The sequence below is a fragment of the Enterobacter quasihormaechei genome (assembly GCF_004331385.1).
Lineage (GTDB): Bacteria > Pseudomonadota > Gammaproteobacteria > Enterobacterales > Enterobacteriaceae > Enterobacter > Enterobacter quasihormaechei.
This window is the reverse complement of the sequence record NZ_SJON01000003.1, coordinates 171,507-228,861: the sequence shown is the minus strand read 5'-3', so window position 1 is coordinate 228,861 and position 57,355 is coordinate 171,507. Positions and strand designations below refer to the sequence as shown.

Sequence of the window (57,355 nt, the reverse complement as noted above, 5' to 3'; positions counted from 1 at the left end):
ATAAGGATGAAACTGACTCACGTCCTGTCAGCAGGAAGATGTATGTCTTTAACCCGAAAACGCCGCAGTACCGGAAAAGTAACGCTCGCGGATGTCGCGCAGCTTGCCGGCGTAGGCACGATGACCGTTTCCCGTGCTCTCCGCACGCCCGAACAGGTTTCCGATAAACTGCGTGAAAAAATTGAAGCTGCGGTGCAGGAGCTGGGTTACATGCCCAATCTTGCCGCCAGCGCGCTGGCATCAGCGTCGTCATGGACGATTGCGATGGTTGTTCCCAATCTTTCCGAAGCTGGATGTTCCGAGATGTTCGCCGGGCTACAGCAGGTGCTTCAGCCTGCGGGCTACCAGATCATGCTGGCGGAATCTCAGCACCGTCTTGAACAGGAAGAGAAACTGCTAGAAACGCTGCTGGCATCGAATATCGCCGCGGCAATATTGCTTAGCGTTGAACACTCCGATACCGTGCGGCACTGGCTTAAAAACGCCTCTATCCCGGTGATGGAAATGGGTGCGATGCGTGCCGATCCGATTGATATGAATATCGGGATTGATAATGTCGCCGCCATGTATGAACTCACAGAAATGGTGATCCAGCGCGGCTACCAGAATATCGGCCTGCTGTGTGCTAACCAGGAGCAGTGGATTTTTCAGCAGCATTTGCAGGGCTGGTATAAGGCGATGCTGCGCCACCACATGTCGCCGAACAGGGTGATTAATGCCGCCATGCCGCCAAACTTCTCTACCGGCGCGGCGCAGCTGCCCGAGTTCCTGCTGGCGTGGCCGGAGCTGGACGCACTGGTGTGCGTATCCGATGAGCTCGCCTGCGGCGCGCTGTATGAGTGCCAGCGTCGGCGCATCAAAGTGCCGGACGATTTAGCGGTGGTGGGCTTTGGCGATAGCGACGTCAGCCGCGTCTGTCAGCCGCCGCTGACGACGATGGCGGTGCCGCATCGCAAGATTGGTATTGAAGCCGGGAAAGCGTTACTGGAACGACTGAACGACGGGGGCTGGCGCGACCATAAGCCCATCGCGTCCAGCCTGTGCCTGCGGGAAAGCTGTTAAGGCTTACTCAGCCTCTTCCTCTTTCTCCGCTCTATTTTCCGGTTTAGCGGATTCGTTTTTGGCGTTGCGGGTCATCCACAGCGCCAGTGCTTTTAAGGAATCAGGCGTGAACTCGTCGCAACGCGCGGTGATCTCTTCCGGCGTCATCCAGCTGACTTCGCTCACTTCCTCTTCCTGCAAGGCGAAAGGCCCATGGGAAACGCAGCTAAACAGCCCGCCCCAGACGCGGCAATGCTCATCTTCAAAATAAAACTGGCCGTGCTCGGCAAACGGCACGCCAGCGATACCTAACTCTTCTTCCGCTTCACGACGCGCGGAATCCAGCAGCACTTCATCGGCCTGCACGACGCCACCCGCTGTGGCATCCAGCATACCAGGAAGAAAATCTTTGGTGTCGGTGCGACGCTGGACCAGAATCTTGCCCATGCCGTCATGAACAACGATGTACGTCGCGCGGTGACGCAGACGCTCCGCACGCATTTGTTCGCGGCTGGCCTGCGCGATCACTTCATTTTCTTCGCTGACAATGTCAACCCATTCAGTACTTGCCAAATGATTCTGCTCCACCATCGGGAAACCTTCTCGTCTAAGCGCTCTTTCGGCGCGTTTGCAGTTGAGGTGTAACTTACGGATTAATCGCTATCTGTGCAATAACTTGCTGATCATTAAGTGCTATAACGCTTAATGTACCGTCTTCGTACATGCCGTAGCTTGCCGGGTAACGGCCCTTTGGAATGCTGACGGACCCGGGGTTGAAGTAATAAATGCCTTCACGTTTTTCCGCCACCGGAATATGAGTATGGCCAGAAACCAGGACATCGCCAGCGGCGAGTGACGGCAGGTTATCCGGGCCGAACAGGTGCCCATGGGTCAGGAACAAACGGCTGGTTTCCATCAGCACCTGTTGCCAGGGAGCGGTGATGGGAAAGTGCAGCAGCATCTGGTCAACTTCACTGTCACAGTTGCCGCGCACGGCAATGATGCGCGAAGCGTGCTGATTCAATTTTTCCGCCACCTGCGCCGGGGCATAGCCTTCCGGCAGCGCATTGCGCGGGCCATGGTTTAATACATCACCCAGGATGACCAGCCATTGCGCCCCGCTTTGGGCAAACAGCGAAAGCACGCGTTCGGTCGCGGGCAGCGATCCATGGATATCCGACGCAAACATCAGTTTCATCAGTTACTCCTCCGAAAATCAGACTGCCCCTATCATACCTCAAGCGCCTCGTCCGATCAGCCCGCGCGCTTAGCGGAGAGTGCCACATAGCGCTGCACCGACGCGCGTTGCCACTGGAACCCGGCATAATCCACCAGCAGCTGCGGGACGGCATCCCCGTTGAGGATCAGGCGATTGAGCATCAACGCCAGATCGGCGTCGGCAATACACCACTCGCCAAACAGGTTCGGACTGCCGTGAGCCAGCAGCGAGGAGGCCGTCTCAATCAGCTTTTGCGCGCTGGCTGCTCCCTCCGCGCTGAGCGCCGGCTTTTTGACGCCGGCGAAGACCACGTCCGTGGAGCGCTCGACGCGAATCGGCACCAGATCGCTGCGCAGCCACGCCTGGATCTGACGGGCGCGGGCGCGCTTTTGCAGATCGTGAGGATAGATGCGTTCCCACTCTGGCGGAGCGAAGCGATCTTCCAGATACTCGTCAATCGCCGAGGATTCGCTCAGCTCAAAGCCGTCAATCTCCAGCACGGGAACCCGTCGGGTAAGCGCGTAGCCCTGCCACTGGGGCTTCAGATGTTCGCCGCTGTCCAGGTCAATAGTTTTCAGATTCACGGCGAGCCCCTTTTCAGCCAGCGCCACGTAAACGCTCATAACATAAGGAGAAAAGAAGTTCGCATCGGACCACAACGTTATTACAGGCTGGCTCATGACATCCTCATTAACTGATTGGTTTTCACTCAACATATAATCTCTTTGCCTCGCTGTCACCTGATGAAAACTCACGATTTTCTGCCAGCACCTATACTGTTTTTTCATGGCAACACTCTTCACACTGACAGGAGTTGAGAATGATCGATCTCTATTATGCCCCCACCCCGAATGGCCATAAGATCACCCTCTTTCTCGAAGAAGCCGAAGTGGAGTACCGGATCGTTCGCGTGGATATCAGTAAAGGGGACCAGTTCCGCCCCGTTTTTTTGACCATATCGCCCAACAATAAAATTCCGGCCATTATTGATAACCTGCCCTCTGACGACGGCAAACCGTTAAGCCTGTTTGAGTCCGGAGAGATTTTGCTCTATCTGGCGGAGAAAACCGGCAAGCTCCTGAGCGGTGAACTGCGCGAGCGTCACCAGACCCTTCAGTGGCTGTTCTGGCAGTCAAGCGGCCTGGGGCCCATGCTGGGGCAGAACCACCACTTTACCGCGTATGCGCCGCAGACTATCCCTTATGCCATTGAGCGATACCAGGTCGAAACCCAGCGTCTGTACGGTGTTCTGAACCGTCGGCTGGAAAAATCACCGTGGCTCGGTGGTGAGCATTACAGCATCGCCGATATCGCCTGCTGGCCGTGGATCAACACCCATGAACGCCACCGGATCGACCTGGCCTCTTATCCGGCGGTGAACAACTGGTTTGAGCGCATCAGGACCCGACCGGCCACCGAACGCGCGATGCAAAAAATCCATCAGATTTGAGCCTGCGCCCCGTTGGGTACAGGTGTTCTCCTCATGTATGATGAGGCAGAAATACTGACACGGAGAAGACCTGCAATGTCCCAGCATGACGCTATTATTCGTATAAAAAACTTACGCTTACGCACGTTCATCGGTATTAAAGAGGAGGAGATCGCTAATCGCCAGGATATCGTGGTGAATGTGGTGATCCATTACCCGGCAGACAAGGCGCGCGCCAGCGAGGATATCAACGACGCGCTGAACTATCGAACGATCACCAAAAGCATCATCCAGTACGTTGAGAACAACCGTTTTGCGCTACTGGAAAAATTAACTCAGGATGTGCTCGATATCGCACGCGAACACCACTGGGTCACTTATGCTGAAGTAGAGATCGATAAACTTCACGCTCTGCGCTACGCCGACTCCGTCTCGATGACGTTAAGCTGGCAGCGCCAGGCGTAAACCTGGAGGTTGTATGAAGATTCTGCTCACCGGCGGTACGGGCCTGATTGGTCGCCATCTCATTCCACGCTTGCAGGCGTTGCATCACGACATCACCGTGGTCACGCGCAGCCCGGAGAAAGCCCGTCAGGTGCTGGGTGCCGGCGTTGAGATCTGGAAAGGCCTGGCTGAACGGCAGGATCTGGACGGCTTTGACGCCGTCATTAACCTCGCGGGTGAACCTATTGCCGATAAACGCTGGACCGAAGAGCAAAAGCAGCGTTTATGCAGCAGCCGCTGGAACATGACCGAAAAGCTGGTTGAGCTGATTCGCAACAGCGAGACGCCGCCTTCGGTGCTGATTTCCGGTTCTGCTACAGGCTACTATGGCGATCTCGGTGAAGTGGTGGTGACCGAAGAGGAGCCACCGCACAACGAGTTTACCCATAAACTCTGCGCCCAGTGGGAGCGTATCGCCTGCGCGGCGCAGAGCGATAAGACACGCGTCTGCCTGCTGCGCACCGGCGTGGTGCTTGCTCCGAAGGGCGGTATCCTCGGTAAAATGCTGCCGCCGTTTAAAATGGGGCTTGGCGGTCCTATCGGTAACGGACGACAGTATCTGGCGTGGATCCATATCGACGATATGGTCAACGGCATTCTCTGGCTGCTGGATAACGACCTGCGCGGGCCGTTTAACATGGTGTCACCGTATCCGGTACGTAATGAGCAGTTTGCTCATGCCCTGGGCCATGCCCTGCATCGCCCGGCGGTGCTGCGCGTGCCTGCGACGGCGATTCGGCTGCTGATGGGTGAATCGTCGGTACTGGTGCTGGGCGGCCAGCGCGCGCTGCCAAAACGGCTGGAAGCGGCCGGATTTACGTTCCGCTGGTATGATTTAGAAGAGGCGCTGGGGGATGTAGTGCGGTGAATATGTTACAGTCATACGCCATGTCTGGATGATATGGCGTAACTATGGCAACCCTCACCACAACCCGGCTTCATCTCACCCCTTTCAAACCCTCTGACTGGGCGTTCTTCCGCTCACTGCGTGAAGATCCCACCGTCATGCGCTACATGGCTGCTATCACGCCGGAAAAAGAGACGCGCCGCGTATTTGCCGCACGCCTGATGGCGGAGCATGTCTTCGTGATCCGTCTGCATAATGACGATACGCCGCTCGGGGATATCGGGCTGCAAATCAGCGCGGCTAACCGTGAAGAGGCGGATGTTGGCTATACCGTGGTGCCTGCCGCGCAGGGTAAAGGTATTGCCAGTGAGGCGCTGCGCGCGGTATGTGATTACGCCTTTAACCCGATCGGCGTGAAGGCGATTAATGCGTATGTACTGGCGGATAACAGCGGTTCGGTACGCGTGCTGGAGAAAGCCGGTTTTGTGCGCACGCAGGTGCTGGAGAAGGCATACGAGATTAACGGGGTGCGGTATGACGACTGGGTGTACCGGCTGGAGCGTGGTGCGCCCTGAATGCGTGGCGGCGGCCTACGGTTTTTGTAGGCCCGGTAAGCGAAGCGCCACCGGGCAATTAAGCAGCACCGCCGTCTGATGCCCTCTTTATTTCAGAGATCCCTTCAGGAACTGCTGCAAGCGCGGGCTTTGCGGGTTCGCCAGCACCTCATCAGGATGCCCCTGCTCCTCGATCTTGCCCTGATGCAGGAAGATAACGTGGTTAGAAACATTACGGGCGAAGCCCATCTCATGCGTCACCACCACCATCGTTTTGCCCTCTTCAGCCAGCTTCTGCATGATGCGCAGCACCTCGCCAACAAGTTCCGGGTCCAGCGCGGAGGTCGGTTCGTCAAACAGCAGAACTTCCGGCTCCATCGCCAGCGCGCGGGCGATGGAGACGCGCTGCTGCTGACCACCTGACAGGTGCACCGGGTACTTGATCTGCTGACGCTCGTCGATACCCACTTTCGCCAGGTATTTCACCGCACGCTCACGGGCCTCCTGCTTGCTTAAGCCGAGCACCTGAACCGGCGCTTCCATCACGTTCTCCAGCACCGTCATGTGGCTCCAGAGGTTGAAGTGCTGGAAGACCATCGTCAGGCGCGTACGCAGCAGGCGCAGCTGGTTTTTATCCGCCACTTTAAGCTGGCCGTCTTTATCACGCACCATATTAATGTTCTGTCCGCTCACCACAATCGAACCTTCGCTCGGCTTTTCGAGGAAGTTGATGCAGCGCAGGAAGGTACTTTTACCCGAACCTGATGAACCGATAATACTGATCACGTCGCCCGCGTTAGCCTCCAGCGACACCCCTTTCAGCACTTCATGTTCGCCGTAGCGCTTGTGCAAATCAATTACGTTTAATTTGTTCTCAGCCATCATAAATTCTCAGTGCGTCGACGGTTTTATATGCTGCAACCAGCGTTTTTCAGCCTTACGGAACAGGCTGATCAGGACGTAAGAAATGATCAAATAGAGCACTGCCGCAATGCCAAACGCCGTAAACGGCTGATAGGTCGCAGAGTTAATATCGCGCGCAATCTTTAACAGATCCGGTACCGTGGCGGTAAAGGCCAGTGCCGTTGAATGCAGCATTAAAATCACTTCGTTGCTGTACGCCGGCAGCGCAATACGCAGCGCTGAAGGCAGAATAATACAGCGGTAAAGCTTCACGGAGGAGAAGCCGTACGCGCGCGCCGCCTCGATCTCTCCGTGCGGCACGGAACGAATGGCACCGGCGAAGATCTCGGTAGTATAGGCGCAGGTATTAAGCGTCAGCGCCAGCACCGTACAGTTCAGGCCGCTGCGAAAGAACGCGTTCAGCATCTCGGTGCCTTTCACGATCTCAAGCGTGTACATCCCCGAATAGAACACCAGCAGCTGTACGTACAGCGGCGTACCGCGAAACACGTAGGTAAACAGCCAGATCGGGAACTGGATAAATTTATTGTTCGACACGCGGCCAATGGCCAAACACACCGCCAGAATGCCGCCCATTACTACCGAGGAAATCAGCAGCCACAGCGTGATCGCCACGCCCGTGAAGCGGTAGCCGTCCGTCCACAGCAGGGATTTCCAGTACTCCTGAATAATCTCAATCACAGGTCAGCCCTCTTCACACCCACGGAGTAGCGACGTTCGAGCAGAAGCAGCACACCATTGGAGACGGTCGTAAAGACCAGATAAATCACGCCACAGACCACCGCAAAGTAGAACGGTTCCCAGGTGCTCTTACCCGCCAGCTGCGTGGCCTTCACCACGTCTTCCAGACCCAGCAGGGAGACCAGCGCCGTCGCCTTGAGAATAACCTGCCAGTTGTTGCCGATACCCGGCAGCGCGTAACGCATCATGGCCGGGAACATGATCCGGCGAAACGTTTGTGAGGAGGTAAAACCGTAAGCAGTCGCCGCTTCAATGTGTCCCTTCGGCACGGCCATATACGCGCCGCGAAAGGTCTCGGTGAAGTAGGCGCCGTAGATAAAACCAAGGGTAATGATACCGGCCACCATCGGGTCGATATCGATCTGATCCATGCCGATAGCGTCCGTCACGCCGTTAAGTGCGATTTGCAGGCCGTAAAAGATCAGCAGCATCAGCACCAAGTCAGGCACGCCGCGAATCAGCGTGGTATAGCCTTCAAATATCAGCGCCAGCGGTCTGTTGGCGGATAACTTTGCCCCCGCGCCCGCCAGGCCTATCAGCACCGCCAGCACCACGGAGCTGATGGCCAGCTCAAGGGTGACAAGCGCGCCCTGTAAAATAACGCCAGAAAATCCGTACAGCATACCGCGTGCCCTGTCGTCTCGTGAGTGGTGGAACCGTGTCTTTTCCCCTCCCGTAATGGGAGGGGCCGCACGTTATCAGACGGGGCGATTAGCCGCCGTAGACGTTAAAATCGAAGTACTTTTTCGCCAGCTTGTCGTAGGTACCGTCCGCGCGCATCTCGGCGAACGCTTTGTTCAGGGCTTCACGCAGTTCATTGTCTTCTTTACGCAGGCCCATACCGGTGCCCACGCCAAAGAGTTTTTCATCCTTAATGGACGGACCGCCGAACTTGTAATCTTTACCCACAGGCTGCTTCAGGAAGCCTTCGCTTGCCGCCACTTCGTCCTGGAATGCGGCATCAATGCGGCCTGCCGTCAGGTCTGCGTAGATATTTTCCTGGCCCTGGTAAGAGACAATTTCAATGCCCTTAGGCGCCCAGTGCTCGTTGCCGTAGGTTTCCTGCGTGGTCCCCTGCAACACGCCCACGCGCTTGCCTTTCAGAGACTCAAGGGTTGGCTGAATGTCTGAGGATTTCGCCACTACCAGACGTGAATCAGCCGCGTAGAGTTTGTCCGTGAAGGCAATCTCCTGCTGACGTTTTTCAGTGATGGAAAGGGAGGACATGATCACGTCGATTTTTTTGGCTTTCAGAGACGGGATCAGCGCATCCAGCGGGTTTTCAACGTAGGTACATTGCGCTTTAATGCGTTTGCACAGCTCGTTAGCCAGATCGATGTCAAAACCGACCAGTTCCCCCTTCGCATTCTTCGATTCGAAAGGTGCGTAGGTTGGATCAGTTCCAATACGAATTTTCTGCGGAATTGCTGCGAATGCCGCGGTGGCGCTGGAAAAGGCCAGTACCAGAGAAAGTGACAACACCAGTTTTTTCATATCTGTCCTCAACAAACTGTCTTAATACGAGATTTTACGACCACGGGGTGCCGTTAATGTGCCATTAATCGCCTCATTCAGGCAAAGATTAATGGCTCTGAACGGGAATTTTTGCATTTTAAATGCTTAACTATGCACACAACGATCCAATACGGTGCATTCTCTGCACCATACTGGAACATTACACCGTGGAATGCACCACATCAGTGCATCCCGTTCAGGCATTAATCACCGTAGACGTTAAAATCGAAGTATTTCTTCGCCAGTTTGTCGTAGGTACCGTCTTTACGCAGCTCGTTAAACGCTTTGTCGAAGGCGGCTTTCAGCTCGGTATCATCCTTACGCAGGCCAATACCGGTGCCGTCGCCAAAGTATTTTTTATCTTTAACTGACGGGCCAGCAAAGGCGTACTCTTTACCCGCAGGCTGCTTCAGGAAGCCTTCGCTCGCGGCAACTTCATCCTGGAACGCGGCATCCAGACGGCCCGCCGCCAGGTCAGAGTAGATCAGATCCTGGTTCTGGTAGGCGACCACATCGACGCCCTTCTCGCGCCAGTTGGCGTTCGCGTAGCCTTCCTGGGTTGAGCCCTGAAGCACGCCAACATGCTTACCTTTCAGCGAGTCGATGGTCGGCTGGATTGGGGAGCCTTTCGCGGCAATCAGACGTGAATCGGCAGCGTAGAGCTTCTCAGAGAAGGCGATCTCCTGCTGACGTTTTTCCGTGATGGAGAGAGAAGAGATAATGGCATCAATTTTCTTGGCTTTCAGCGACGGGATCAGCGCGTCAAAGTCACTGCCCACCCATGTGCACTTCACTTCCATGCGTTTGCACATCTCATTTCCCAGATCGATATCAAACCCCACGAAATCGCCCTTCGCATCCTTGGATGAGAATGGCGCGTAGGTTGCGTCTGTACCGATACGAACTGTCTGTGGAAGCGCTGCATAGCTGCCTGCTGCTGCACTCAAGCCCACGAGCAAAGACAGAGCCAGAACCGTCTTCTTCATACATTTACCCTCAAGAACCGTGATTTTATTATGGTTTATGTTGTGTGTTGTGTTGCAGGCTGCTCTTGCAGGTCTTATGCCACATTGTCGTCGGGTTCAGACTACGACGTTAAATATGTTAATAAAACGTTGCGATACTGCCTTAATGGTGAAAGATAGCAGGTCTGCCGAACGAACCGGAAAGAGAAAAAGGGAAAAAGCGAATTAAATGTCGAGGATATGATCGCGGTTGCAGTTTTGCCCTGAAACAGGGCAAATTGCCTTTTCATGCACCCTGATTGTGCACGGCTTCACGTCCCCTGCCAGCGGACAAAGAGATCTTCAGGCAGGTCAATATCGAACTGATCCAGTACGCGGTTAACGGTCTGATTGATGACATCGTCCAGCGTCTGCGGGCGATGATAGAACGCAGGAACCGGGGGCATAATCACGGCGCCCAGTTCGGCGGCCTGCGTCATCAGGCGCAGATGTCCCAGGTGCAGCGGGGTTTCGCGCACGCACAGCACCAGAGGGCGACGCTCTTTCAGCACCACGTCTGCCGCACGCGTCACCAGCGTGTCGGTATAGCTGTTTACAATGCCGGAAAGGGTTTTAATCGAACAGGGCAAAATAACCATGCCGGCCGTTTTAAACGAGCCTGAAGAGATGCTGGCGGCGATATCGCGGGCATCGTGCACAACGTCAGCCAGGGCCTGAACGTCGCGCAGAGAGAGATCGGTTTCAAGAGAGAGGGTCTGGCGCGCCGCCTGGCTCATCACCAGATGGGTTTCTACGCCTGTAACGTCACGCAGCACCTGTAACAGCCGGACGCCGTAAATCGCGCCGCTGGCGCCGCTGATCCCTACAATGAGTCGTTTCATGATTTTTGCCCTTGCTGATTTCAGGGCAGACTGTGCAGGATTTTACGGGGAGTTGCAAGTGAGGGCGAGCGCCCTCACCTGCACAGGCATCAACCTTCGTTGTGCATCTCTAAGCTTTCGAGATCGTTTTGCAGCTGGACGGCTTTCGCATCGTCGTTACGCAGCGAATCAAGGTAGTCGAGATACTGCTGGTCAACGTCTTTCGTCACGTAGATGCCATTGAACACCGAGCATTCGAACTGCTGGATGTCCGGGTTCTCGGCGCGCACCGCGTCGATCAGATCGTTCAGATCCTGGAAAATCAGGCCGTCGGCCCCGATGATCTGACGGATTTCGTCCACTTCGCGACCGTGAGCAATCAGCTCGTTGGCGGTTGGCATATCAATACCGTACACGTTCGGGAAGCGGATTTCCGGCGCCGCAGAGGCGAGGTACACTTTCTTCGCGCCGGCTTCGCGCGCCATCTCGATGATCTGCTCGGACGTCGTACCGCGCACGATGGAGTCATCCACCAGCAGCACGTTCTTGTCGCGGAACTCGGCACGGTTAGCGTTGAGCTTGCGACGTACGGACTTACGGCGCAGCTGCTGGCCCGGCATAATGAAAGTACGGCCAACGTAGCGGTTTTTCACGAAGCCCTGACGGTACGGCTTGTCCAGAATGCGGGCGATCTCCAGCGCGATGTCGCAGGAGGTTTCCGGAATCGGAATAACCACGTCGATGTCGAGATCGTCCCACTCGCGGGCAATCTTCTCGCCCAGCTTCGTGCCCATGTTGACGCGCGCGCTGTAAACGGAAATCTTGTCGATGAACGAGTCCGGACGAGCGAAGTAGACGTATTCAAACAGGCACGGGTTGCTCACCGGGTTGTCGGCGCACTGGCGGGTAAACAGCTGGCCCTTCTCGGTGATGTAAACCGCTTCGCCCGGCGCAACGTCACGCAGGAACTCGAAGCCCAGCGTGTCCAGCGCCACGCTTTCGGAGGCCACCATGTATTCAGAACGGCCATCGCCAAGGTCGCGCTTGCCGAGCACCAGCGGGCGGATCCCGTTTGGATCGCGGAAGGCCACCATGCCGTGACCGATAATCATCGCCACGCAGGCGTACGCGCCGCGGATCTGGCGGTTCGTCGCGGCAACGGCGGCAAAGATGTTATCGGCTTCCAGCGGGTAGTGGCGGAAGTTATCCAGCTCGCTGGCAAAGATATTGAGCAGGATTTCAGAATCAGAGGTGGTGTTAATGTGGCGACGTTTCTCTTCAAACAGCTTTTTACGCAGCTCGTGGGCGTTGGTCAGGTTGCCGTTGTGGGCAAGCGTGATGCCATACGGGGAGTTAACGTAAAAAGGCTGAGCCTCAGAGGCGCTGGAACTGCCAGCAGTAGGATAACGAACGTGACCGATCCCCATATTACCTTGCAGACGCTGCATATGGCGGGCTTCAAACACATCGTTTACCAGGCCGTTCGCCTTACGTAAACGGAAGCAGTTGTTTGCATCAATGGTGATGATACCCGCAGCATCCTGCCCACGGTGCTGAAGCACCGTTAACGCGTCATAAATCGACTGGTTTACCGGCATGAAACCGGCGATACCGACAATACCGCACATTCGTCTTTTCCTCGTTAAGCCACATCTCAGGGTTTATGCCCTGGGCAAGAAACTCGACGAGCTTTGCAGATAGTCAAAGAACCATCTGATGATGAAGCTGAACTCCGGAATGAGCTGCGATTTCTGCCAGTCTTCACTTTTGGAGAACCCGGTAAAGGTATCCAGGAAGAACAGGATCGCGGCCACAATCAGCACGCCTCGCAACGCACCGAAACAGATGCCGAGCACCCTGTCCGTCCCTGACAGACCGGTTTTCTCGACCAGCTGGCCTATCACATAGTTGACGATAGCGCCGACAATCAGCGTCGCGATAAACAGCAGCGCGATAGCGATTCCGTTTCGGACCAGTTCATCTTCAAAGCCCGTGAACCAGACAGACAGGTAAGTGTAGTAATGACTGGCAACAAAGAAAGCACAACCCCAGGTTACCAGCGATAACGCTTCACGAACAAAGCCACGGATCAGGCTAACCAGACAGGAAAAACCAATCACCGCAATGATGGCGTAATCAATCCAGACCATATGTGTCCCACGATTTAACGCCCTGTCATCCAGTTCGGGGCGAATTCTAACAGAAAAAGAAAACGTTTGCGTAGGGATTTCCTTCCCATGCGTAAATAAAAAAGGCGCTGAAAAAATGCTCAACGCCGTTGGCTTATTACGTCTCTTTGGACGTCTGCCATTCCCCCTCACCCTAACCTTCTCCCCCTCTGGGGAGAGGGCCGGGGTGAGGGGGAAAACTTATCAGTTTGCGCTGTAGTTCATCACCACGCCGCTCAGGCCGGAGATCTGCTTCAGCTCGCCAAGCGAACCTTTGAGCTTATCTTTAGACGCATCCGGCCCCACGAGGATACGGGTAATTTTACCCTGCACCGGCGTGGTGGGTGAAGTATAAACACGGTATCCCGCGCCGCGCAGTTTACTCACGATCTCATTGACCTTATCAGCGTTTTTCAACGCACCCAGCTGAACGACATAGGCTTTGCCCGTCGGGGCAGCCTCCTGCTGGGCCTGTCTGGCCGGTGGCGGCGTTTCCGTTGCCGCCGCCAGCTGCTCGGCCGTTTTGTCACGCTGCGGTTTAGGCTGCGTTTTCTCTACCGGCTTCGGTTTTTCAACCGGTTTAGGTTGCTCTACCGGTACGGGATCGATTTCAACGTTGTTATTTGCGGCCAGACGCGACGGGTCAAGAGACGGCGCGGCTGCATCCCCTGCACGCACCTCTTCCGCTGCGCCTTCAGGCGGCTGGGCAGGTAGCGCCTGCGTTGCCGCGGGCAGCATGTCGGGCTCGTCGCGGTCGCCCGGTTTTGGCACCAGCGGAATAGCCGCAAATTCATCCTGGTAATGCTTTTTCTGCCCGTCGAGCAGCCCCGGGAGAATAATCACCCCGAGCGCGACCAGCACAATGGTTCCTGTTAAACGGTTCTGAAACTTACTCGCCACCGGTTCTCCCCGCCTCCATCACTTCCATGACATGTGCCACCGTGTGGAATGACCCACACACCAGCACGGTATCTTCTGGTTTAGCTTCCGCCATCGCGGCGCGCCAGGCCGAAACCACGCTGTCGTAGATTTCGCCTTTGCCGAGATGTTCCATTAATTGCTCAGCAGTCGCGCCACGCGGCCCCTCCAGAGGAGCACAATACCAGCTATCGACCACACTCTCCATGCAGGCCAGCGTGCCGCCGATATCTTTATCATGAAGCATACCGATAACCGCCAGCACGCGCCCGGTTTTTGGTAACGATTTGAGACGTCCTGCGAGGTACGCCGCCGCGTGCGGGTTATGCGCCACGTCCAGAATCAGACGCGGTGACTCGCTCACAATCTGGAAACGTCCCGGCAGCAGCGCGTTCTGAATGCCGTCGCGGATCGCCTGCTCGCTCACCGTTAATCCGCTGGCGCGCAGTGCGGCCAGCGCGGTCGCCGCGTTGGGCTGTGGCACCTGCGGCAGCGGCAGATTCTCCAGCACGCCCTGCGCATCGCTAAAGCGCCAGCCGTGGCCCTGAACCTCATACTGCCAGTCCACGCCACGACGCAGCAGCCGGGCGCCCTTCTCTTTCGCCACGTCAGCAATGGTGTGCGGCATGTCCGGCTCGCCGACCACGGCGGGCTTATTCGCCCGGAAAATACCGGCCTTCTCGCGGCCAATGCTTTCGCGGTCTGGCCCCAGCCAGTCGGTGTGATCCAGCGCGATGCTGGTCACAACCGCGACATCCGCATCCACCATGTTTGTCGCGTCCAGTCGCCCACCCAGCCCGACTTCCAGGATCACCACGTCCAGCTGCGCCTGCTTAAACAGCCACAGCGCCGACAGGGTGCCATATTCGAAATAGGTCAGTGAAGTTTCGCCGCGCGCCGCTTCGATAGCGGCAAACGATGCCGTGTGGGCAGATTCCGCCAGCTCGGCGTTTTGCACCCGCACGCGCTCGGTATAGCGCACCAGATGCGGAGAGCTGTAAACGCCGACCTTATAGCCGGCAGCCATCAGGACAGATTCCAGCGTGCGGCAGGTGGTGCCTTTCCCGTTAGTGCCGGCGACGGTAAACACGAACGGCGCGGGTTTCAGCACGTCGAGACGCGCGGCAACCTGGCTTACGCGCTCAAGGCCCATGTCGATGGTTTTACTGTGCAGGTTTTCCAGATAAGAAAGCCACGCGGCCAGGGGCGACGTGGCTTGAGGAATGCTTTTATTTTCCATGATGCCCGGTTGTCATTAACGGTTTAGAAAGCAAAAGGGCAGCGCCATTCGGCCCTGCCCTTTTCAGTTATCAGGCCTCGGGTTCCTGATCCGGTACGACCACGCCTTCGCGCGGCTCGTCCGGGTTAGGCGCTGGCAGATTCATCAGCTTCGCCAGAATGCTGGCCAGCTTGAGGCGCATTTCCGGACGGCGGACGATCATATCGATAGCGCCTTTCTCAATGAGGAACTCACTGCGCTGGAAGCCCGGCGGCAGTTTCTCACGTACGGTCTGTTCGATAACGCGAGGACCGGCAAAGCCGATCAGCGCTTTTGGCTCGGCGATGTTCAGGTCGCCCAGCATTGCGAAGCTCGCAGAGACGCCACCCATGGTTGGGTCGGTCAGTACCGAGATATACGGCAGACCGCGCTCCTGCATTTTCGCCAGCGCAGCGGAGGTTTTCGCCATCTGCATCAGGGACATCAGCGCTTCCTGCATACGCGCACCACCGGAGGCGGAGAAGCAGATCAGCGGGCAGTTGTCTTCCAGCGCCTGCTCAACGGCACGCACGAAACGCGCGCCGACCACGGAGCCCATTGAGCCGCCCATAAAGGAGAACTCAAACGCAGCGGCAACCACCGGCATTTCATGCAGGGTGCCCTTCATGACGATCAGCGCGTCTTTCTCGCCGGTCTCTTTCTGTGCAGAGGCCAGACGATCTTTGTATTTTTTGGAGTCGCGGAACTTGAGCACATCTTTTGGCTCCAGTTCGCTGCCCAGTTCTACCAGAGAACCTTCGTCCAGCAGGCTATGCAGGCGGTTGCGCGCCGACATACGCATGTGGTGGTCACACTTCGGACACACCTCAAGATTGCGTTCCAGCTCTGCACGATACAGAACCTGGCCGCAGCTATCACACTTCGTCCATACCCCTTCAGGAATGCTCGCTTTACGCGTCGGGGTAATGTTGCTTTTAATTCGTTCAATCCAGCTCATTGATAACCTTTCTGCCTGAACCTGGTCGTATGCCAGTTTTGCTGTAAGAGGCGAATAATGCCATTTTTGCCTCCAACAGACCATGAATGTTGCACATTAAAACATAACAGCCCGAAACTTTGGATAAAAAAGTGGTCGAACCGCCAGCGTGCATTTACTTCGCTTGTTTTGCTGCCGCGCGTTTATGACGAATGATTTCGATAACGCCCGGCAGAACGGAAAGCACAATAATCGCTACAATCAGTAACTTAAGGTTTTCCTGAACCACAGGCAGATCGCCAAACAGGTAGCCCGCATAGGTAAAGAGCAACACCCAAAGCAGTGCGCCCACCACGTTGTACATCGCAAAATGACGATAGGACATGTGGCCCATTCCCGCCACAAACGGTGCAAATGTGCGCACAATAGGCACAAAACGGGCAAGGATAATGGTTTTTCCGCCATGACGTTCATAGAACGCATGGGTCTTGTCTAAATAACTGCGGCGGAAAATCTTCGAGTCCGGATTACTGAACAACCGCTCGCCAAACACCCGCCCGATGGTGTAGTTGACCGCATCGCCAACAATCGCCGCGACGATCATCAGGACGACCATCAGATGGACGTTCAGGTCATTGGTTGGCAGTGCAGATAACGCACCGGCCACGAACAGCAGCGAATCTCCCGGCAGGAACGGCGTAACCACAAGGCCGGTTTCACAGAACAGAATGAGAAACAGAATGGCGTATACCCAGACGCCGTACTGCGCGACCAGCTCCGCCAGGTGAACATCAATGTGCAGGATGAAATCAATCAGAAAACGTATTACGTCCATATTGTCTAAGCCTTAATTGCACCTTTGTTTAGTCCGCTAAAAACAGCGGGCCCATTGGCGGTTTTGGCAGGTCGAACCGGTCCGGATAATCCACCGAAACCAGATACAGCCCTTCCGCTTTCGCCGTTGCTGCCGCAAGCGTTCTGTCCTTCGCTGCCAGCAGTTCTGCAATCCAGCTCTCCGGCTGGTGTCCGGCGCCCACTTCCATCAGGCTGCCCACGATATTCCGCACCATATGATGTACAAAGGCATTGGCTTTGATATCCACCACCACATACGCGCCATAACGACTGACGTTAATGTGCATGACATTACGCCACGGCGTACGGGACTGACACTGCACCGCACGAAACGACGTAAAATCATTTTCTCCAATCAGGCACTGCGCCGCGCGATGCATGCGTTCTGCATCCAGCGGTTCATAAAAATGCGTCACGCCCTGGCTTAACACGGCCGGGCGCAGGCGCTGGTTGTAGATGACATAACGGTAGCGCCGCGCCGTCGCGCTGAAGCGCGCGTGAAAATCATCCGGCACAGCTTTCACCCAACGCACGGCAATGTCACCAGGTAAATTCGCATTTACACCCAGCGTCCAGGCCGCATCTTTGCGCACCGCAGAGGTTTCAAAGTGTACCACCTGCCCCGTGCCGTGAACCCCGGCATCGGTGCGGCCCGCGCAGAAGACGCTGATCGGTTCGTTCGCTACCTGAGAGAGCGCTTTTTCCAGTTTTTCCTGGACGCTGCGCACCTCATTCTGACGCTGCCAGCCATAGTATTTACTGCCATCGTACTCAATGCCGAGGGCAATTCTGTGGACCGGCTTTTGTTCCACGTCTGACATCAGTACAGATACTCCTGCACCAGTTTTTCCGCGATTTTGACTGCCATCAGCGCGCCGCCAAAACGCACGTTGTCGGCAACGGACCAGAACTGCACCTGCTCCGGCATACCGTAATCGTTACGCACGCAGGCCACGGAGAGATGCGCGCTGCCGGTGGCATCGCCCACCTGCGTCGGGAATTCGCTCTCTTCGGAAAGGACAATGTCCTCACCGCGGCCAAACGCATCGCGCGCTTCTTCAGCCGCCAATGGACGCAGGGCTTCAAAGCCGACCATCTGCGCATGGCCGTAAAAGACCGGAGACTGTACGACGTTCGCGGAGATCATCAGCCCGTCATCCTGCAAAATTTTGCGCGCTTCATCGACGATACGACGCTCTTCCCGCACCGAACCTTCACGATCCGGCAGCAGCGGCAGCATGTTGAACGCCAGCTGGCGGCCAAAGAAATCATCTTCGTCGATCGGGATACCGTTCAGCAGCTTCGCGCTCTGCCCTGCCAGCGCGTCTACGGCTTTTTTGCCATTCGCCGAAGCCGACAGCAGGCTGGTCACGGTAATGCGCGACAGGCCACCGTCGTCAATCAGCGGCTTCAGCGCGGTCAGCAGCTGGCTGGTGAGGCTGTTTGGTACCGCAATGATGTTGCGGTTGCGGTAATCAGCCAGCACAAACGGGTTAACGTCCGGCACCACCAGCGGCACATCCGGCTCAAGGGAGAACAGGCCGCTCAGGTCGATCACCAGACAGCCAGAATTGGTCGCCTCTTCAATGTAAGACGCCGTCGCCTCTGCACCTGCGGCAAAAAACGCCAGCTGAGCCTGGGTCCAGTCAAATGCGGCGGCATCCTGCACCATCACGGATTTTCCGCCGAAACGCAGATGTTCACCCGCGCTGTCGGTACGCGCCAGCGCGTAAATTTCGCCCACCGGGAACTGGCGCTCAGCAAGGGTTTCAAGCAGGGCTTCGCCCACGGCGCCAGTGGCGCCCAAAATGGCAATGTTCCAGCCTTCAGACATGGTGGTTTACTCCAGAAATAAAAACGCGTCCCTGTCGGCGTTTCCAACAGGGAGCAGAAAGACATTAACGTGCCGGGTGGTGAACGGCGTTAAATCCCAGCTGATGCAGCAGCGCCGCCGCAGGGGCGTCATCGCACATCACATACAGGGAGGACCACTCGCGGCGCTCAAGGTAATTTTTGCGCAGCTTGTCAAACTCACCCGGAATACCCGCCACTTTACGCAGCAGCGCGTCATCGCGGCGCACATCATACACCAAATGCACCAGTCTTTTTAGCGTTGCCTCATCCAGCGGGCCATGAAGGGTAATGCGGCCAAATTCTGGCGCGGGAAGCAGCGTATCCAGCGCCACCTGCTGCGGATGGCCGATAAAGGCGCTGTAGGCCTCATATACCTGAGTCGTACCGCGCGCCTTGCCTTCGAGGGTATAACCCGCAATATGCGCGGTCCCCACGTCCACCTTATTCAGCAATGCGACGTTAAGATCCGGCTCGGGCTCCCAGACGTCCAGCACAACGCTCAGATCTTGTCCCTCGTCGAGACATTTCAGCAGCCCCGCGTTATCCACCACCGGACCGCGGCAGGCATTTATCAGAATAGTGCCAGCCTTCAGACGGCGGATTAGCGTCTCGTCGGCCAGGTGCAGAGACCGGTACGGCCCCTCTTTGAAAAGCGGCGTGTGGAAGGTGATGACGTCGCACTCGTCGACCAGCTCGTCCAGCGTGCGGAAATCGCCTTCATCGCCGTTATCCTTGCGCGGCGGATCGCACAGCAAAGTGCGAACGCCCCAGGCTTCCAGACGCTTTTGCAGACGTCCGCCGACGTTGCCCACGCCCACAATACCTACGGTGCGGTCTTTCAGCGCAAAACCATCGCGCTCGGCCAGCATCAATAATGCGGAAAATACGTATTCCACGACGGCAATGGCGTTACAGCCTGGCGCCGCTGAAAAACCAATCCCTGCCTGCTTAAGCCACTGGTCATCCACATGATCGGTCCCGGCCGTTGCCGTCCCGACAAATTTGATCCCTTTGCCGGTGAGCAGTGCCTCATTTACTTTGGTCACCGAGCGCACCATCAGGGCGTCTGCATCGTCCAGTGCGCTGACCGGAATCGGGCGACCAGGGACAGCCTTAACCTCGCCCAGGCGGCTGAACAGCTCACGGGCGTAAGGCATATTTTCATCAACGAGGATTTTCACGTCTGAGTACCTGTTTGAGAGGAAGTAAACCTGCCAAGTGTGCCATAATCTCGCCGCCGGGCATATATCTCCGCCCGGTTACGCAGAGTTTGACTTTAAGGATTTTTGACGATGCAGCCCATTTCAGGTACGCCTCCGCGCCCTCCGGGTGAAGGCCCCGTAGCGCCCAACACGCCAGGCGAACAGCCGCTCTCCACGCAACAGCGCACCGTGCTGGAGCGTCTGATCACGCGCCTAATTGCGTTGACCTCGCAGCAAAACGCAGAGGTATGGGCCGGCGTTAAGCACGATTTGGGCATCAGAAACGATGCGCCGCTCCAGTCGCGCCATTTCCCTGCCGCTGAACAAAACCTGAACCAGCGTCTTACCAGCGCACAGCAGCAACATACCACCCGCCAGATTGTCTCGCAGCTGACCGAGCTGTTGGGCCAGGGGAATAATCGCCAGGCGGTGAGTGATTTTATCCGTCAACAGTACGGTCATACCGCCCTGAGCCAGCTTTCGCCGGACCAGCTGAAAACCGTGCTGACCCTGCTGCAAAGCAACCAGCTTTCGATCCCGCAGCCGCAACAGCGCCCGTCGACAGAACGGCCATTGCAGCCAGCGGAGCATAATACGCTCAAGCAGATGGTCACAAAGCTGGCTGCCGCCACCGGCGAACCGACAAAGCTCATCTGGCAATCCATGCTGGAACTTTCCGGCGTGAAAGCGGGCGAGCTGATCCCGGCAAAACAGTTTACCCATCTGGTCACCTGGCTCCAGGCGCGTCAGACGCTCAGCGCCCAGACCGCCCCGACGCTGCATACGGTGCAAGCATCGCTTAAGCAGCCGCTTGAGCGGCAAGAGTTTGAAGCTGTTAGGGAATATGCCCAGCAGGCCTGGCAGGCCACGCCGCAAACGGTGCTGACCACCGCGCAGGTACAGGATTTACTGAATCAGATCTTTATTCGCCGCGCCGAGCGGGAAGGCGGCGTGCCGGAAGTGCGTAACGTTCAGCCCATCTACAGCCCGCTGTTTGCCCCGGTTGTCGACACGTTTAAAACGCTCTCTGCCCGTCCGGGATTGATGTTTATCGCGCTGATGATTGCGCTCGCGCTTTTCTGGCTGGTTGTCTGAGGTATTGCCCGGTGGCGCTCCGCTTACCGGGCCTACAACGGCTCGAACCGTAGGCCGGGTAAGGCGCAGCCGCCACCCGACAACATATTACCGCTTCCGAAACGCCACCAGCGTCACCACGATCCCCACCACCGCAGAAACCGCGCCGGCGAGAAATACGGAAGGATAGCCAAACGACGTCGCCAGCACGCCCGCCAGCGGTCCGGTTATCCCGTATGAGATATCCTGAAACGCCGCATAGCCGCCCAGCGCCGTGCCGCGCACCTGCGGTGCGACGCGCTTTACCACCTCAACGCCCAGCGCCGGGAAGATCAGCGAGCAGCCGCAGCCGGTTAACGCCGCACCCAGCAGCGCAACGTAGGCGGACGGAGCCTGCCAGAGCAGCACCAGACCTACCGTCTCAATGACCAGTGACGCCACGGCCACCGTCACGCCGCCAAAGCGATCCGGCATCCAGCCAAACAGCACGCGCATCAATACAAACGCGCCACCAAAGGCCGTCAGCGTAAAGCCCGCCATCGCCCAGCCGCGGCTCATAAAATAGAGAGAGACGAAGGTGCCAATCACCGCGAAGCCTACTCCCTGAAGCGCCAGCCCCAGCCCTGGCTGCCAGATTTGTCCCACCACGCTCCACAGCGAAGGACGTTCGCCTTTATGGGCGGGCACCTTGCGTACCGAACCGTTAAACGCCCACGCCAGCAGCGGTAATACCATGGTGGTTGCTGCCAGCGCCGCAAAACCAAACTGGCTGTGGATCAGCAAACCCAGCGGCGCGCCTGCCGCCAGCGCGCCGTAAATCGCCATCCCGTTCCAGGACATCACTTTACCGGAACGCGCAGGCCCCACCAGCCCCATTCCCCAGGTCAGGGTGCCGGTCAGCAGCTGGCTTTCGCCAAAGCCGAGGATCAGGCGCCCCACTACCAGCAGCGCGAATTTATACGCTGCATCTATCGGCAACAGCGCCGCCAGCAGCCAGGCGCCTCCCGCCAGCGCACAGGCAAACATGCCCTGCAATGCCGAGCGTTTTGCGCCGTGCTGGTCCGCCAGACGCCCGGCGTAGCCCCGGGTTAACACCGTCGCTAAAAACTGAATGCCCACCGCAATGCCGACCATGGTGTTGCCATAGCCCAGCTCATGGTGAACGAACAAGGGGATCACCGGCAGCGGAAGGCCAACGGTCATATAGGTCAGAAACACCGCAAAGGCGATGCGGAAGAGGGAAAGGTTCCCGGAAGGAGCGCTCTTCTCAGGGGTAACAGCCTTCATGCATAACTCCGTGTTAAGGCATAAAAAAGGGAGCCACGCGGCTCCCTTCTACTATACCTTCAAACGCTTACGCTTTCAGCTTGCGCATCACCAGCGTGGCGTTGGTGCCGCCGAAGCCGAAGCTGTTGGACATAACGGTCGTCAGCTCACGTTCGGTGGTTTCGGTCACGATGTTCAGGCCAGCCGCCTGCTCGTCCATCTCGTCGATGTTGATGCTCGGGGCGATAAAGCCGTTTTCCAGCATCAGCAGAGAGTAGATCGCTTCCTGCACGCCCGCCGCGCCCAGAGAGTGACCGGTCATGGCTTTGGTGGCAGAAATAGCCGGGCTGTTGTCGCCGAACACTTCGCGGATCGCACCCAGCTCTTTCACGTCGCCTACCGGAGTAGAGGTACCGTGGGAGTTCAGGTAGTCGATTGGGGTATCAACGCCGTGCATCGCCATCTTCATGCAGCGCACCGCGCCTTCGCCGGATGGAGCAACCATGTCAGCGCCGTCAGACGTTGCGCCGTAGCCCACGATCTCAGCGTAGATGTGGGCGCCACGCGCCAGCGCGTGTTCCAGCTCTTCAACCACGACCATGCCGCCGCCGCCCGCGATAACAAAACCGTCGCGGTGTGCGTCATAGGTACGGGATGCTTTGTCTGGCGTTTCGTTGTATTTGGTAGACAGTGCGCCCATTGCGTCGAACTCACAGGCCATTTCCCAGCCCAGCTCTTCGCCGCCGCCAGCAAAGACGATGTCCTGTTTGCCCAGCTGGATCTGCTCAACCGCATTACCGATACAGTGCGCGGAGGTCGCACACGCGGAGCTGATGGAGTAGTTCACGCCGTGGATTTTGAATGGCGTTGCCAGGCACGCGGATACCGCAGAACCCATCGCTTTGGTCACAACGTATGGACCGACCGCTTTCAGGCCGCGCGGGCTACGCATGGCGTCAGCGCCGAATACCTGCGCCTTAGAGGAACCGCCGGAACCGGCAATCAGGCCCACGCGTGGGTTGTTCTGGTAGGCGTCTTCGCTCAGACCAGAATCCTTGATTGCTTCCTGCATGGAAAGATAGGCATAGATAGAGGCATCGTTCATGAAACGAACCACTTTACGGTCAATCAAACCGGTGGTATCCAGTTTAACGTTACCCCATACGTGGCTACGCATTCCAGAATCTTTAAACTCTTCAGAGAAAGTGATCCCGGAGCGTCCTTCACGCAGAGATGCCAGGACTTCCTGCTGGTTATTACCGATGCTGGAAACGATGCCCAGGCCAGTAATCACTGCACGTTTCATTCAATACCTCTGTAAGTCGCACTATAAAAAGTTTCGAGTCGCACAATAGCGTACACTTGTACGCCGAACAAGTCCGATCAGCGATTTTCTGTGGAAATTTGCACCGACAGGCTCACATCGTTAAGATCGTGCCACTGCCTGTCGGACGAGTAACTTACGTGAAACAAAACGCCATACAACCTGCCAACCTCGAATTCAACGCTGAGGGTACACCTGTTTCCCGAGATTTTGATGACGTCTACTTTTCTAATGATAACGGACTGGAAGAGACGCGCTATGTTTTCCTCGACGGAAATCATCTCGGCACCCGCTTCCCTGAGCATCCGCGCAGTCTGTTCGTTGTGGCGGAGAGCGGTTTCGGAACCGGGCTGAATTTTCTGACTCTCTGGCAGGCATTCGATTGTTTTCGCGCTGCACACCCCGAGGCTACCCTACAAAGATTACATTTCATCAGTTTCGAAAAATTTCCGCTTACCGCGCACGATCTGCGGCTTGCCCATCAGCACTGGCCGGAGCTTGCCCGCTGGGCGGAACAGCTTCAGGCACAGTGGCCGTCTCACATCGGTGGCTGTCATCGTCTGATTCTGGACGATGGACGGGTCACGCTCGACCTGTGGCTGGGCGACATTAACGACCTGACCGATAAGCTCGACGACTCGATGAATCAGAAGGTGGACGCCTGGTTCCTGGACGGTTTTGCGCCCGCCAAAAACCCGGACATGTGGAGCCAGCATCTGTTCAACGCCATGGCGCGGCTGGCACGTCCCGGCGCGACGCTTGCCACCTTCACCTCGGCGGGCTTTGTCCGCCGTGGGTTGCAGGAGGCGGGGTTTACCATGCGCAAAACCAAAGGCTTTGGCCGCAAACGCGACATGCTGGTCGGGGTGATGGAGCAGGATCTGGCGATCCCGGCACAGACACCCTGGTTTGCTCGCCGCCCCAGTGCGTCGCGTGAGGTCGCCATTGTGGGCGGCGGTATTGCCAGCTCCCTGCTCTCGCTGGCGCTGCTGCACCGGGGCTGGCAGGTGACGCTCTATTGCGCTGACGAGGCGCCGGCAACGGGTGCATCAGGCAACCGCCAGGGCGCACTTTATCCTTTGTTAAGTTCACACGATCCGGCGCTGTTCCAGTTCTTCCCGGCGGCGTTTACGTTTGCTCGTCGTCTCTACGATAGCCTGCCGGTTGCGTTTGACCACGACTGGTGCGGCGTGACGCAGCTCGGCTGGGACGAGAAGAGCCAGCAGAAAATTACACAAATGCTGTCGCTGGGTCTGCCGGAGGCCATCGCCCATGCCGTGACGGCGCAGCAGGTTTCTGAGACCGCGGGCGTCGACACCGGCTGCGGCGGGATTCAGTATCCACGCGGCGGCTGGCTGTGTCCGGCTGAACTGACTTCTGCGGCGATTGCTCTCGGGCAGTCTCGCGGCTTGACGGTACATTATGCCCACAAGGTTGAATCGCTTAGTCGGACAGCGCACTGGACGCTGCGTTTTGCTGACGGCAACGAGGCGCAGCATGCCAGCGTGGTGCTGGCCAACGGGCATAACATCAATCAGTTTACCCAGACCGAGACGCTGCCGGTTTATCCTGTCGGCGGCCAGGTGAGCCATATTCCTGCCGCGCCCGCGCTGAGCAAGCTGCGCCAGGTGCTGTGTTACGACGGCTACCTGACGCCGCAAAATCCGTCCAACGGCCATCACTGCATCGGCGCAAGCTACCATCGCTCTGAAACGAACATGCAGTACAGCGAAGCAGATCAGCAGCAAAACCGCCAGCGCCTGATCGACTGTTTCCCGGATGCGTCGTGGGCGAAAGAGGTTGACGTCAGCGAGGGCGAAGCGCGCTGCGGCGTACGCTGCGCGACCCGCGATCACCTGCCGATGGCGGGAAACGTGCCGGACTATGAAGCCACGCTTGAACTCTATCAGGATCTGGCAGACAACAAAGAAACGGCGGTGAGTGCGCCGGTTTATCCTGAACTGTTTATGCTGGGTGGTTTAGGCTCGCGGGGATTATGCTCCGCGCCGCTGCTGGCAGAGGTGCTGGCTGCGCAAATGAGCGATGAGCCGGTTCCGCTGGACAGGGTTACGCTCGCGGGGCTGAATCCGAACCGGTTGTGGGTAAGGAAACTGCTGAAGGGGAAAATGGTTAAGTAGGGTGCGGTCGAATCCCCTCACCCTGACCCTCTCCCCAAAGGGGAGAGGGAAGAGAAGGCGGCGGCTTAGCGTTTAGCCTGCTGGAATAAATTGTCCCACATGCCCAGCACTAAAGACTGGTCGCGCGGAGAGAGCTCCCCGGCCAGAATGGCTTTTTCCAGGCTGCGCGTGACTTCAGCGTGAACGGCGTCGGCAGAGTGATCGTCACCTGCTTCCAGCTCGGCTACCGCCAGCGTCAGGTGACCACGCAGATAACCGCTGGCGAACAGCTCATCATCACTGGCGTGTTCCACCATGTCATCAATTAACGCCAGAATGCGTGATTCAAATTCTGCGATCATCTTCTTTCCTCTGTTATAAATCTTCCGGCCAAGGGAAGCATTCCGCCGTGATCTCCGGCGTGTGGTAATAATTCTGTAAGGCCTCGATCAGACGCGCCGGACGTTCCGGGATGCCCTTCTCAAGATACTCCATCACCTGCGCATGCACGCGGCGCTGGAAGACGATACGGTCTGGCTCGAAGTCGCCTTCAAGGTTGTCACAGCTCACGTTGAACGGGAAACCCGCCGCCACGCAGAACAACCACTCCAGCGCCTGCGGTTTTACCTCCACATCTTCGAACCGCCCCTGGGTGGCGGCGTCGCGCCCGTCCGGGCAGTACCAGTAACCGAAGTCCACCAGCTCGCGACGCGCTTTCCCTGCGATGCACCAGTGCGAAATCTCGTGCAAACCGCTGGCGTAAAAGCCGTGGGCAAAGACGATGCGGTTGTACGGAACCTCGTCATCAGCAGGAAGATAGATCGGTTCGTCGTCGCCTTTAATCAGACGGGTATTAAAATCATCAGCAAAACAGCTATCGAAGATCTCAATCAGCTGTTCGTATTTATGCGTACTGTTCATTAGTTCATCCCCAACCAGGTGAGGATCTCCTGTCCATGGCTGTCATAAAGAAGTTTGGCGCTCATCACCGCCGAGACGACAACAATCATCGGGCGGATCAGCTTTTGCCCTTTGCTTAATACCAGACGCGAGCCTGCGCGCGCGCCCAAAAACTGCCCTGCCATCATCACAAACCCGGTTGCCCAGATAACCTTACCACCAATGATAAACAGCAGCAGGCCGCCAACGTTGGAGGTCGCATTCAGCACCTTGGCGTGGGCGGTGGATTTGGCGAGGTTAAAGCCGGCCAGCGTCACGAACGCCAGCGCGTAAAACGAGCCTGCCCCCGGGCCAAAGAAGCCGTCGTAAAAGCCGACGCAGCCACCGGCAATCAGCGCAAACGGCAGGCCGTGCAGCCGCCGCGCCCGGTCTTCCTCGCCGAGCTTAGGCATCAGCAGGAAATACAGGCCGATGCAGATAACCAGAATCGGCAGGATCTGGCGCAGAATGTCGGACTGCACATGCTGTACCAGCAAGGCACCCGCCGTCGAGCCAATAAACGTCATCAGGATATTGAGCTTCTGATCGGCGAGATTCACCACCTTGCGGCGAACAAAATAGAGCGAAGAGGAAAGAGAGCCGCCGCACGCCTGGAGTTTATTGGTGGCGAGTGCCTGGGCAGGACTCATGCCTGCCGCCAGCAGCGCCGGAACGGTGAGCAAGCCGCCACCGCCCGCAAGGGCATCGATAAATCCGGCTAACATCGCAACAAAAAAGAGCACCGCCAGCAGCAGCGGTGACACCATGAACAGATCGACGAAATTATCCATTAAAGTACATGCTCATCCAGTAGCGCCTGGCAGGAAGGCGGCAACGGAGGCGGTGTCTTCTTCTCAGGCTTAGAGGTTCCAAGCTTGGCCGGTTCAAACCAGCTTTGCAGTTCGTAACCGCAACCGTCGCCAGGCGGCGGGAGCGGCTGATCTTCACATTCCAGGCTGTTCGCCGGGCAGCGCAGACGAACATGCATATGTGCCCGGTGCTGGAACCACGGGCGCACTTTGCGCAGCCAGTCGCGATCCGTTCCCGCATCCAGGCAGAGCTGCTGCTTGATGGCCGGGTTAACAAAGATCCGCGTGACGTCATTATCTTCTGCCGCCAGCTTGATCATGCTGGAAATTTCCGGTGACCAGCGCGAAGCGACGACCCGTTTGCCGTCGGCCGACACCAGATCCAGCGCCTGCGGCTTCAGCAGTTGCGCTGAACTCCAGCGTGTTTTCGGCAGTTGCAGGAAAATATCCACATCCAGTCCGGTCTGGTGGCTGGCGTGTCCGCCGTTAAAGCGGCCACCGGCAGGCATCCCCATATCGCCAATCAGCATCGTGCCCAGCCCCAGGTTATGTACCTGGTTGCCAAGACGCTGAATAAACAGCACCAGGTCAGGATGGCCGAAATAACGGCGCTGGTCGGTGCGCATCACCTGATAGGTATCCGATTGCAGCGGAAGTTCCTGCGCGCCGACGATACAGCCGTTGGAAAACGCGCCGATAGACTGCGCGCTACCCGCCACCGGGTGGGTGATTTTCTGCCACGGCGTGGCGGCCAGACTGGCTCCACTGGCAAGCAGCGCCAGCAGAGCGATTGCGGTTTTTTTCATAGTTACCAGCGTGGAATGGTGGTCGACACATCCGCATTCTGCGCGCGCTGACGCAGGAAGTGATCCATCAGCACAATCGCCAGCATCGCTTCTGCGATCGGCACCGCGCGGATCCCCACGCACGGATCGTGTCGCCCTTTGGTGATCATCTCAACGTCTTCGCCAGCGCGGTTAATTGTGTGGCCCGGTACGGTAATACTGGACGTTGGCTTCAACGCGATATTGGCCGTAATCTGCTGACCGCTGCTGATACCGCCCAGAATGCCGCCCGCATGGTTGCTCTGGAAACCCTCTTTCGTGATTTCATCACGGTTCTGGCTGCCGCGAAGCTGAACCACGTCAAAACCGTCGCCGATTTCGACGCCTTTCACCGCGTTAATGCTCATCAGCGCGTGGGCGATGTCGGCGTCGAGGCGGTCAAATACCGGCTCGCCCCAGCCAGCCGGCACGCCGTCGGCTACCACGGTGACTTTCGCGCCAATAGAGTCACCCTCTTTTTTCAGGCCGCGCATCAGTTCGTCCAGCGCGTCCAGCTTGTCGGCATCGGCGCAGAAGAACGGGTTAAGCTCGACCTGATCCCAGTCTTTGATTGCCAGCGGAATGTCGCCCATCTGGGTCAGGCAGCCGCGGATAACGATGCCGAATTTCTGCTGGAGATATTTTTTGGCAATCGCCCCTGCCGCTACGCGCATCGCGGTTTCACGTGCGGAAGACCGGCCACCGCCGCGATAGTCGCGGAAGCCATATTTTTGCTCATAGGTGTAATCGGCATGGCCAGGACGGAAGACATCTTTGATCGCGCCGTAGTCCTGAGAGCGCTGATCGGTGTTTTCAATCAGCAGTCCGATGCTGGTGCCGGTGGTACGGCCCTCAAATACGCCGGAGAGAATTTTGACCTGGTCCGGCTCGCGACGCTGCGTGGTGTAGCGAGAGGTACCCGGACGACGACGATCGAGGTCATGCTGCAAATCGGCTTCGGTCAGTTCGATGCCTGGCGGGACGCCATCAACGATACAACCCAGTGCCAGACCGTGCGACTCGCCAAAGGTGGTCACACGGAATACCTGTCCAATACTGTTTCCTGCCATCACGGCTCCGATGTTGTTGTTTGTGTTTGAGCGTTGTGAAACGGGCCGAAGCCCGCTGGATTAATCTTTGTAAATGCTGAAGTATTCGCGCGCGTCAAGCAGCTGCGCTTTGGTCAGCATAAAGACGCCGTCACCGCCGTTGTCGAACTCAAGCCAGGTGAACGGCACATCCGGGTACTGCTCTATCAGATGTACCATGCTGTTGCCCACTTCACAAATCAGAACGCCGTCGTCGGTCAGATAATCCGGCGCACACGCCAGGATGCGGCGGGTCAGCTTCAGGCCATCAGAGCCTGACGCCAGGCCCAGCTCCGGCTCGTGACGATACTCGTTCGGCAGATCGGACATGTCTTCTGCATCCACGTACGGCGGATTGGTAACAATCAGGTCGTATTGCAGCGTCGGCAGGTCGCGGAACAGGTCAGAGCGGATAGGCGTGACGTGATGGATCAGGCCGTGCTCTTCAATGTTGTGTTCGGTAACGGCCAGCGCGTCGGTGGAGATATCGACGGCGTCCACTTCCGCTTCAGGGAAAGCGTAGGCGCAGGCAATGGCGATGCAGCCGCTGCCGGTGCACATATCGAGAATGTGCTGCGGCTGGTGCGCGATCAGGCCGTCAAAGTGGTTGTTGATCAGCTCACCAATCGGCGAGCGCGGCACCAGCACACGCTCGTCAACGTAGAACTCGTGGCCGCAGAACCAGGCTTTGTTGGTCAGGTAAGCCACCGGAATGCGCTCGTTCACGCGGCGGATCACTCGCTCAACGATGCGGTGTTTTTCGCTGGAGGTCAGGCGCGCGGTACGCATGTCTTCCGGAATATCCAGCGGCAGATAGAGTGACGGCAGCACCAGCTGGACGGCCTCATCCCACGGGTTATCGGTGCCGTGACCGTACCAGATATTGGCGGCGCTGAAGCGGCTAACCGACCAGCGCAACATGTCCTGTATGGTATGCAGCTCGTTTACTGCTTCATCGACAAAAATTTTATCCACTCTTTCCTCCAGGGCATGCTCGCATAATTTTCGGCGGCTAGTTTGCCATGAAGACGGGGATAAATCAGCAATGACGCGTACCGCTTGAGGTTAAAAAATGCGTTTAGTCGGGTACACTATCGGAAATACGAGATGAGAATGACGAATGAAAAAGAAAACACCGCTCAGCGAGGAGGATCAGGCTCTCTTCCGTCAGCTGATGACCGGGACGCGTAAAATCACGCAGGACACCATTGTCCATCGCCCGCAGCGTAAGAAAATCAGCGAGGTTCCGGTCAAACGTCTGCTCCAGGAGCAGGCCGATAACAGCCACTATTTTTCAGATGAATTCCAGCCGCTGCTCAATACGCAGGGGGCCGTGAAATACGTGCGCGAAGACGTCAGCCATTTTGAGCTGAAGAAGCTGCGCCGGGGCGATTATTCGCCGGAGCTGTTTCTCGATCTGCACGGGCTGACGCAGATGCAGGCGAAGCAGGAGCTGGGGGCGTTGATCGCGGCGTGCCGACGCGAGCATGTTTTTTGCGCCTGCGTGATGCACGGTCACGGCAAACATATTCTCAAACAACAGACGCCGCTGTGGCTGGCTCAGCATCCACACGTGATGGCTTTTCATCAGGCACCAAAAGAGTACGGCGGAGATGCCGCATTGCTGGTGTTGATTGAAGTTGAGGAGTGGCAGCCGCCAGAGTTGCCCTGACAGGATGGCGGGAAGCGCTATGCCCCCGCCATATCGCACGTCACGTCAGATGGCTTTTGCCATCTTCAGGTTGCACGGACTCATTTGCCAGTTGAAGACCCCTTTGCCGGTTTCGTCGAGGGTGACGTTGGCAATGGCGGACGTTGTGAACATCGGTGGCGTTTCGCCCGGGCACAGCTCAGATACCAGATAGCCGACCAGCGGCAGGTGGGAAATGACCAGTGCGGAAGCAACACCTTCATTGCACAGCGCCTGAAGGTAAGCGCTGACAAGGCCAACATCGCCGCACGGCGTGAGTTCAGGAAGAACGTCCACGCTGGCTGGCAGGTTCATACACTCCCCTACCACATCCAGCGTCTGCTCTGCCCGCAGGAACGGACTCACCAGAACGCGTTCAATGTCCACTTTTTGACCTTTAAGCCATGTTGCCATCTGACGGGATTCGTCGCAGCCACAGACGGTTAAAGGACGTACTGAGTCACTGGCGGCATCAAGTGCCGCGTCGCCGTGACGCATGATAAAAACTTGCATATTGCACCGCTTTTGTTAACCAGAATCACCGGCGTTAACTACCCGCGATTAATGCTCTGAGGTAGAAAACCCGATGGCCGGGCATTGTGCCTGATCCATTCGGTGAATGAAACGCTGTTTTTTACCTCAATGGCGTAAGTATAGTCAATCTCTGTTTACAATTTCGCCAGAACAGGTTCCATTACCTCAGGATTTACCCTTCTTTGACTTCAGTTTACGCAATCAGTTTCCCTTGCGGACCAGAATGTCTGGCCCCGTTCCGCCATCTGCAATAATTCGTCACAAGGTGTAAACCGTGGACCGTATTGCGAGGCCAGACGTTGCAGAATCGCAACCACTTCACCCACCCCGAGGGTATCCATGTACCGGAACGGGCCGCCAAGGAATGGCGGGAAACCGATGCCAAACACGGCGCCGATGTCGCCGTCGCGCGCGCTTTTGATCACCTGCTCGCCAAAGCAGCGCGCCGCTTCATTGAGCATCATCATTACGCAGCGCTCAGCGCACTGAACTGCCGACAGTTTTCCCTGACCCGTGACGGGAATAAGCGCATAAACCGAAGGGTCGACCTGTTTCTTGCTTTTACGCCCTTTCGCGGCGTAAAGATAGAAACCGCGTTCATTTTTTCTGCCTTTGCGATCGTCCTTCAAAATTGCAGAAACAAAGTTTGCAGGCGGCGCAAAACGATCGCCATAAGCCGCTTCCAGCACAGGGATAATTTTAGTCCCCGTATCAATCCCTACCTCATCCAAAAGCTGGATTGGGCCAACGGGGAAACCAAACTTCACCAGGGCATCATCGACGTGCTCAATTTTCTCCCCTTCCGTCAGCAGCCGCATCGCTTCGTTAATGTACGGCGCCAGAATACGGTTGACGTAGAAGCCCGCTTTGTCCGCGACCACAATGGGTGTTTTGCCCTGTTTTTTCGCCAGCTTCACCACGGTGGCAATAGTTTGCGGGCTGGTTGTAGCATGCGGGATCACCTCCACCAGCGGCATTTTTTCGACCGGGCTAAAATAGTGCAGCCCTATCACCTGCTCCGGGCGCGCGGCTTTCGCCGCGATGTCGCCAATCGGCAAAGAGGAGGTGTTTGAAGCAAAAATGGTGTGCGGTGCGCAATGCTGCTCAACGTCCGCCACCATCTGCTGCTTAAGGGCCAGATCTTCGAACACGGCTTCAATCACCAGATCGCGGTGTGCGAACCCGCTGTAGTCGGTGGTGCCCGTGATCGTCGCGAGGGTTTTATCGCGCTCGCTGGCCTTAATATGGCGGCGTTTCACTTTGCGATCGAGATTCTGCCAGCTGTACTGCAACGCGTGGTTGATGCCCTTAGGGTTGATATCTTTAATACGTACGGGCAATTTGCCTTTGCTGGCGGTGACAAACGCGATGCCGCCACCCATCAGCCCGCCGCCCAGAACGCCAATTGCGCGCAACGGAGCCGGTTCAGCTTCGCTGCCCGGATCTTTTTTGACCTCCGTGCTGGCAAAGAAAATGCTGCGCAGCGCCTGCGATTGCGGCGTCATCGCCAGTTCGCCAAACGCCTTCGCTTCTGCGGCATAGCCGCTGCTGCTGCCCTGCGATAAACCGGTTTCAATCACCTCCAGAATGCGCTTCGTTGCCGGATAGTTTCCTCTGGTTTTTTGCTCGGTTTTTTTATCCACCATCCTGAACAGCAGCGCGCGTCCCAGCGGCCCGGCAAGGATGCGCTCGCGCACCGGCAGAGGGCGTTTCGCCTGACGCCCCTTCAGCGCCCGTTCAACGGCAGCGTCAAGCAGGATAGCGTGCGGAACGACCTCATCAACCAGACCCGCCTTCATGGCCTGACGGGCGCGCAGCTGTTTACCGGTTAAGATCATCTCCAGCGCCGTGCTGACGCCCACCAGACGCGGCAGGCGCTGCGTTCCACCCGAGCCGGGCAGCAACCCAAGCTGTACCTCCGGCAGGCCGAGTACGGTTTTTGCATCGTCGGTACAAATGCGGCTGTGGCAGGCCAGCGCCAGCTCAAGCCCGCCGCCCAGGCAGGCCCCATGAATCGCGGCGACAACGGGTATCGACAGCGCATGGATCTCCGCCATCACCTGCTGACCCTGACGCGCCAGATCTTCTGCCTCCTGAGCGCTTGCAGCGCGGGCAATCATATTGATATCGGCCCCGGCGATGAAGTTATCCGGCTTTGCCGAGATAAATACCAGTCCGCGTATCGCTTTGTTTTCGCGGATCTGTCTGAGCATTGCGCGCACCTGAACGCCAAACTCGGCCTTCAGGGTATTCATCTTTTCGTCGGGCACATCAATGGTAATAACGGCCACGTTATCGAGGCGAACGGCCAGGTTGAATGCAGATGTCGTTTCCATTATTCAGCCTCCAGAACCATTGCTGCACCCAGACCGCCCGCCGCACAGGCGGTGACGAGACCAAAACCGCCGCCACGTCGACGCAGCTCGTGCAACGTCTGGGTTATCATTCGCGCCCCTGTCGCCGCAAACGGATGACCGTAGGCGATGGAGCCACCCAGCACGTTGAATTTACTCTGATCGACTTCGCCTGTGGCATGCGCGCGGCCCAGCACGTCGCGGGCAAAGCGCTCGCTCGCCATAAGCTGCACGTTTGCCAGCGTTTGGGCGGCAAAGGCTTCGTGCATATCAATCAGCGTGAGATCGGAGAGCGTCAGCCCTGCGCGATCCAGCGCCAGCGGCGTGGACCAGGCCGGACCGAGCAGCATGTCCTGCCAGACATCGATGGCGGTAAAGGCGTAGCTGCGCAAATAGCCCAGCGGCGTAATGCCCAGCTCTTTCGCCCGGGATTCCGTCATCAGGATCACGGCGGCGGCGCCGTCCGTCAGTGGCGTACTGTTAGCAGCAGTGACCGTACCGTGCTTACGGTCAAACGCCGGGCGCAGTTTGGCGTAATCCGCCAGCGTGGAGGTGCCGCGGATGTTGTTATCTTCTGAAAGCGGTTCGCGGTAAGGCGGCACGTAGGCAGTCATCACTTCGTCGGCCAGTTTGCCTTCTGACCAGGCTTTCGCTGCAAGCTGATGCGAGCGATGCGCCAGCGCGTCCTGCTGCTCGCGGGTAATACCGTAGGTTTTTGCCATCTGCTCGGCAGTGTCGCCCATACGCAGGCCGGTGGAGTATTCCGCAACGGCAGGGGGCACGGGCATGAGGTCGCGCAGGCGTAAACGCGAGAAGAGTTTGAGCTTCGCACCGGTGGTCCGGGCTTTGTTGGCATCCACCAGGATGCGGGCTAGCCGTTTGCTGACGCCGATGGGCAGCACGGAGGAGGAATCCGCGCCTCCGGCGATCCCTGCGCGGATGGTTCCCGCCATCAGGCTTTCAGCCACGTTCGCCACCGCCTGAAAACTGGTGGCGCAGGCGCGGCTGACGCTGTAGGCGTCGGTGTGAACGTTCATGCCGGTGCCCAGGACGATTTCACGCGCAATATTGGGCGCTTCCGGCATTTGCACGACCTGGCCGAAAACCAGCTGCTCAATAACCTCTGGCGGGATCTCGCTGCGAGCCAGCATCTCCCCCACGACCATTTTTCCCAGATCGACAGCCGGTATACCGTGAAACGCGGTTGCCTGACGCGCAAACGGCGTACGTAACCCGCTGACAATGGCAATGCGGTCACCGTGTCGGGTGATAATCGGTAATGCCTGACTCATAACACTCCCCTGTAAAAAAATTTTGCGCGCACATTAAGTGGTCTGACCTGATAATAGTGTTAACTATTTTTTTACATTGAGCCAATCGGGGAAGCGAAAAATTGCGAGCTAAGGCACAGAGAAGAAAAAGAAAATGCCCAGGGTAAAAGCAAAACGGTAACCCGTGGGTTACCGTTTTTAGTGTTTGCGCCCTCTCCCGTGGGAGAAGGTTGGGGTGAGGGCACCAGACCGCAGGAATTAACGCAGGCCCAGCTGGAAAATCAGCGTTTCAGCTTCGCAGGCGAACACGAAGTCGATATCCAGCTGTACGCCGCCGTCCACTTCCGTGAAGGTAGATTTGATTTCGCACGGATCGGATTCCACTTCGCGCGCGCGCTGGGTCAGCGCCGCCAGCGTTTCTTCCGCTTCAGCGCGATTGCTGAAGACGCGGCTGTAAGAGGCGGTGCAATCGGTGTTGTCCATGATGGTGCCAACATCCATACAGCAGCAAACCGGGGTTTCATCAGCACTGCATTTACTCATAGCTCAATTTCCTCTGTATTCGCGCAACGCGCGAGATAAACACGATGCGACTATTTTACGCCCCCGGACGAGCCCCCTCCAGCCGTTAATGGCGCAAAATCGGATAAGTGAGCAATATCACACTAAAAAATGATCTAAAACAAAATTCACCTTTTCAGATGATTCGCACTGGTCACAATTTTGCCAACCAGATCTCGTTTCAAGAAACATATCTGAAAATATTAATAAACAAACTTGCAACATCCCAGCTGGTCAGACCTATACTCTCGCCACTGGTCTGATTTGTAAGTCATACCTCAGACCCTACACTTCGCGCTCCTGTTACGGTATGTAACAATTATTGAATAAAAATAACTCAATGAGGTTATGGTCATGAGCCAGAAAACCCTGTTCAAACAAACTGCTTTAGCAGTTGCAGTGGCAATCGTCTCAACGTCCGCCTGGTCAGCGGGCTTCCAGTTAAACGAATTTTCTTCCTCTGGCCTTGGCCGTGCGTATTCCGGGGAAGGTGCGATTGCCGATGACGCAGGCAACGCAAGCCGTAACCCGGCGCTGATCATGATGTTCGATCGCCCTACCTTCTCTGCCGGTGCGGTTTACATCGATCCTGATGTCAACATTTCTGGCAAATCACAGTTCACCGGCGCGGATCTGAAGGCGGATAACATTGCGCCAACGGCGTGGGTGCCTAACCTGCACTTTGTTGCCCCGATTAACGAACAGTTTGGTTGGGGGGCTTCTGTTACCTCTAACTATGGCCTGGCGACGGAATTCAACAACGACTATCCGGCCGGGGAATACGGCGGTAAAACCGACCTGACCACCCTGAACCTCAACCTGAGCGGCGCCTATCGTCTGAACGATAGCTGGAGCTTCGGTCTGGGCTTTAATGCCGTTTACGCCGACGCAAAAATCGAGCGTTACACCGGCGAGCAAACCGCTGCGCTGCCGAAAAACAGCAACAAAATCGCCAGCCTGAAAGGTGATGAATGGGGCTACGGCTGGAACGCCGGGATCCTGTATGAACTGGATAAAAACAACCGCTGGGGTCTGACCTATCGCTCAGAAGTGAAAATTGATTTCGATGGCGATTACAAAAGCGGCATCCTGAGCCCAGTCAACGGTATGGTTCCGGGCGCAGGCACCACCATTCCATGGGGTACCTCGAATCAAACCGTACCGGGTTCACTGTCGCTGCATCTGCCTGAAATGTGGGAAGTGTCTGGTTACAACCGCGTTGCGCCGCAGTGGGCAATTCACTATAGCCTCGCGTATACCAGCTGGAGCCAGTTCCAGGAGCTGAAAGCCACCGGCAGCAACGGCCAGACGCTGTTCTATAAGGACGAGAGCTTCCACGACGCATACCGTCTGGCGCTGGGTACGACCTACTATATGGATGACAACTGGACGTTCCGTACCGGTATCGCGTTTGATGACAGCCCGGTCCCGGCAGATAAACGTTCTATCTCCATTCCGGATCAGGACCGCTTCTGGCTGAGTGCGGGTGCAACCTACGCATTTAACGAGAATGCGTCCATCGACGCGGGCGTCTCTTATATGCACGGTCAGAAAGTGACCTTCCAGGAAGGCCCTTACGAGTTTACCTCTGAAGGTAAAGCGTGGCTGTTCGGTACCAACTTCAACTACGCGTTCTAATCCCAACACGATTAAAAAAGGTGAGCATCGCTCACCTTTTTTATTTATTCCGAATCAATATCTTTTAATTCGTTCTCGATGGCTTTCGCGTTCGGATTATCTTCCGGCTTCAGCTTACCGCCGTTGGCAATAAAGTCGTGGTTCTGGAAGTAGGCCTCACGCACCATGATGTACGGATCCGAAGACTGACGCAGCAGACCGTCTGAGTCCAGCAGTTGCGCACGTGTTTCAATCCCTTCCACGGTCCATTTACCAATCGACAGCGGCCAGGTGAGCCATGACAGCACCGGATACAGCGTATCCACCATGTCGCCGCCATCGTCACGCACGGTGAAGCTGCCGTAGAACGGCAGATGCACATACGGACCATAACCTACGCCATAATGTCCCAGCGTACTGCCGAAGCGGTGCGGCTGTTCACGCTGTAGTTTCGGGTTAGCCATGCCTGCGACATCAATTAAGCCGCCCATGCCCAGCAGGGAGTTCAGGAAGAAGCGGGTGAAATGCACCATCCCCTGATACGGGTCGCCCTGGAGGAAGTAGTTCACCATCACCGCCGGCTCTTCGAGGTTACTGGTAAAGTTGCTCAGGCCGTTTCGCGCTGGCTGCGGAACGTAGTCACGCCATGCCACGGCAACCGGACGAACCAGGTACGGATCCAGCACATTATAGTTAAAGCTGTACATTGAACGGTTAAATCCTTCGAGAGGATCGGAGCGTCCGGTTTGCTCGCCAGAGCTGGCGCAGCCCACAAGCATCGTCACGCCCAGCGCAAGCGCCGACAGCCGAAGTTTCATATATTTCTCCCTGTTCAATATGGCTATCGTTGAATGCCATCTGTAACGGAGCAGGTGACGCTCCGCCTGAAACGTGCAAGTGATTGTAACAGCACGCTTACCGATGTCTACGAGGACAATGACGACCCGCTCGCGTCATCACGCTAATTTCAGCATAGCCTGTCTTTAAGAATTCGTTTCGCCGGCAATTTTATATTGGCTTTGAAAGAGATGTCTCACCTTTATTGCCATTTTCTGCAATTTAAGAGCTTCCCCACGGGCAAGGCGCTAAAAGCCGCTACGCTTAAATGAGCGATAACCCCGAAGGAGCAGTTATGAAAGACATTAACGAAGAAAAAATTGGCGAGAACAATGAAGAACCTGAGATTGAGAGCGAGGAGAAAGACCGGGGCGAGGAGATAGAAGTCGATGAGGATCGCCTGCCGTCGCGCGCCATGGCGATTCATGAACATATTCGCCAGGATGGCGAAAAGGAGATGGAGCGTGACGCGATGGCCCTGCTGTGGTCAGCCATCGCAGCCGGTCTGTCGATGGGCGCATCGCTGCTTGCCAAAGGGATATTTCACGTGCAGCTGGAAGGCGTGCCGGGCGGGTTTTTGCTCGAAAATTTAGGCTACACGTTCGGCTTTATCATCGTCATTATGGCGCGGCAGCAGCTTTTTACCGAGAACACCGTTACCGCCGTACTGCCGGTCATGCAAAACCCCACCCTCGGAAATTTTGGCTTACTGATGCGCCTGTGGAGCGTCGTGCTGCTGGGGAACCTCATCGGTACGGGCGTAGCCGCCTGGGCCTTCGAGTATATGCCCATATTTGATGAACCGACCCGTGACGCATTCGTGAAGATTGGGATGGATGTGATGAAAAACACGCCGGTTGAAATGTTCTCTAATGCCATTATCTCCGGCTGGATCATCGCCACTATGGTCTGGATGTTCCCGTCAGCGGGCAGCGCGAAAATCGTCGTGATTATCCTGATGACCTGGCTTATCGCACTCGCGGATACCACGCACATCGTTGTCGGGACCGTAGAAATCCTTTATCTGGTATTTAACGGCACCCTCCACTGGAGCGACTTTTTCTGGCCGTTCGCCCTGCCTACCCTCGCAGGCAACATTTGTGGCGGAACCTTTATCTTTGCGCTGCTGAGCCATGCGCAAATCCGTAACGACATGTCCAACAAGCGTAAGGCCGAGCTTAAGGCTCAGGAAAAAAAGGATAAAACAGCCGAAAAATCGGCGTGAACGGTGACTCTTTGACCAGTCAGGCGGCAATGCGCTTAACGAAAAGTGTAAATAACGTTATACTCTTGCCGCTTCGTCCCCTTAGTTAAATGGATATAACGAGCCCCTCCTAAGGGCTAGTTGCAGGTTCGATTCCTGCAGGGGGCACTTCCGTTTTTCCTTATGCCCCCTTCCAAAGCTCCACGCAGTTCCGGCCACGCCGTTTCGCGCCGTATAAGGCTTCATCCGCAGCCTGAATCAACCGTTCGTAATCAGGATGACCGTTAAACATCGCAGCGCCTATCGAGAGTGAGAGCGGGATAATCTCGCCGGTTGGGGAGTTAACCTTGATTTTTTCCACCCGTTTGCGAATGCGCTCGGCAATACGCAGCGTATCCACTTCCGAGATTTCCGTCAGCACAATCAGGAACTCATCCCCGCCGTAGCGAAAAACGTAATCGCAGGTTCGCACGTTGTCGTAGAACGCGCCGGAAACTTTTCGCAGGATCTCGTCCCCGGTATTGTGTCCCCAGGTATCATTGATTTGTTTAAATTTGTCGACATCAATCAGCAGCGTTGAGAGCATTGTCCCGGCCCGGGTGGCGTGCAGGATTTCGCGTTTGAAGATGGTTGGCAGGAAACGGCGGTTCAACAGACGGGTCAGGACATCCACCCCCACCTCGTGCCGCGAAACTTCATCAAATAGCTCGCGCAGCAGGGTGATGATTTGCGAGAGGGTATTCCGCATTCGCTGCAAGAATTTATCCCGGTGCACTTTATCATTCAGGTCCTGCCCTGACAGACGGACCTCGTTAAAAAGGTCATCAAATTCCTGAATCAGACGAGAGATATGCCCGGCCTCAGCGATCCCGCTGAAATAGTGACGACCTTTATGGCTAAACCACAGTCCAAATTCAGACTGACCCAGCGGAAGACTGTTGCCGATACTGGAATTAAGGGTGATTTTATACAGCAGCACCATTTCCCATGACAGTAACGCCGCGGTCTGTCTTTCCTTCTCCTCTTCTGCGTTCTCCATTAAGGAAAAGATACGGTAATTCTCATCTTCCTTCGCCGCATTGTTCTCGCTAAAAACATAGGCCCGCGACATCACTTCCATGGCCAGATCGATACTGTTTATCGCGTAGTGATAAATATGCAGCTTCACCTCGGGCGTATGGGCGCTGGTAGTAATGACGGGTAACAGCAGCTTTTTCAGCACACGAAAGCCCATTTCGACCAAATCAACCGAAATACCAATACGGGCATGAACATCCGCAGCGCGCTGCTGCGCCCGCATCTGCTCTTCAACCTGCTCCACCCGGCATGAGAGCACATCAATAAGCCAGCGGCGAAGCGCCTCCTGAAGCTGCCTTTCCACCTGTTCGGTCGTCAGGAATTCAGCCACCGAAGGGTCCGCCAGCACCACACGATAAAATTCAGCAACCAGCGGCGATGCGTTGTCCCTGGCAAGCTCAGTCGCAAGGCGATGCACGTCGGGATCGGTCTCATTAATCAGCTTCACCCACTCTTCTTTCACCGTTTGCAGGTAGGTTTCCATGATCTGCTCCTTAAGGAGTCATGCAGGAACGCAGATTTAACAATAGCAAAATCAACCCACTCCGCAATTGTCGCTTTTTTAAGCAAAAACGAGTGATAGCTCATATTGTATAACGGTGCTACATTATGCCGCCCACCCAAGTCAGCAATGGCCAGGCAACGTCGTAAAGAACGGTAAAGCCTGCAACCATGACCTCGTCCTACGGTCTTAATGGCACGTGGTATCGCGAAGTCTGCGCTACCTTCACAGGCTTTACAAAGGTTCCACTATTTTGTCTCAATCCAAATTTCAGCGGGCGTTTCTGCATCCGCGCTACTGGTTTACATGGTTCGGCCTTGGCGTACTTTGGCTACTGGTGCAACTCCCTTATCCTGTGATTCGTTTTCTGGGTTCGAAGCTCGGCAGCGCATCGCGTCACTTCCTCAAACGTCGTGAGTCCATTGCCCGTAAAAATCTCGAACTTTGCTTTCCGCATTACAATGCGCAGCAGCGCGAAACGCTGATTGCGGAAAATTTTAAATCTATCGGTATGGCGCTGCTTGAAACCGGTATGGCCTGGTTCTGGTCAGACGAACGCGTCCGTAAATGGTTCGACGTGGAAGGTCTGGATAACCTGAAACGTGCCCAGCTGCAAAAGCGCGGCGTGATGGTTGTTGGCGTACATTTTATGTCCCTTGAGCTGGGCGGCCGCGTTATGGGCCTCTGTCAGCCGATGATGGCAACCTATCGCCCGCATAACAGTGCGCTGATGGAATGGGTACAAACGCGGGGTCGCATGCGCTCCAACAAGGCGATGATCAGCCGTAACAATCTGCGCGGTATGGTGGGCGCCCTGAAAAAAGGTGAAGCCGTCTGGTTTGCCCCGGATCAGGATTACGGTCCTAAAGGCAGTAGCTTTGCCCCTTTCTTCGCGGTTAAAGATGTCGCTACGACAAACGGTACCTTTGTGATTTCACGTCTGTCAGGCGCCGCGATGTTAACGGTTACCATGGTCCGAAAAGCCGATAAGTCAGGCTATCGTCTGCACATCTCCCCAGAAATGGCGAACTATCCTGAAGACGAAAGTGAAGCCGCTACCTTTATCAATAAGGTGATTGAATTCGAGATTATGCGTGCACCCGAGCAGTATTTGTGGATGCACCGCCGCTTCAAAACCCGCCCACTGGGCGAAGCCTCACTCTATATCTGAACCCTTCCGAAGGTTAGTTTCGCTAAGAAACTAACCTTTTCAAACACCTGTCATCGCCGTGCGTAACGGTTTCGTTCAACCGTCGCTCAATACGCATTTATTGCGTACTGAAATCAAACTGTCGCCGTTCCACGACACTCGTAAGTATAGGAAATTATTTAAAAAAATGCCTCTTGTCACTCCTGAATTTTAGGCGTACATTAGCGCCGTCTGGCGACAGGAAAGCACAGAATTCAGGGCTGAAGTTAGCGACGGAACGGGATAAATCCGATTTCCCCTTTCGCATGATTTCAACTCTCTATACTCAGTTGGACTCTGTTTTTTTAATGCGTACCGGAAGATACGCGGAGCGATGAAACGTGAAATATTTCTTTATGGGCATTTCGGTTATTGTTTTAGTTTGGGCCGGAACGTTTGCTCTGATGATCTAGTTAAGAAAATGCAGTCAAAAAAACAGGCGCCGTTGGCGCCTGTTTTTTTTGGTGTCCGTTAAGACTCAGCTTGTTCCGTAACGCTCTTTGCTGCGAGCAAACCATCCGCGCGGAACATGCTTTTGATCCCCCGCACTGCCTGACGGATACGGTCGCTGTTTTCTATCAGCGCGAAACGCACGTGCGTGTCACCGTAGTCACCAAAGCCAATGCCCGGAGAGACGCACACCTTCGCGTCCTGAAGCAGTTTTTTGGCAAATTCCAGCGATCCCATCGCCGCATATGGCTCGGGGATTTTCGCCCAGACGTACATGGAAGCTTTAGGCATTTCCACCATCCAGCCCGCTTCGTGAAGCCCTTTGACCAGCACATCACGGCGGCGTTTGTACTGGGCGGCAATATCAAGTACGCACTGCTGATCCCCTTCCAGCGCCGCGATGGCCGCGACCTGTAATGGCGTAAAGGTGCCATAGTCATGGTAGCTTTTAATACGTGCCAGGGCGCTCACCAGCGTTTTGTTCCCGACCATAAATCCAATTCGCCAGCCCGCCATGTTGTAGCTTTTCGAGAGCGTGAAAAACTCAACCGCCACATCACGGGCACCCGGTACCTGCATAATGGACGGCGCTTTCCAGCCATCATAAACGATATCGGCATAGGCGAGATCGTGTACCACCAGCACGTCGTAACGCTTAGCCAGTGCAACCACTTTCTCAAAGAATTCGAGTTCAACGCATTGTGCCGTTGGGTTAGACGGGAAGCCGAGGATCATCATTTTCGGCTTTGGATAGCTTTCACGAATCGCCCGTTCCAGCTCGTTAAAGAAGTCGACGCCTTCCACCAGCGGAACAGAACGAACCTGCGCGCCGGCAATCACCGCCCCATAAATATGAATAGGGTAGCTCGGGTTCGGCACCAGAACGGTATCGCCGTGATCCAGCGTCGCCAGCATCAGGTGGGCCAGCCCCTCTTTCGAGCCAATGGTCACGATCGCTTCACTTTCGGGATCGATATCCACCTGATAACGATCCTGATACCAGCGAGAGATCGCCCGACGTAACCGGGGAATACCGCGTGAGGTCGAGTACCCGTGGGTATCAGGACGCTGGGCAACGGTGCAGAGTTTCTCAACGATATGCGGCGGCGTTGGGCCGTCAGGGTTACCCATACTGAAATCGATAATGTCTTCGCCGCGCCGACGCGCAGCCATTTTCAGTTCAGCAGTGATGTTGAAAACATAAGGGGGGAGACGATCGATACGCGTAAAACGGCGTTCAGGACTGAATTCAGCCATAGATTCCTCAGAGTCACGTTAGCGCCCGGACCGTCCGAGCGACGCTGCCACCCGTGTGGCGTGCTTAGAAAATAACCTGAAGAAAAAGACGCTGTCGAGAGGGTAATGACAAAATAATATTTTGCGCTAAAACGGGAACGCGATAGCAGTGAAAAGCGGAACTCTTTTCGCGAGCAGGCAGTTTTAAGCGCTACGATTTAACACGTTGTTATCAGTATTGTTACCGTACTTTTTACCTCAAACGGAAACGCACCAACTTTCAGTCAAAAGCAAGCAATCCCCTTTGGGAATTATGGTTTTTCCTCATTTGATAAATCTGACGGATAGCTGGTCATCAGGCCCCATGTTTTCTATCATAGATTTTTCCCGTTTTCCCAGGCCTGACCGTGCACGAAATCTTCAATATGCTCCTGGCGGTGTTTGACCGCGCGGCATTAATGCTGATCTGTCTCTTTTTCCTCATCCGCATTCGCTTGTTTCGCGAGCTTTTGCATAAATCAGCCCACTCGCCAAAAGAGCTGCTGGCCGTCACGTTTATCTTTTCGATGTTTGCCCTGTTCAGCACCTGGTCCGGCGTGCCGGTAGAAGGATCGCTGGTAAACGTGCGCATCATCGCCGTGATGTCAGGCGGGATCCTCTTTGGCCCCTGGGTCGGGATTATTACGGGCATTATCGCCGGGACCCACCGATACCTGATTGATATTGGCGGCGTGACGGCCGTACCCTGCTTTATCACCAGCATTATTGCCGGGATACTCTCCGGCTGGATTAACCGCAAAATTCCGAAAAAGCAGCACTGGCGTGCGGGGATTATCGCAGGGATGGTTTGCGAAACGCTGACCATGATTCTGGTCGTCGTCTGGGCGCCCACCGTTGCGCTGGGGCTGGATATCGTCTCGAAGATCGGGATTCCGATGATCCTCGGGAGCGTCTGTATCGGTTTTATCGTGCTGCTGGTGCAAAGCGTGGAAGGCGAAAAAGAGGCCAGCGCCGCGCGTCAGGCCAAGCTGGCGCTGGATATTGCCAACAAAACGCTGCCGCTTTTCCGACACGTTAACGCCGACTCTTTACGTCAGGTTTGCGATATCATCCGCCGGGACATTCATGCGGATGCGGTCGCTATCACCAATATTGACCACGTGCTGGCTTACGTTGGCGTCGGTGAGCACAACTACCGCGACAGCGACGATACCATCAGCCCGACCACCAGACAGGCAATTAATTACGGAAAAATCATCATTAAAAATAATGATGAAGCCCACCGTACGCCAGAGATCCACTCAATGCTGGTGATCCCGCTGTGGGAAAAAGGGGTCGTCACGGGGACGCTGAAAATTTACTACTGTCACGCGCACCAAATCACCTCCTCGCTTCAGGAAATGGCGATTGGCCTGTCGCAAATTATCTCTACCCAACTCGAAGTGTCGCGTGCGGAGCAGCTGCGCGAGATGGCAAATAAGGCAGAACTCCGTGCCCTGCAAAGCAAGATCAATCCCCATTTTCTGTTTAACGCGCTGAATGCGATCTCCTCCTCCATCCGTCTTAATCCGGACACCGCGCGGCAGCTGATTTTTAATCTGTCACGCTATCTGCGCTACAACATTGAGCTAAAAGACGACGAGCAGATCGACATCAAAAAAGAGCTGTATCAAATTAAGGATTACATCGCGATTGAGCAGGCACGCTTTGGCGATAAGCTCACGGTCATTTACGATATTGATGAGGAGGTCAACTGCGTGATCCCAAGCCTGCTGATCCAGCCGCTGGTGGAAAATGCCATTGTTCACGGTATTCAGCCGTGTAAAGGCAAAGGCGTGGTCACGATTAGCGTGACGGAAAGCGGTAACCGCGTGCGCATCGCCGTGCGCGATACCGGACACGGCATCGATCCGAAAGTCATCGAGCGCGTCGAGGCAAACGAAATGCCGGGCAACAAGATCGGGCTGCTGAACGTGCACCACCGGGTCAAGCTGCTGTTCGGTGACGGGCTGCACATTCACCGTCTTGAGCCGGGCACCGAGATTGCTTTTTATGTTCCGAATGAAAGAACGCCCGTTAATGCCCCCATTTCCTTGTTGCCGTAGGCCGGAGTAACAGATGAAAGTCATCATTGTAGAAGATGAAATTCTGGCTCAGCAGGAGTTGAGCTGGCTTATCAAAACCCACAGCCAGATGGAGATTGTTGGCTGCTTTGAGGACGGTCTGGACGTGCTGAAATTTTTGCAGCATAACCGGGTCGACGCGATTTTTCTCGATATTAATATTCCGTCGCTGGACGGCGTCCTGCTGGCGCAAAATATCAATCAGTTCGCCCACAAGCCGTTTATTGTGTTTGTCACCGCGTGGAAAGAACATGCCGTGGAAGCCTTCGAGCTCGAGGCGTTTGACTATATTCTCAAGCCGTACCAGGAGTCGCGTATTATCAGTATGCTGCACAAGCTGGAAGCCGCATGGCAGCAGCAGACGCTGCCTGCCAGCACCAGCCCGGCAGCGCGGGAAAACGACACCATTAACCTGGTGAAAGACGAACGGATCATCGTCACGCCTGTCGACGATATTTACTATGCCGAAGCGCATGAAAAAATGACGTTTGTCTATACGCGGCGTGAATCCTACGTCATGGCGATGAACATCACCGAATTTTGCAATAAACTCCCGGCCGCCCGCTTCTTCCGCTGCCACCGTTCGTTCTGCGTCAACCTGAACAAGATCCGCGAAATCGAGCCCTGGTTTAATAACACCTATATTTTGCGTCTGAGGGATCTGGATTTTCAGGTGCCGGTAAGCCGCAGCAGGGTGAAAGAGTTCCGCCAGCTTATGCACCTGTAGTGCGTTCCCTCTCCCGCAGGAGAGGGGGACGGGCGTCAGAGGATCTGACCAAGCACCTGGCGCAGATGCGCACCGGAGCCAAGCAAGCCTGGGTTGTCGTGGACAATCAGGTAAACCGGAATGTCCTGCACGTAGCTCCTGAAACGGCCTTTGTCTTCGAAGCCGCCGCGGAAGCCGGAGGCGGTAAAGAAATCGAGGAAGCGCGGCACGATCCCACCCGCAATATAGACCCCGCCAAAGGTGCCAAGATTCAGCGCCAGGTTGCCGCCGAAACGCCCCATAATGACGCAGAACAGCGACAGCGCACGGCGACAGTCAGTACAGCTGTCGGCCAGCGCGCGTTCGGTCACGTCTTTAGGCCGCAGATTTTCCGGCAGACGGCCATCTGATTTCACAATCGCCCGATACAGGTTCACCAGCCCCGGGCCAGAAAGCACGCGCTCGGCCGACACGTGACCAATCTCGGCGCGTAGCTCCTCAAGAATAATGCCCTCTTCTTCACTGTTCGGCGCAAAATCCACGTGACCGCCCTCGCCCGGCAGGCTCACCCAGCGTTTGTCGACGTGAACCAGGTGCGCCACCCCCAGACCGGTGCCCGCGCCGTAAACGGCAATCGGTTTACCTTCAATCGGGGCCGTACCGCCGAACTGAATCAGATGCTCTTGCTTAAGCATCGGAATAGCCATGGAAACCGCGGTGAAGTCGTTAATGATTTCAAGGTGCGAGAAGCCGAGGTTCTTCTGCATTTCGGCAATTGAGAAGGCCCAGGTGTGGTTGGTCATCGCGACCCAGTCGCCGGTGATCGGACAGGCGATGGCGATACAACCGTCCTCAACGCTCACTTTATGCTCTTCCAGATAGACGCGTACCACCGCTTCCAGGCTTGGGTAATCCAGCCCTGAATAGGTTTTCGCCTGAGAAATTTCACCGCTGTTCACATCGCACAGGGCAAGGCGAGCGTTGGTGCCGCCCACATCACCTACCAAAGCATACTTTGTCATTCTTCTACTGCTCCGCTAAAGTCAGAATAAATCTTTGGGACACTGTAAATTCAAGGCGTGATAACAACAACGACCAGAAGGTGACTGCCCATGGATTATCGATCTTCGTCACATAATAACTTTACCGTTTCAGCACCTTTTGCACTATTGCCACAATGCTGATTGTGCAAAGTAACGTTAAGCCGTTTTGTACAAGGAAATCATCATGCTCCATCCGCGAGCCAGAACCATGCTGTTATTGGCTGTCCCGGCGCTGATTATTGGCGTGGCGTCGAGCCTGGTGCTCATCGTCGTCATGAAGGTGGCATCGGTGCTGCAATCGTTGTTGTGGTCTGCGCTACCGGTAAAGCTCGGCATCAGCATTGACTCGCCGGGTTGGATCATGATGATGCTGACCCTGACCGGGATTGCCGTAGGCCTGGTGATCCGCTATAGCCCGGGACACGCCGGGCCGGACCCGGCGCTGGAACCACTGATTGGCGCGCCCGTTTCGCCTTCTGCCCTGCCGGGTCTTATCATCGCGCTGATTATCGGCCTCGCCGGCGGCGTGAGCCTCGGGCCTGAACACCCCATTATGGCGGTCAACATCGCGCTGGCGGTCTTCCTGGGGGCGCGTCTTTTCCCGCGCGTTGGCGCGCTGGACTGGACGATTCTGGCCTCCGCCGGCACCATCGGGGCGCTGTTTGGCACGCCGGTAGCCGCCGCGCTTATCTTTTCTCAAACCCTGAGCAGGGACAATGACGTGCCGCTGTGGGACAAACTCTTCGCGCCGCTGATGGCCGCCGCTGCGGGGGCGCTCACCACCAGCCTGTTTTTCCATCCTCATTTTTCGCTGCCCATCCCCCACTACGGTCAGATGCAGCTCGCCGATATTTTCAGCGGTGCCGTCGTCGTCGCGATAGCCATTGCGCTGGGGATGGTCGCGGTATGGTGTCTTCCGCGCCTGCATCGCCTGATGCACAGACTGAAGCATCCGGTGCTGATTCTGGGTATGGGCGGCTTTATTCTGGGTGTTTTAGGCGCCATCGGCGGGACGGTTACGCTGTTTAAGGGGCTGGACGAGATGCAGCAGCTGGCCTTCAGCCAGGTCTTTAGCGTTTCAGATTATCTGCTGTTCGCGCTGGTGAAACTGGCGGCGCTCGTGGTCGCTGCGGCCTGTGGTTTCCGGGGAGGTCGTATCTTCCCGGCGGTCTTTGTTGGGGTCGCGCTGGGGCTGATGCTGCATGAGCACGTCGACGCAGTCCCTGCGGCGATTACCGTCTCCTGCTCCATTCTGGGGCTGGTACTGGTGGTCACGCGCGATGCGTGGCTAAGCCTGTTTATGGCGGCCGTTGTCGTGCCGGATACCACGCTTCTGCCGCTGCTCTGTATCGTGATGTTGCCCGCCTGGCTCCTGCTGGCGGGCAAACCGATGCTGATGGCATGGCGAAACGACAGGTAATCAGGCGTTATTGCGCGCCTCCAGCGCTTTGGTCAGCGCGCTCAACAGCGGCGGAATATCGGCTTTCGGCAGCATCACCTCGATCAGCGACAGCCGCTCGTGGTGTGCCACTTTATCCAGCACTTCCGCCAGCGCTTCCGCTTCGCTGACCTGCCAGCACTCTGCCTGAGGCGCCAGGCTCAGCGCCTGCGGGATCTGCGTCCAGTTCCAGAGGGCGATATCGTTATAGCGCTGCTCCGGCCCGTGGATAGCCCTCTCGACCGTGTACCCTTCGTTGTTAAGCACCAGAATAATCGGGCGCTGCTTGTCGCGCAGCATTGAGCCCAGCTCCTGAATGGTCAGCTGCGCGGCACCGTCGCCCGTCAGGACAATCACGCGTCGGTCCGGACACGCCGTATGCGCGCCAAAAGCCGCCGCCAGCGTGTAGCCAATCGAGCCCCACAGCGGCTGGACGATAAAGTTGACGTCTGCCGGTAAACGCAGATCGATAGCGCCAAAAGCAGATGTTCCCTGGTCAGCCAGAATGATATCGCCGGGACGAATAAACGCTTGCAGGGTACGCCAGAAACTCTCCTGCGTCAGAGATCCTTCGATAGTGGGGAACGAAAAGCCGCTGTTATCCGATGACGTTCGCGTATCACGTACATGCGTTTTACACAGGGCCGTTAGCGTTTCAATCGCCTCCCTCATCGGGATGCCCGTAAACCAGACGTCACCGACGCGGGCAGCGTGGGGCTGAACCTCTATCGTCTGGGCTGGCGTCAGCTGATGGGTAAATCCGGCGGTGAGCGTATCGGTAAAACGCGTGCCAATGCACAGCACCGTATCGGCACCCTCGATCGCCTCTTTAACCTGTTCGGCGCTTGCCGACCCGCTATAGGTGCCATAAAAGCCGCTCTGACGTTCATCAAAAATGCCCTTACCCATCAGCATCGTTGCGTGGGCCATTGGCACCGCTTTGACCCACTTCTGAACGGCGTCTCTCAGGCCGTGGCGCAGCACCAGGAAATCCGCTAACAGAGCGGTGCGTTTGCTCATGGACAGACGCTTTTCGGCAGCCTCACGGAACGCCTGCAAACAGGCTGAATCAGCGGGTGCGGGATGCAGAGTGAGAGCGCTTACAGGGGGCGTAGCGGCTTTTTTCGCCACATCGGCAGGCAGCATCAGGTAGCCCGGACGGCGCTCCCGCAGCATGGTGGTAAGCACCCGGTCAATTTCATAGCAGGCGTTTTGTTCGGTGAGCACCGCCTGTGCGACGGTAATGGGTTCGCTCATATGATAGAAGTGGCGGAACTCGCCGTCGCCTAACGTATGGTGCAATAACTCTCCTCGTTGCTGTGCCGCCATACCCGGGGCCCCCACAATATGGAGCACGGGAACATGTTCGGCAAAGCTGCCCGCCACACCGTTCATGGCGCTTAATTCCCCAACGCCGAATGTCGTCAGCAGCGCGGCAAAGCCCTTACAGCGGGCATAGCCGTCAGCAGCGTAAGACGCATTCAGTTCGTTGGCACAGCCCACCCAGCAGATGTCCGGGCTGTCTATCACATGGTCGAGAAATTGCAGGTTATAGTCGCCCGGCACGCCAAACAGATGATCGGCACCGCAATCTGTTAGTCGGTCCAGCAGGTAATCGGCGACGCAATAGGGGGTACGCATATTATAGGTGTCCTTCTGACGTTGACCTCACTCTGAGTATTAAATAAGCGTGAAGCCTGTCCAGAAATGGCGAGAAGTCGAGAATGGAAAGAATGCTTTACGAAAAAAGCTGAGCTATGCTCATTTTCTTCGGGTGAGTGTAAACGTATACACTGATTTTTCTTTTCAGCGCCAGAGGTCTCGCCAATGGGTTATCAACCTGACAAAAATCGTTATCAGACAATGCAGTATCGCCGCTGTGGACAAAGCGGCCTCAAGCTTCCCGCCATCTCGCTGGGGCTGTGGCATAATTTTGGCGACGCGACGCTGCTCGAAAACAGCCGTCAACTTTTACAGCGCGCGTTCGATTTGGGTATTACGCATTTTGACCTTGCCAATAATTACGGCCCGCCTCCTGGGTCGGCCGAACGTAATTTTGGTCGCATTTTGCAGGAGGATTTCCTGCCCTGGCGCGATGAGCTGATTATCTCCACCAAAGCGGGCTACACCATGTGGGACGGGCCTTACGGCGACTGGGGCTCGCGTAAATACCTGATCGCCAGCCTGGATCAAAGCCTCAGGCGTATGGGGCTTGAGTACGTTGATATTTTCTATCACCATCGCCCCGATCCCCAAACGCCGCTGCGTGAAACCATGAAAGCGCTTGACCACGTGGTGCGTCAGGGCAAGGCGCTGTACATTGGTCTGTCCAACTACCCGGCAGAACTGGCACGACAGGCGATTGAAATACTGGAGGATCTGGGCACGCCGTGTCTCATCCACCAGCCGAAGTACTCCATGTTTGAACGTGCGCCTGAAGCGGGTTTGCTGGAGGTATTGCAACAAAAAGGGGTGGGATGTATCCCCTTCTCTCCGCTGGCCGGTGGATAGTTGACCGATCGCTATCTGAACGGCATCCCGGCAGATTCTCGCGCGGCAAGCGGCAGTAAGTTCCTTAATCCGGAGCAAATCACCGACAATAAGCTGGAAAAAGTGCGTAAGCTGAACGCGCTGGCGCAAAGCCGGGGGCAAAAGCTGTCGCAAATGGCGCTGGCCTGGATACTGCGTCACGATACGGTGACGTCAGTGCTCATCGGCGCAAGCAAAACCGGGCAAATTGATGATGCAGCAGGCATGCTTGAAAATTGTCATTTCTCCGCAGACGAGCTGAAGACGATAGAAGCGATCCTGTCCAGTTCCGATTAACATTACTTTTAGCAAAAAGTGCTCTCCTTCATGATTTAGGAGTTGAGGCGATGAAACGAATGTTTACCAACTCGTAAAATTGCGTTAACAGGTCGCACAGCGGCCCCGATCGTGAAGGAGAAGAGTATGTTCAGGTCACTGATTCTTGCAGCGGTATTACTGGCTTCGGCCCCGCTGGTCGCCAACGCTGGCGAAATCACCCTGTTGCCATCGATAAAATTACAAATTGGCGATCGCGACAATTACGGTAACTACTGGGACGGCGGCGGCTGGCGCGACCGTGACTACTGGCACCGCCATTATGAGTGGCGTAAAAACCGCTGGTGGAAACACGATAACGGCTATCACCGTGGCTGGGATAAGCGTAAGGCCTACGAACGCGGCTACCGCGAAGGCTGGCACGATCGTGACGACCACCGCGGCGGCAGAGGCCATGGTAAAGGCAGGGGCCACGGTCACGGCCATCATCATTAACAGCAAAAAGGAGCCTCACGGCTCCTTTTTCTTTTACAGCCCTGCCGCCGTGCCTATTAACAACCAGAGGTTTAACGCCACCACCACGACTACAATGGCCCAGCCGGCGCGTTTCACCCATGTTGAATTTACCAGATCGCCCATCAGCGATTTGTTGCTGGTGAAGATCAGCAGCGGCACCAGCGCTAGCGCAATACCGAAACTCAGCAGCACCTGACTCATCACCAGAATGCGGGTCGGATCCAGCCCCATCAGAATGACAATAAAGGAAGGCAGCATGGTTACCGAGCGGCGAACCCACAGAGGAATGTGGAAACGTACAAACCCCTGCATCACCACCTGCCCGGCCAGCGTTCCCACAACCGTAGACGAGAGACCCGCAGCAACCAGGCTTAAACCGAAAATAGTGGCAGCGGCATGGCTCAGCAACGGCTCCAGCGTCAGGTAAGCCTGGTCGAGATCGGCAACCCCGGTATGCCCGTTAAAATGGAACGCGGCGGCGGCGGTCGCCATCATCGCCAGGTTCACAAATCCGGCAATGGTCATCGCGATCGCCACATCCCATTTCGAGGCGGAGTAACGCTCTTTGCTCGTTCCGCCGTGCAGATTCTGGGTTAAAGAAGAGTGCAGATAAATCACGTGCGGCATGATGGTCGCCCCCAGCACCCCGGCCGCGAGAAAAACGGCTTCAGAGGTAGGTAACGATGGGATCACCATCCCTTTCGTCAGCTGCACCAGATTCGGCTGGGAGAAAACCAGCTCAACGATATAGGCGGCAGCGACGAACAGCAGCAGGCCGCCGATGACTTTCTCCAGCGGTTTTTGTCCCCGCCGCTGGAGCATCAGAATAAGGAACGTGGCGATACCGGTCAGCACGGCGCCCTGTAGCAGGGAGACGCCCAGAATAAGCTTAAAGCCGATCGCCGCCCCGATAAACTCGGCGAGATCGGTAGCCATGGCGATAATTTCCGCCTGGACCCAGTAAAACCATACCGCCGGACGCGGATAGTGATCGCGGATTTGCTCCGCCAGGTTTTTCCCGGTGGCAATACCCAGCTTCGCGGAAAGCATCTGAATCAGCATCGCCATCAGGTTGGCCCAAACCACAACCCACAGCAGCTTATAGCCGAAACTGGCCCCGGCCTGAATATTGGTCGCAAAATTACCCGGATCGATGTAGCCAATCGCGGCAATGAATGCCGGTCCCATTAATGCGAACCGCAGCTTGCGTGCCGCTCTGCCGCTGCTACTCTCTACGCGACTATTCGTCATTTCTGCCTCTGGAAATATAGCCTTTGCTATGTTTTATGCTATCAAAATGAGAATGATTATCAAGTTCATTTGTAATGGTTAACATGATTTCTCTGATAGTCAGGAACAATAGACAGGCAGGTGGAGCAAGGTCACAGAATGTGAAAATGCGCAGACATTTGTGAAGCGTAGCACACAAACTTAACTTTTCACTCATTTACCTAACATAACAAAAATGTATTGTTGATCACTATTTTTGAGACTCGTCACAGGATGTAACTATAGTGTGGGCTTGATCTCGTTTTCTTTGTGCTTGTTACATAGAATGTGCACGGAAATTAAACCTGCCTCATATTTGGAGCAAATATGGACCGCGTCCTTCATTTTGTCCTGGCACTCGTTGTCGTTACTGCACTCGCATTGCTGGTCAGCACAGACCGCAAAAATATTCGTATTCGCTATGTTGTCCAGCTGCTGGTCATTGAAGTTTTACTTGCGTGGTTCTTCCTGAACTCCAACGTAGGCCTCGGCTTCGTGAAAGGCTTCTCCGAAATGTTCGAAAAACTGCTCGGATTTGCCAACGAAGGGACAAACTTTGTCTTTGGCAACATGAACGATCAGGGTCTGGCCTTCTTCTTCCTGAAAGTGCTCTGCCCTATCGTCTTCATCTCTGCCCTGATCGGTATCCTCCAGCACATCCGTGTTCTGCCGGTGGTTATCCGTGCGATCGGCTTCCTGTTATCTAAAGTTAACGGCATGGGCAAGCTGGAGTCCTTCAACGCAGTCAGCTCGCTGATCCTCGGTCAGTCTGAGAACTTCATTGCGTATAAAGATATCCTCGGTAAGATGTCCCGCAACCGCATGTACACCATGGCGGCGACCGCAATGTCTACCGTTTCCATGTCTATCGTGGGCGCGTATATGACCATGCTGGAACCTAAATACGTGGTTGCGGCGCTGGTTCTGAACATGTTCAGCACCTTTATCGTCCTTTCGTTGATTAACCCGTACCGTGTGGATGCCAGCGAAGAGAACATCCAGATGTCAAACCTGCACGAGGGACAGAGCTTCTTCGAAATGCTGGGTGAATACATTCTGGCTGGTTTCAAGGTTGCGGTTATCGTTGCCGCGATGCTGATTGGCTTTATCGCGCTGATCGCTGCGCTGAACGCCCTGTTTGCGGCCGTACTGGGTATCTCCTTCCAGGGCATTCTGGGCTATATCTTCTACCCGGTTGCCTGGGTGATGGGTGTACCTGCTCACGAAGCGTTGCAGGTGGGCAGCATCATGGCAACGAAACTGGTATCCAACGAATTCGTGGCGATGATGGATCTCCAGAAGATTGCCAGCACGCTCTCCCCCCGCGCGGAAGGGATCCTGTCCGTCTTCCTGGTCTCCTTCGCGAACTTCTCTTCCATCGGTATCATCGCTGGCGCGATTAAAGGCCTGAACGAAGAGCAGGGTAACGTGGTGTCTCGCTTTGGCCTGAAGCTGGTTTACGGTTCAACGCTGGTGAGCGTCCTGTCTGCCTCTATCGCGGCACTGGTCCTGTAATTCATACCGCTGAACGAAAACCGGGAGCCATCGCTCCCGGTTTTTTTATGCTTCCAGCGCCGTCAGAGGCTGGGGTTTACCAATCAAATAGCCCTGCAAATAATCTACGCCAAATCGCAGCAACATTTCGCGTTGTTCAGCCGTTTCCACATATTCAGCCACCACACACAGCGATTTCGTTTTTGCCATGTTGCAAATGGACTGCACGATCATCGCATCCATGCTGTCGGTGCAGATATCTTTCACGAAGCTGCCATCGATCTTAATGATATCGGCCTCCAGCCGCTTCAGGCGCTCAAAGTTGGCATAGCCGGTACCAAAGTCGTCTATGGCAATACGGAAGCCGTAATCACGCAGCTGCTGGATATTTTTGATGCTGCTTCCCGAGTCAGAGAAAGCCTGTTCCTCGGTGATCTCAATGATGATATCTTGCGGCGCAATAGCGTAGCGTTCAAAAAGGGCAATGATCTCAGCCGCAATTTCATTTTGCATCAGCGTCAGCGGCATCAGATTGACGGAGAAGCGCGTTCCTGCACGTCCGGACGGATGGCTGCGCATCCACATCAGCAATTTTTCCAGTACGTTCAGGTCAAACCGGTGGCTCAGGTTGAACTGAGCAATCAGCGGAATAAAGCGGTCAGGGGTGATGATCTCGCCATCGCTTTCCAGCCTGGAGAGGATTTCAAAATACCCTTCCCCGCGCGCGTTGTGGATTGGCTGGGCGTAAAGGTGAAGACCGCCGATATCAAGGGCGCGTTTTATGCGGGCCAGCATTAGCACCCTGTCCGTCGTCTGACCAGAGACATCATCCAGACTGTTGGTTAACGCCAGAACGTTATGCCCGCCACAGGATTGCTCGGACAGCCAGCTCAGCTGACCCAGCGTGTGGTGCAGGCTTTCCCCATCCGGCACTTCCCCCCAGGAGGCACCAAACTCAATGTCGAGCTCGGTCTTGTTCCAGGTAATCTTACGGCTGTTCAGTTGATCAACCATATATTGCAGGCGCTCAGCCGTGCCCGGCCCCAGCAAGACCACCACCAGCTCGCTGCCCGGTAGCTGGAAGAGCTTCTCGTCTTTTTGCAATAGCGGTTGCAGCGACGCGGTGATCATCTTTTTACAGTGCACGCGCATGAGGATGCCGTAGTGACGGCTCAGGAATTCCAGATTATCCAGGCGCAGGCAGCAGACTTTAGCCTCAGGATGGTGCTGAAGAAAAACTTCCAGCGCACGAATGTTAGGCAGACCGGTGAGCGGATCGGTAAGCGCCCTCTCCTGCCATCCCTGTTTCAGCCATTCACTTTTCTGGAAGATCCGTGACATGTAAAGCAGGCAGATGGCGAAAGAGATGAGCACCGACAGGATAAAGGAAAGTGAGTGACCCGATTCAACGCCATTGAGAAAATTATAATTGTAGGTCAACAGCATGAGCGCCGAAGCCGCCCAGAGCAAAGAGATGAGCGAATAGCTCAGACGACCAATCCCCAGGGTAAAAAGAATAAAAACGATTGGCATCAAATAACCAGCTATAAACTGTGACTCGAAAGGCGCGCACAAAATAGCGATCATCGAGACCAACAGCATCAGCCACACAACGATAAATAACGCTTTTTTGTGACAAAAGAGGGGCTTCACACTTCGCCGCCAGAATGTTCGGGCATACCGGGGATTAATTATCATTCTTAACGGGTAATAGAACATCATGGTGAAAATCAGGGCGGCACAAATCAGGCTTTGAATATCGATAACGTTATAAATTGCAGAGCCTTCGCCGAAATAGGAGGAGATTGTCACCGGGAAATCAAATAAATATCCAGCCAGATACATCGATAATTTGATGCCTACAGGAACCATAAATCCGAGCCAGAAAATACGTATACCGATGTACTTATTCGGCATGCTGTGTCGCCAGCGCTTGCCCAGCATCAGGCGGATAACGCCACAGGCCGCAAAGACGGCAAACGTCTGACAAAGTAATAACACGGAAGATTGTAGTAATGCTAAATCAAAGTAATAAATGTTAGTAACACTAAAACTAATCAGTAAAGGAATGATTGCCCGACGTCCAAATAACAACACGATGGCGAGCATGGCGCTCAAGGGCAACCACGCTAAATAAACATCATTTTCGTTGACGATAGCGCGCGGGGAGATATAACGGGAAAAGGGGATCGCAATCAGGCTTAGCG

General features: G+C 55.8%; 54 protein-coding genes, 1 tRNA gene and 1 pseudogene (1 of these 56 running past the window's edge). 19 read left to right on the top strand and 37 right to left on the bottom strand.

Annotated features, from left to right (window positions below):
• The first annotated feature begins 42 nt into the window (after window positions 1-42).
• Window positions 43-1,062, top strand: a complete 1,020-nt coding sequence (locus E0L16_RS06240) for a LacI family DNA-binding transcriptional regulator (protein ID WP_063450401.1) — start codon at window positions 43-45, stop codon at window positions 1,060-1,062.
• Between the two features lie 3 nt (window positions 1,063-1,065).
• Here E0L16_RS06240 and yfcD read toward each other — a convergent pair whose 3' ends face one another.
• From yfcD to yfcF, 3 genes are read right to left on the bottom strand one after another with little or no spacing between them, the layout of a single operon-like run.
• A complete protein-coding gene (gene yfcD, locus E0L16_RS06235; RefSeq protein WP_063450402.1) occupies window positions 1,066-1,632 on the bottom strand; it encodes an NUDIX hydrolase YfcD in 567 nt (188 codons plus the stop codon).
• Window positions 1,633-1,687: 55 nt separating this feature from the next.
• Window positions 1,688-2,239: a phosphodiesterase gene (gene yfcE / locus E0L16_RS06230; protein ID WP_131636540.1), complete on the bottom strand. Its 552-nt coding sequence runs from the start codon at window positions 2,237-2,239 to the stop codon at window positions 1,688-1,690.
• 56 nt (window positions 2,240-2,295) lie between these two features.
• Window positions 2,296-2,940, bottom strand: coding sequence for a glutathione transferase (gene yfcF, locus E0L16_RS06225; RefSeq protein ID WP_063868178.1), 645 nt, complete (start codon window positions 2,938-2,940; stop codon window positions 2,296-2,298).
• Window positions 2,941-3,080: 140 nt separating this feature from the next.
• Between yfcF and yfcG the strand changes: the two genes are divergently transcribed.
• From yfcG to E0L16_RS06205, 4 genes are all read left to right on the top strand, one after another.
• Window positions 3,081-3,710: a GSH-dependent disulfide bond oxidoreductase gene (gene yfcG, locus E0L16_RS06220; protein ID WP_131636539.1), complete on the top strand. Its 630-nt coding sequence runs from the start codon at window positions 3,081-3,083 to the stop codon at window positions 3,708-3,710.
• Between the two features lie 75 nt (window positions 3,711-3,785).
• Window positions 3,786-4,154 carry a dihydroneopterin triphosphate 2'-epimerase gene (gene folX / locus E0L16_RS06215; RefSeq protein ID WP_003861432.1) on the top strand — a complete coding sequence of 123 codons (369 nt, stop codon included), beginning with the start codon at window positions 3,786-3,788 and terminating at the stop codon, window positions 4,152-4,154.
• Window positions 4,155-4,167: 13 nt separating this feature from the next.
• Window positions 4,168-5,061 (top strand): TIGR01777 family oxidoreductase, encoded by an 894-nt coding sequence (locus E0L16_RS06210; RefSeq protein WP_107533430.1) that lies wholly within the window; start codon window positions 4,168-4,170, stop codon window positions 5,059-5,061.
• 44 nt (window positions 5,062-5,105) lie between these two features.
• Complete coding sequence (locus E0L16_RS06205; RefSeq protein WP_131636538.1) at window positions 5,106-5,615, top strand: GNAT family N-acetyltransferase; 510 nt, start codon at window positions 5,106-5,108, stop codon at window positions 5,613-5,615.
• An 87-nt stretch (window positions 5,616-5,702) separates the two neighbouring features.
• Here E0L16_RS06205 and hisP read toward each other — a convergent pair whose 3' ends face one another.
• The 15 genes from hisP to pdxB all read right to left on the bottom strand — a co-directional run bounded on the left by hisP (window position 5,703) and on the right by pdxB (window position 19,770).
• Entirely contained in the window at window positions 5,703-6,476 is a 774-nt protein-coding gene (hisP, locus tag E0L16_RS06200) for a histidine ABC transporter ATP-binding protein HisP (RefSeq protein ID WP_003861426.1), read from the bottom strand.
• Between the two features lie 9 nt (window positions 6,477-6,485).
• Entirely contained in the window at window positions 6,486-7,199 is a 714-nt protein-coding gene (locus E0L16_RS06195; protein WP_131636537.1) for an ABC transporter permease, read from the bottom strand.
• Complete coding sequence (locus E0L16_RS06190) at window positions 7,196-7,882, bottom strand: histidine ABC transporter permease HisQ (protein ID WP_006811404.1); 687 nt, start codon at window positions 7,880-7,882, stop codon at window positions 7,196-7,198. The genes E0L16_RS06195 and E0L16_RS06190 overlap by 4 nt, the downstream gene beginning before the upstream one ends.
• Before the next feature lie 88 nt (window positions 7,883-7,970).
• Window positions 7,971-8,753 (bottom strand): histidine ABC transporter substrate-binding protein HisJ, encoded by a 783-nt coding sequence (gene hisJ / locus E0L16_RS06185; RefSeq protein ID WP_003861421.1) that lies wholly within the window; start codon window positions 8,751-8,753, stop codon window positions 7,971-7,973.
• Between the two features lie 224 nt (window positions 8,754-8,977).
• Window positions 8,978-9,760 carry a lysine/arginine/ornithine ABC transporter substrate-binding protein ArgT gene (gene argT, locus E0L16_RS06180; RefSeq protein ID WP_006811405.1) on the bottom strand — a complete coding sequence of 261 codons (783 nt, stop codon included), beginning with the start codon at window positions 9,758-9,760 and terminating at the stop codon, window positions 8,978-8,980.
• Between the two features lie 290 nt (window positions 9,761-10,050).
• A complete protein-coding gene (locus tag E0L16_RS06175) occupies window positions 10,051-10,620 on the bottom strand; it encodes a UbiX family flavin prenyltransferase (RefSeq protein WP_131636536.1) in 570 nt (189 codons plus the stop codon).
• A gap of 89 nt (window positions 10,621-10,709) precedes the next feature.
• Entirely contained in the window at window positions 10,710-12,227 is a 1,518-nt protein-coding gene (purF, locus tag E0L16_RS06170) for an amidophosphoribosyltransferase (RefSeq protein WP_008502595.1), read from the bottom strand.
• Between the two features lie 33 nt (window positions 12,228-12,260).
• On the bottom strand, window positions 12,261-12,749 hold the full coding sequence (gene cvpA / locus E0L16_RS06165; RefSeq protein ID WP_063868171.1) for a colicin V production protein: 489 nt from the start codon (window positions 12,747-12,749) through the stop codon (window positions 12,261-12,263).
• A gap of 222 nt (window positions 12,750-12,971) precedes the next feature.
• Window positions 12,972-13,667 (bottom strand): cell division protein DedD, encoded by a 696-nt coding sequence (gene dedD, locus E0L16_RS06160; RefSeq protein WP_131636535.1) that lies wholly within the window; start codon window positions 13,665-13,667, stop codon window positions 12,972-12,974.
• Complete coding sequence (gene folC / locus E0L16_RS06155) at window positions 13,657-14,925, bottom strand: bifunctional tetrahydrofolate synthase/dihydrofolate synthase (protein ID WP_131636534.1); 1,269 nt, start codon at window positions 14,923-14,925, stop codon at window positions 13,657-13,659. The genes dedD and folC overlap by 11 nt, the downstream gene beginning before the upstream one ends.
• A gap of 70 nt (window positions 14,926-14,995) precedes the next feature.
• A complete protein-coding gene (accD, locus tag E0L16_RS06150; protein WP_003861408.1) occupies window positions 14,996-15,901 on the bottom strand; it encodes an acetyl-CoA carboxylase, carboxyltransferase subunit beta in 906 nt (301 codons plus the stop codon).
• Between the two features lie 154 nt (window positions 15,902-16,055).
• Complete coding sequence (locus E0L16_RS06145) at window positions 16,056-16,715, bottom strand: DedA family protein (RefSeq protein ID WP_063450414.1); 660 nt, start codon at window positions 16,713-16,715, stop codon at window positions 16,056-16,058.
• 28 nt (window positions 16,716-16,743) lie between these two features.
• Window positions 16,744-17,556, bottom strand: coding sequence for a tRNA pseudouridine(38-40) synthase TruA (gene truA, locus E0L16_RS06140; RefSeq protein WP_063450415.1), 813 nt, complete (start codon window positions 17,554-17,556; stop codon window positions 16,744-16,746).
• Window positions 17,556-18,569 carry an aspartate-semialdehyde dehydrogenase gene (locus tag E0L16_RS06135; protein ID WP_063450416.1) on the bottom strand — a complete coding sequence of 338 codons (1,014 nt, stop codon included), beginning with the start codon at window positions 18,567-18,569 and terminating at the stop codon, window positions 17,556-17,558. Before E0L16_RS06135 ends, truA begins: the two co-directional genes overlap by 1 nt.
• Window positions 18,570-18,633: 64 nt before the next feature.
• Window positions 18,634-19,770: a 4-phosphoerythronate dehydrogenase PdxB gene (gene pdxB, locus E0L16_RS06130; RefSeq protein WP_131636533.1), complete on the bottom strand. Its 1,137-nt coding sequence runs from the start codon at window positions 19,768-19,770 to the stop codon at window positions 18,634-18,636.
• A gap of 111 nt (window positions 19,771-19,881) precedes the next feature.
• Here pdxB and flk point away from each other — a divergent pair, with 111 nt between their 5' ends.
• Window positions 19,882-20,886 (top strand): flagella biosynthesis regulator Flk, encoded by a 1,005-nt coding sequence (gene flk, locus E0L16_RS06125; protein WP_131636532.1) that lies wholly within the window; start codon window positions 19,882-19,884, stop codon window positions 20,884-20,886.
• An 87-nt stretch (window positions 20,887-20,973) separates the two neighbouring features.
• Here the strand turns inward: flk and E0L16_RS06120 are convergent, their stop codons facing one another.
• Entirely contained in the window at window positions 20,974-22,152 is a 1,179-nt protein-coding gene (locus E0L16_RS06120) for an MFS transporter (RefSeq protein WP_131636531.1), read from the bottom strand.
• Window positions 22,153-22,219: 67 nt separating this feature from the next.
• The gene (gene fabB / locus E0L16_RS06115) at window positions 22,220-23,437 is read right to left on the bottom strand and encodes a beta-ketoacyl-ACP synthase I (RefSeq protein ID WP_022648859.1); all 1,218 of its coding nucleotides are present in this window, start codon (window positions 23,435-23,437) and stop codon (window positions 22,220-22,222) included.
• A 158-nt stretch (window positions 23,438-23,595) separates the two neighbouring features.
• Between fabB and mnmC the strand changes: the two genes are divergently transcribed.
• Window positions 23,596-25,593, top strand: coding sequence for a bifunctional tRNA (5-methylaminomethyl-2-thiouridine)(34)-methyltransferase MnmC2/FAD-dependent 5-carboxymethylaminomethyl-2-thiouridine(34) oxidoreductase MnmC1 (gene mnmC, locus E0L16_RS06110; protein WP_207388501.1), 1,998 nt, complete (start codon window positions 23,596-23,598; stop codon window positions 25,591-25,593).
• A 65-nt stretch (window positions 25,594-25,658) separates the two neighbouring features.
• Here mnmC and E0L16_RS06105 read toward each other — a convergent pair whose 3' ends face one another.
• Genes E0L16_RS06105 through prmB form a run of 6 tightly spaced genes read right to left on the bottom strand, consistent with a single transcriptional unit; the run spans window position 25,659 to window position 30,207 of the window.
• Window positions 25,659-25,934 (bottom strand): YfcL family protein, encoded by a 276-nt coding sequence (locus E0L16_RS06105; protein WP_028013966.1) that lies wholly within the window; start codon window positions 25,932-25,934, stop codon window positions 25,659-25,661.
• Between the two features lie 13 nt (window positions 25,935-25,947).
• Window positions 25,948-26,493 (bottom strand): elongation factor P hydroxylase, encoded by a 546-nt coding sequence (locus E0L16_RS06100; protein ID WP_063868156.1) that lies wholly within the window; start codon window positions 26,491-26,493, stop codon window positions 25,948-25,950.
• The gene (locus E0L16_RS06095; RefSeq protein ID WP_022648863.1) at window positions 26,493-27,302 is read right to left on the bottom strand and encodes a sulfite exporter TauE/SafE family protein; all 810 of its coding nucleotides are present in this window, start codon (window positions 27,300-27,302) and stop codon (window positions 26,493-26,495) included. The genes E0L16_RS06100 and E0L16_RS06095 overlap by 1 nt, the downstream gene beginning before the upstream one ends.
• Window positions 27,302-28,126, bottom strand: a complete 825-nt coding sequence (gene mepA / locus E0L16_RS06090) for a penicillin-insensitive murein endopeptidase (protein ID WP_131636529.1) — start codon at window positions 28,124-28,126, stop codon at window positions 27,302-27,304. The genes E0L16_RS06095 and mepA overlap by 1 nt, the downstream gene beginning before the upstream one ends.
• A gap of 2 nt (window positions 28,127-28,128) precedes the next feature.
• Window positions 28,129-29,214 carry a chorismate synthase gene (aroC, locus tag E0L16_RS06085; RefSeq protein WP_131636528.1) on the bottom strand — a complete coding sequence of 362 codons (1,086 nt, stop codon included), beginning with the start codon at window positions 29,212-29,214 and terminating at the stop codon, window positions 28,129-28,131.
• Between the two features lie 60 nt (window positions 29,215-29,274).
• On the bottom strand, window positions 29,275-30,207 hold the full coding sequence (gene prmB, locus E0L16_RS06080; protein ID WP_063450426.1) for a 50S ribosomal protein L3 N(5)-glutamine methyltransferase: 933 nt from the start codon (window positions 30,205-30,207) through the stop codon (window positions 29,275-29,277).
• A 145-nt stretch (window positions 30,208-30,352) separates the two neighbouring features.
• Between prmB and smrB the strand changes: the two genes are divergently transcribed.
• A complete protein-coding gene (smrB, locus tag E0L16_RS06075) occupies window positions 30,353-30,904 on the top strand; it encodes an endonuclease SmrB (protein ID WP_063450427.1) in 552 nt (183 codons plus the stop codon).
• Between the two features lie 45 nt (window positions 30,905-30,949).
• Here the strand turns inward: smrB and sixA are convergent, their stop codons facing one another.
• The 4 genes from sixA to E0L16_RS06055 all read right to left on the bottom strand — a co-directional run bounded on the left by sixA (window position 30,950) and on the right by E0L16_RS06055 (window position 35,624).
• Entirely contained in the window at window positions 30,950-31,435 is a 486-nt protein-coding gene (gene sixA, locus E0L16_RS06070; protein ID WP_063868153.1) for a phosphohistidine phosphatase SixA, read from the bottom strand.
• A gap of 209 nt (window positions 31,436-31,644) precedes the next feature.
• Window positions 31,645-33,792, bottom strand: a complete 2,148-nt coding sequence (gene fadJ / locus E0L16_RS06065; RefSeq protein ID WP_131636527.1) for a fatty acid oxidation complex subunit alpha FadJ — start codon at window positions 33,790-33,792, stop codon at window positions 31,645-31,647.
• Window positions 33,792-35,102 carry an acetyl-CoA C-acyltransferase FadI gene (gene fadI / locus E0L16_RS06060; RefSeq protein WP_131636526.1) on the bottom strand — a complete coding sequence of 437 codons (1,311 nt, stop codon included), beginning with the start codon at window positions 35,100-35,102 and terminating at the stop codon, window positions 33,792-33,794. Before fadI ends, fadJ begins: the two co-directional genes overlap by 1 nt.
• A 237-nt stretch (window positions 35,103-35,339) precedes the next feature.
• Window positions 35,340-35,624 (bottom strand): YfcZ/YiiS family protein, encoded by a 285-nt coding sequence (locus tag E0L16_RS06055; protein WP_063868147.1) that lies wholly within the window; start codon window positions 35,622-35,624, stop codon window positions 35,340-35,342.
• Between the two features lie 372 nt (window positions 35,625-35,996).
• Here E0L16_RS06055 and fadL point away from each other — a divergent pair, with 372 nt between their 5' ends.
• Window positions 35,997-37,280, top strand: a complete 1,284-nt coding sequence (gene fadL, locus E0L16_RS06050; protein WP_063868145.1) for a long-chain fatty acid transporter FadL — start codon at window positions 35,997-35,999, stop codon at window positions 37,278-37,280.
• Between the two features lie 44 nt (window positions 37,281-37,324).
• Here the strand turns inward: fadL and mlaA are convergent, their stop codons facing one another.
• Window positions 37,325-38,077 carry a phospholipid-binding lipoprotein MlaA gene (mlaA, locus tag E0L16_RS06045; RefSeq protein ID WP_003861365.1) on the bottom strand — a complete coding sequence of 251 codons (753 nt, stop codon included), beginning with the start codon at window positions 38,075-38,077 and terminating at the stop codon, window positions 37,325-37,327.
• Window positions 38,078-38,391: 314 nt separating this feature from the next.
• Here mlaA and E0L16_RS06040 point away from each other — a divergent pair, with 314 nt between their 5' ends.
• Window positions 38,392-39,321: a formate/nitrite transporter family protein gene (locus E0L16_RS06040; protein WP_063868143.1), complete on the top strand. Its 930-nt coding sequence runs from the start codon at window positions 38,392-38,394 to the stop codon at window positions 39,319-39,321.
• Window positions 39,322-39,396: 75 nt separating this feature from the next.
• Window positions 39,397-39,468 (top strand) — tRNA-Arg (locus E0L16_RS06035).
• Between the two features lie 13 nt (window positions 39,469-39,481).
• Here the strand turns inward: E0L16_RS06035 and E0L16_RS06030 are convergent.
• Entirely contained in the window at window positions 39,482-40,861 is a 1,380-nt protein-coding gene (locus E0L16_RS06030; RefSeq protein ID WP_107533443.1) for a diguanylate cyclase, read from the bottom strand.
• Window positions 40,862-41,129: 268 nt separating this feature from the next.
• Between E0L16_RS06030 and lpxP the strand changes: the two genes are divergently transcribed.
• Window positions 41,130-42,050, top strand: a complete 921-nt coding sequence (lpxP, locus tag E0L16_RS06025; protein WP_167349523.1) for a kdo(2)-lipid IV(A) palmitoleoyltransferase — start codon at window positions 41,130-41,132, stop codon at window positions 42,048-42,050.
• A gap of 359 nt (window positions 42,051-42,409) precedes the next feature.
• Window positions 42,410-42,481, top strand: coding sequence for a membrane protein YpdK (ypdK, locus tag E0L16_RS06020; protein ID WP_099458937.1), 72 nt, complete (start codon window positions 42,410-42,412; stop codon window positions 42,479-42,481).
• Window positions 42,482-42,539: 58 nt separating this feature from the next.
• Here ypdK and alaC read toward each other — a convergent pair whose 3' ends face one another.
• On the bottom strand, window positions 42,540-43,775 hold the full coding sequence (gene alaC, locus E0L16_RS06015) for an alanine transaminase (protein WP_107533444.1): 1,236 nt from the start codon (window positions 43,773-43,775) through the stop codon (window positions 42,540-42,542).
• A gap of 386 nt (window positions 43,776-44,161) precedes the next feature.
• On the opposite strand from alaC, the gene E0L16_RS06010 reads away from it, so the two are divergent.
• Window positions 44,162-45,859: a sensor histidine kinase gene (locus E0L16_RS06010; protein WP_107533445.1), complete on the top strand. Its 1,698-nt coding sequence runs from the start codon at window positions 44,162-44,164 to the stop codon at window positions 45,857-45,859.
• A 13-nt stretch (window positions 45,860-45,872) separates the two neighbouring features.
• Window positions 45,873-46,604, top strand: a complete 732-nt coding sequence (locus tag E0L16_RS06005; protein WP_131636525.1) for a LytR/AlgR family response regulator transcription factor — start codon at window positions 45,873-45,875, stop codon at window positions 46,602-46,604.
• A gap of 35 nt (window positions 46,605-46,639) precedes the next feature.
• On the opposite strand, the gene glk is transcribed toward E0L16_RS06005, so the two are convergent.
• Window positions 46,640-47,605, bottom strand: coding sequence for a glucokinase (gene glk / locus E0L16_RS06000; RefSeq protein ID WP_131636524.1), 966 nt, complete (start codon window positions 47,603-47,605; stop codon window positions 46,640-46,642).
• A gap of 205 nt (window positions 47,606-47,810) precedes the next feature.
• On the opposite strand from glk, the gene E0L16_RS05995 reads away from it, so the two are divergent.
• Window positions 47,811-49,046 (top strand): ion channel protein, encoded by a 1,236-nt coding sequence (locus tag E0L16_RS05995; protein ID WP_063868130.1) that lies wholly within the window; start codon window positions 47,811-47,813, stop codon window positions 49,044-49,046.
• Here E0L16_RS05995 and ipdC read toward each other — a convergent pair whose 3' ends face one another.
• Window positions 49,047-50,705 (bottom strand): indolepyruvate decarboxylase, encoded by a 1,659-nt coding sequence (gene ipdC, locus E0L16_RS05990; protein WP_131636523.1) that lies wholly within the window; start codon window positions 50,703-50,705, stop codon window positions 49,047-49,049.
• 186 nt (window positions 50,706-50,891) lie between these two features.
• On the opposite strand from ipdC, the pseudogene mgrA reads away from it, so the two are divergent.
• Together mgrA and ypeC are read left to right on the top strand one after the other, a co-directional pair.
• A pseudogene (gene mgrA / locus E0L16_RS05985) lies at window positions 50,892-51,890 on the top strand (L-glyceraldehyde 3-phosphate reductase).
• A 126-nt stretch (window positions 51,891-52,016) separates the two neighbouring features.
• Window positions 52,017-52,364, top strand: a complete 348-nt coding sequence (gene ypeC, locus E0L16_RS05980) for a DUF2502 domain-containing protein YpeC (protein ID WP_063450443.1) — start codon at window positions 52,017-52,019, stop codon at window positions 52,362-52,364.
• Between the two features lie 33 nt (window positions 52,365-52,397).
• Here the strand turns inward: ypeC and E0L16_RS05975 are convergent, their stop codons facing one another.
• Window positions 52,398-53,636, bottom strand: a complete 1,239-nt coding sequence (locus E0L16_RS05975) for an Nramp family divalent metal transporter (RefSeq protein ID WP_064910292.1) — start codon at window positions 53,634-53,636, stop codon at window positions 52,398-52,400.
• A 345-nt stretch (window positions 53,637-53,981) separates the two neighbouring features.
• Between E0L16_RS05975 and nupC the strand changes: the two genes are divergently transcribed.
• Entirely contained in the window at window positions 53,982-55,169 is a 1,188-nt protein-coding gene (nupC, locus tag E0L16_RS05970) for a nucleoside permease NupC (protein WP_063450445.1), read from the top strand.
• 45 nt (window positions 55,170-55,214) lie between these two features.
• On the opposite strand, the gene E0L16_RS05965 is transcribed toward nupC, so the two are convergent.
• Window positions 55,215-57,355: the 3' portion of an EAL domain-containing protein gene (locus E0L16_RS05965; RefSeq protein WP_131636522.1), read on the bottom strand. Its footprint extends 49 nt past the window's final position; 2,141 of the gene's 2,190 nt are visible here — the last part of the coding sequence; its start codon lies beyond the right edge, outside the window; the stop codon is at window positions 55,215-55,217.

Coding starts and splice junctions, on each gene's coding strand:
- E0L16_RS06240 (WP_063450401.1), top strand. CDS start 43: ATGTCTTTAACCCGAAAACGCCGCAGTACCGGAAAAGTAACGCTCGCG.
- yfcD (WP_063450402.1), bottom strand. CDS start 1,632: ATGGTGGAGCAGAATCATTTGGCAAGTACTGAATGGGTTGACATTGTC.
- yfcE (WP_131636540.1), bottom strand. CDS start 2,239: ATGAAACTGATGTTTGCGTCGGATATCCATGGATCGCTGCCCGCGACC.
- yfcF (WP_063868178.1), bottom strand. CDS start 2,940: ATGAGCCAGCCTGTAATAACGTTGTGGTCCGATGCGAACTTCTTTTCT.
- yfcG (WP_131636539.1), top strand. CDS start 3,081: ATGATCGATCTCTATTATGCCCCCACCCCGAATGGCCATAAGATCACC.
- folX (WP_003861432.1), top strand. CDS start 3,786: ATGTCCCAGCATGACGCTATTATTCGTATAAAAAACTTACGCTTACGC.
- E0L16_RS06210 (WP_107533430.1), top strand. CDS start 4,168: ATGAAGATTCTGCTCACCGGCGGTACGGGCCTGATTGGTCGCCATCTC.
- E0L16_RS06205 (WP_131636538.1), top strand. CDS start 5,106: ATGGCAACCCTCACCACAACCCGGCTTCATCTCACCCCTTTCAAACCC.
- hisP (WP_003861426.1), bottom strand. CDS start 6,476: ATGGCTGAGAACAAATTAAACGTAATTGATTTGCACAAGCGCTACGGC.
- E0L16_RS06190 (WP_006811404.1), bottom strand. CDS start 7,882: ATGCTGTACGGATTTTCTGGCGTTATTTTACAGGGCGCGCTTGTCACC.
- hisJ (WP_003861421.1), bottom strand. CDS start 8,753: ATGAAAAAACTGGTGTTGTCACTTTCTCTGGTACTGGCCTTTTCCAGC.
- argT (WP_006811405.1), bottom strand. CDS start 9,760: ATGAAGAAGACGGTTCTGGCTCTGTCTTTGCTCGTGGGCTTGAGTGCA.
- E0L16_RS06175 (WP_131636536.1), bottom strand. CDS start 10,620: ATGAAACGACTCATTGTAGGGATCAGCGGCGCCAGCGGCGCGATTTAC.
- purF (WP_008502595.1), bottom strand. CDS start 12,227: ATGTGCGGTATTGTCGGTATCGCCGGTTTCATGCCGGTAAACCAGTCG.
- cvpA (WP_063868171.1), bottom strand. CDS start 12,749: ATGGTCTGGATTGATTACGCCATCATTGCGGTGATTGGTTTTTCCTGT.
- folC (WP_131636534.1), bottom strand. CDS start 14,925: ATGGAAAATAAAAGCATTCCTCAAGCCACGTCGCCCCTGGCCGCGTGG.
- accD (WP_003861408.1), bottom strand. CDS start 15,901: ATGAGCTGGATTGAACGAATTAAAAGCAACATTACCCCGACGCGTAAA.
- E0L16_RS06145 (WP_063450414.1), bottom strand. CDS start 16,715: ATGGACGTAATACGTTTTCTGATTGATTTCATCCTGCACATTGATGTT.
- truA (WP_063450415.1), bottom strand. CDS start 17,556: ATGTCAGACGTGGAACAAAAGCCGGTCCACAGAATTGCCCTCGGCATT.
- E0L16_RS06135 (WP_063450416.1), bottom strand. CDS start 18,569: ATGTCTGAAGGCTGGAACATTGCCATTTTGGGCGCCACTGGCGCCGTG.
- flk (WP_131636532.1), top strand. CDS start 19,882: ATGCAGCCCATTTCAGGTACGCCTCCGCGCCCTCCGGGTGAAGGCCCC.
- E0L16_RS06120 (WP_131636531.1), bottom strand. CDS start 22,152: ATGAAGGCTGTTACCCCTGAGAAGAGCGCTCCTTCCGGGAACCTTTCC.
- fabB (WP_022648859.1), bottom strand. CDS start 23,437: ATGAAACGTGCAGTGATTACTGGCCTGGGCATCGTTTCCAGCATCGGT.
- E0L16_RS06105 (WP_028013966.1), bottom strand. CDS start 25,934: ATGATCGCAGAATTTGAATCACGCATTCTGGCGTTAATTGATGACATG.
- E0L16_RS06100 (WP_063868156.1), bottom strand. CDS start 26,493: ATGAACAGTACGCATAAATACGAACAGCTGATTGAGATCTTCGATAGC.
- E0L16_RS06095 (WP_022648863.1), bottom strand. CDS start 27,302: ATGGATAATTTCGTCGATCTGTTCATGGTGTCACCGCTGCTGCTGGCG.
- mepA (WP_131636529.1), bottom strand. CDS start 28,126: ATGAAAAAAACCGCAATCGCTCTGCTGGCGCTGCTTGCCAGTGGAGCC.
- aroC (WP_131636528.1), bottom strand. CDS start 29,214: ATGGCAGGAAACAGTATTGGACAGGTATTCCGTGTGACCACCTTTGGC.
- smrB (WP_063450427.1), top strand. CDS start 30,353: ATGAAAAAGAAAACACCGCTCAGCGAGGAGGATCAGGCTCTCTTCCGT.
- sixA (WP_063868153.1), bottom strand. CDS start 31,435: ATGCAAGTTTTTATCATGCGTCACGGCGACGCGGCACTTGATGCCGCC.
- fadJ (WP_131636527.1), bottom strand. CDS start 33,792: ATGGAAACGACATCTGCATTCAACCTGGCCGTTCGCCTCGATAACGTG.
- fadI (WP_131636526.1), bottom strand. CDS start 35,102: ATGAGTCAGGCATTACCGATTATCACCCGACACGGTGACCGCATTGCC.
- E0L16_RS06055 (WP_063868147.1), bottom strand. CDS start 35,624: ATGAGTAAATGCAGTGCTGATGAAACCCCGGTTTGCTGCTGTATGGAT.
- fadL (WP_063868145.1), top strand. CDS start 35,997: ATGAGCCAGAAAACCCTGTTCAAACAAACTGCTTTAGCAGTTGCAGTG.
- mlaA (WP_003861365.1), bottom strand. CDS start 38,077: ATGAAACTTCGGCTGTCGGCGCTTGCGCTGGGCGTGACGATGCTTGTG.
- E0L16_RS06040 (WP_063868143.1), top strand. CDS start 38,392: ATGAAAGACATTAACGAAGAAAAAATTGGCGAGAACAATGAAGAACCT.
- E0L16_RS06030 (WP_107533443.1), bottom strand. CDS start 40,861: ATGGAAACCTACCTGCAAACGGTGAAAGAAGAGTGGGTGAAGCTGATT.
- alaC (WP_107533444.1), bottom strand. CDS start 43,775: ATGGCTGAATTCAGTCCTGAACGCCGTTTTACGCGTATCGATCGTCTC.
- E0L16_RS06005 (WP_131636525.1), top strand. CDS start 45,873: ATGAAAGTCATCATTGTAGAAGATGAAATTCTGGCTCAGCAGGAGTTG.
- glk (WP_131636524.1), bottom strand. CDS start 47,605: ATGACAAAGTATGCTTTGGTAGGTGATGTGGGCGGCACCAACGCTCGC.
- E0L16_RS05995 (WP_063868130.1), top strand. CDS start 47,811: ATGCTCCATCCGCGAGCCAGAACCATGCTGTTATTGGCTGTCCCGGCG.
- ipdC (WP_131636523.1), bottom strand. CDS start 50,705: ATGCGTACCCCCTATTGCGTCGCCGATTACCTGCTGGACCGACTAACA.
- ypeC (WP_063450443.1), top strand. CDS start 52,017: ATGTTCAGGTCACTGATTCTTGCAGCGGTATTACTGGCTTCGGCCCCG.
- E0L16_RS05975 (WP_064910292.1), bottom strand. CDS start 53,636: ATGACGAATAGTCGCGTAGAGAGTAGCAGCGGCAGAGCGGCACGCAAG.
- nupC (WP_063450445.1), top strand. CDS start 53,982: ATGGACCGCGTCCTTCATTTTGTCCTGGCACTCGTTGTCGTTACTGCA.